Below are 57,235 nucleotides of genomic sequence, written 5' to 3'. Positions count from 1 at the left end.
CGGGTCCTCTTCCTCGCGCACCTCGAGCGCCTGCGCCGTGGTCACGCTCGTGGCCTGGCCCGTGTCGAAGTCGATGCCCGAGAGCACCCGAGGGAGCTCGACGTCGCTCACGTTCGCGCTCGATTGAAAGCTGTAGAGCGGGTGCGCGGCCCCGGCGCGCCCGTAATGGAGGGTGACGAGGGGCTCGGTCATCATCACTGTGTATTGAGAGACGAAATGGAGGGTGTCGCCCGCGTCGCCGGGCCGGACGTACATCACGCACCCGTAGGTCCGCGCGAGGTCGAGGAGGAAGTCGAGATCTGTCTTGTCCTGCTGCCGGATGCCGTTGCCCGTGAAGCGCGGGTCGCCGACCACGTCCACGTTGACGCTGGAGAAGCCGTGGAGACCGGCGACGCTCCTCACGATGTCGGAGAGCGCCATGTCGGTGAAGGGGCGATTGCGACGCCTGAGCCCCATCTTCATGCTCCGGTCGTACGCCTGGACCCGGAGCGTGGGGACGCCTCTCGCGGGGAAGCTGCCGTCGACCCGGTAGATGCGCCCCGCGAACACGAGCGCGTGATCGTCGCTCGTGCCGAGCTCGACCTCGACGTCCATGCCCTCCTGCACCGCGTGGCTCAGCACCTTGTAGGGATCGCTGAGCGTCACGACCATGGAGTCGGGCTGGGCGTCGCGCTGCTCGACGGTGAGCGACACGATGTCACCGGACAGGTCGTAGCCGGCGCCGCTCGCGTCCACGCTCACGCGGTAGAAGAGGTCCGCGCCCAAAGGTCACCTCGCCGCGGTCCTGGTGGCGACCTGGATGGGAGGGATGACGAGCTTGTCGCCCGGCCCCCACGCGTGCGCGAAGCGGCGCGGGTTGGCGTCGGCGATTCGCCACCAGAGGTCCTCCCTGCCGTAATAGAGCTTCGCGAGCTGGTCGAGCGTCTCTCCGCCCACGATCTCGTGGATGAGGCTGTCCGGGTAATCCCGCTCCGGAGCCGGCGGGCGCTGCGCGAGGCTGACCGATCCGCCGACATCGACGGTGAGGAGGCCATGGTAACGAGAGTGGATGGAGAGCGGCATCGTGGTCCCTCAAAACAAGCGAATGTTCTGCAGGCCGAGCGCGGCGAGCACGTTGCGGTGCTGCTTGTCGAACTCGTAGAGCGCGCTTTCGGTCTCTTCGATGACGACGAGCGTGACGCCCACGTCGGCCCGGACCGGCGCGAGCAGGCTGTTGAACTGCGTCTCGCTGACGCGGAGATCGGTGAGGACGCACTCGAGGATGCGCGTCCCGAACCCGAAATAACACGTGGGCGGCGCCGAGATGCGCGTCCCCTCGCCGCCCCCTCCGAAGAGCCCGCTCAGGGTCGCCCACGCGTCCGCCTTGGGGTAGAGGAACGAGCGGAGCTTGGCGAGCTCGGTGGAGACGCCGTTGTCGAGCGGCGTCGGGTTGAGCTTGTTCGTGCCCTCCTCGAGGCCATGGAGCTTGAGATCGAAGCTGATGGTACGGTGTCCGCCGCCCGTGTAGACCTTCCCAGGCGCGTTGCTGCCGATCGTCTCGGCGCGGTCGGCGTAGCTCACCGCCTTGTTGTCGCTGATCGACGCAGGGTTGAACTGGAACGTGACGATCAGAGGCGGGAGCACGTCGACGTTCGCGAGGAACCCACGCAGGACTTGTCGCTCGCTCATCACATCGCTCCTTCCGTCATCAACGCAGTCGCCCGCTGCGGAACTGCTCGTCGCGGGCGATCGAGGCCATCCGGTTCATCAGCCCGCGGACGAAATCGTCGCTCTCCACGTCCACCCTGTTGGCGGGCGGGGGCGGGGGCGGGGGCGGCGGCTTGTGCTCGGCGGCGCGCGCCACCTCCTCCGAGACCTCGCGCCTCACGAGGTCGATCAAAGGACCCGCGAGCCCGTCGAGGCCGCGCGCCGGGAGCGACCGCGCCGGAGCGCGCCGGTGGACCAGCGCCGGGCCCTCGATCGGAGCCTCGGTCGGGGGCGCCGCGTCGCGAGCGGGCGATGGAACATCGATGTCGGGGAGATCGACGTCGACGGTGGAAGATCCTCGCGCTCCGTCCATCGGCGAGTCCCCCCCTTCAGGGACGGAGTCGAGGGGATCGAGCGCGCCTCGAGGGGGGCCCGCTGCGCCGTGATCGGCGAGAGGGGTATAGGGTGCGGCGCGGCGTCGATCCGGGCTCGTGGAGAGGTTCGGTCCGGAGACGTTCGGGACCACCCACCGCGAGAGGCTGGAGGCCGCGGGGAGGAGCGGAGAGACGATCGGGCCCCACACGCCGGCGGCCGATCGCATCGACGCCATCGCCATTCGCCTCGAGTGGAGGAACGGCATGACGGCGCTCCCCTCCAGGGCGCCGCCGCGCTGTGGGAGGGGAGATCGCGCGGGAACGGCGTCGGGGCCCGCGAGCTCGAAGACCGCCGGGATCCGCGGAGACCTGAGAGGTTCCACCATCGTGACCGCCGGGAGCCCATCGAGCTCTCCCGCCGCGACCGCGGGAGACCTCTCGAGCCCTCCCGTCGCGACCGTGGGCAGCCTATCGAGCTCTCCCGTCGCGACAGCGGGAGACCTCTCGAGCCCTCCCGTCGCGACCGTGGGAGACCTCTCGAGCTCTCCCGTCGTGACCGCAGGGGAACTCGCGGGCGCCGCCGCCGCAAGGATGCCTTGAGGCTCGAGGCCATGGCCGCCGAAGACGAGCGCGGGCGCTGCCGCCGCGGAAATGCCTTGGGGCTCGGGGCCCCGGGCGATGGGCGCAGGCCCCGCCGCGGAGATGCCTTGAGGCGCCGGGCGCTCCCCCTGGAGAGTTGGGAGCTTGAAGACAGCGGCGATTCCCTCGAATCCACCCATCGCCACGGCGGCGCCGCGGCGCGGGCGGACATCCAGCATCCACACGCCGAGCCGCGGCGCCGTCGCGACAGCGCGCGCGCGGGTCCGGCCAATGGCGAGCGCCGCGTCGATCGGAGCGACGCTCGGTGCAGGCGCCACAGCGTGGATGAGGGGACCCTTGGGCATGGTTCACCTTCGTTGGAGACGCCGGTTCAGCTCGTCGATCATCTCGTTCTCGGACTCGATGCGGTCGGCGAGCATCCTCACGAAGGCTCGCCGCTCGCTCACGTCGAGGTCCATGATCTCCGTCCTCGACCAGTGCAGATGATAGGCTAGATAGAAGACCTCGCGAGCAATGCGAGCTCCTCCACCTAGCCCAACACGAAAAAACCGGACGCCTCCAGCACGGCGCTGAATTGGCCGTTGCAATGCGCGCAGCGGATGGACCGCCGGAAGTTCACCCCCGGCGTCTGCGCCTCGATCGCCTGGTACAAGAGCCGCCGATCGCCCATCGTGAGATCGCGCAGGATCTTGATCCCGTACGACTCGAGCGCCTGGCGCCGGAGGGCGCCGAAGGACTCGATGCAGCGGAGGATCAAGGCGTCCCGAGCGCGGAGCGGATCCTTCTCGGCCGTGCGCGAGACGAACTCCTCGTCCGCCCCGCGGGGGAGGCGGACCTGCACCTCGCGGTGCACCGCGCCGTCGCGATCTTCGTATCCGTCTTCGAGCGTGACCGCGATGGCCTGGGGGCTCGATCCGTTGGTGAGGCGGCGGACCTCCAGGCTCCCGAGGTCCTCGACCACCGTCGTCTCGCCCCCGCAGCTCGGGCACGTGTACGACGCCTGGAGCTGATCCCCGAGCGTGATCCGGCGCAGCTCGACGATGAGGTAGTTGCGGTCCGCCGAGTAGAGCTGCGACACGAGATCGCTCGTGATCGCATCGATGTCGCCCAGGCGGATCAGGCAGCCCTTGACGAGCTCCGTGACGAGGCGCCCGGGGGTGAGGAGCGGATCATAGAACAGCGCCTCCTCGTGCCCGCGCATCTTCCGGATCGAAGCGCGGCGGTGCACGCGACCCGAAGCGTCGGTGTGTCCGACGGGCAGGGTGACCTCGTACTCCACTTGGCGTGCGCTCATCGTGGGCCCGCGATCCGTCAGATGCGCGTCATCCGCTCGATGGCGAGCACGATGGTCTGCTTCATGAGCCCCGAAGCGGAGGCGTCGAGATCGGTGAACTTGGACGACTTGATCCACGCGCCCTCGAACGCGAAGCGCATCACCTCCGCGCCGAACTGCTTCTTCACGACCGATCCGTTGCGCCGCAGCTTGGACCCGAGGCCCGTGCCGTCGATCTTGAACATCTCCTGGAACCAGTCCTTGAACGCCTTGTCCGCGGCGGTCCCGTCCATGTTCCGCTCGATGGTGATATCCCCGTGCTTGATGATGCCCGAGCTGATCTTGTGGACGATGTTGGAGCCTCCGTCGGGCTGGTCGATCGCGTCGACCTCGCCGTCGCTCAGGCCCGTCACCTTCGTGACGCCTGGGCTCTCGATGCCCTCGATCTCGACCACGAACTCGTGCGTCCTGTACGCTTCGGTGAACCCAAGATCCGCCATGATGAGCCCTCCTCCCGATCAGCGATCGCTTGCCGACGCGCCGCCTTCTTGTTGCCCCACGGTGATGATGACCGTCTCGGCGGGACGCGACGGATAGAAATAGACCTCGACGTTGAAGATCCCCTGTTGAATGTTCGCGGGAGGATTGTTCTCGCCGTCGACCTTGACGCTGAACACCTTGTCGGGCGCGCCGGGGCCGAACGCGCCTCGCCTCCAGAGCCCCATGAGGAACGGCGTGACGCTGTTGTATTTGACCTTGCTCCAGAGGGTCGGATCGTTCGGCTCCTGCACGACCCAGCGCAGGCCGTACTTGAGCGAGCTCTTCACGAAATTGAAGAGCAAGCGCACGTTGACGTAGAGCCAGAGCGGGTTGGTGCTGAGCGTCCTCGAGCTGTCGACCACGATGCCCTGGCCGGCGATGAACCGCACCGCGTTCACCGATCCGTTCTTGACCAGATCGGTGTGCTTGACGTCGTTGATGGCGAACTTCACGTCGAGCGCGTTGTTGACGCTGGCCGCGTTGCCGGCCGGCGCCTTCCAGATGCCGCGCTCCCGCTCGGTCCGGGCATAGACGCCGAGGACGTGGCCCGTGGGCGGGATCCACCGGAAGCCGCCCAGCGGATCGCTCACGCGGATGAAGGGGAAATAGATCGCCCCGTAGCGCTTGTCTCCGCGGAGGGGCTGGCCATAGGCCTTGGCCGCGTCGGCGTCCGCGTTCTCCGCCGTGTGACCGACGAACATGCAGTCGCCGCGATCCGCGCAGTAGGTGAGCGCCGCGTTCACCAGCGCGGCGTCGTGGGTCTCGGGGCAGCAGAGGAGCTGGACGTCGACGCCGTCGAAGACCCGGTTGTCGACGGCCTTTTGCAGCTCGGCGACGCGATCGGACTCCCGCCCGGAGGCGTCGAGGTTGTCGTCCGCGCCGCCGGAGTTGAGCGGCGCGAACGCCGGGCTCGCCGTCGGCGCCGGGTTCGCCGTGGCGGCCGACGGGATGGCCACCACGATGTACTTGGAGCCCGCGACCTCGTCGTTGATCTTGAGCGGGTTCTCGGCTCCCAGGCCCCCGAACTTGATCTTCTCCCAGAGCTCGACCTGGACCCCGTTGTACTGGACGGCGAGGTTGTAGGTGCCATCGCTGTTCGAGGTGATGCCGACGGAGATGCTCTTTCCCCACGCCCCCGGATCGGGGCTGCCGCGGTACCCCGCCGTCACGGTGATCGCCGTGGTCGCGCCCGCGCCCGCGGACGGGAAATCGCGCGTGGCCGGCGTGGCGGCGGTCACCGAGCCCGACGCCGCCGTGGCGACGGCGCGCGTCACGTACGCGAGCGAGCCACCGTTATCGAAGAAGCCGCGCACCGCGTAGGCGCCGAACGCGGCTTTGTCGTAATCGCCGAAATAGTCGCGAAAGTCCGCGAAGCTCGTCACCTGCCGGACCTTGCCCGGCACGCCCCGCTTGGAGCGGACGATGAAACCCGCCACCGAGGTGGGTGCCGCTTGGATGCTCGGCGTCGCCTTGCCATCGACCTCTAACAGATTGATGCCAACATTCATGCTCATCCTCGCGATCTAGAAGGATCGTGCCGGCTGTCCGGTCGCTCAGCCTTCGGGTGTCTTGTGATCGGTCTCCACGATCACGCTCTCGACGACATGGCCGAGCGCCGCGTCGGACGGGATGTCTTCGAGCAACATCGCGAGCGTGACCACGTAGTTGAGTGAGGGTTTCAGCTTCTGATCGAGCGCGTGCCAGAACTCGGGTTGGTTCTTCACCCCCTCTTTGGAGGCGATCACCGTCGGATAAGGAGGGATCTGCGTGGCGAGGCTGCCCTTCAGCATCGCCGCGGGGATCGTGGGGTGGCGGAGCAACAAGAGGAGCGCTTGGCTGAGCAGGCGGTGCTCCTCGAGCACCGCGTCGCTCGTGGAGGGGCTCCACGCCGTGATGCAGTACGCGCAGTCGATGCGAACCGGCGGCGCCAGGCGCGTGGCCCTCTTTTTATCGGCGCTGCGCGCGGTGATCGGCTCGTTGGTTCGTATCTCGCGGTTCTCTTGGATGTCGTACAGGTAGCAATTGAGCGTGAGGGTAGAGAGCCCCGCCCGCCACTGTGCGTCAGGCAGATCGAAGCTGATCTCCGCGTTCGCGAGCTGAGACCCGCTCGGTGCGCGCGCCGTGATCAGCTCACGGATCGTATCATCAAGATCGCGAATCATCGATGCTCATCACCCCCGCACATGTCGTGTGAGGCAAAGGTCGCTCGAAGAGGGCCGTACGGGCCCTCACACACGCGATGAACCTATGCGCGGCTCGCCGAAGACTTGATTAAGCGACGCGCGAATTTTCAGCACCCCGGGGACGCGCAGCGCCCGGTGTCCCGACCCCTCATTTTTGTCCCCCCTGGAAGGGGGCATTGCAGTCCTACACGCGGCCCGCACCGGTTGCAAGAGAAAAAGAAAAAATGGAAATGCGAGCCAACGGGCTCCTTCCGCTTACTGGCGAGGCATCGTTTGTGGCCCCGGTGACCGCGGCGCTCGGCTCCTCGTAATTGAAGCGATTCTTCCGCATTGCGCTCAGAGTGTAGATGGCCTGGCGGATCCGCAGGATTCGGACCACCAAGATCCGCGCGAATGTGACCTCTCCCCTCAGAAAAATGACCGCGACGCCCGCGAAAACCTGACCCCGGGCGCCGCGAAGATCTGCCGCGGCGTCGCCTCGGCTCGGAGCGCGTTCCTGCTCGACGCGGTCCGGACGCGCGTCTATCCATGCCGCCGTGGAACGCTCGCCGCGCGTGCTCCGGTGCCAACTCGCCCTGACCGCCTCGCTCGCCCTCGCCTGCGCGTCGGGCTGTGGAAGGGATGTCGAGCGCAGCTCGCCGGAGCGCACGCCCGGCGCTGCTCAGGAAGGAAAAGCCATGTCGCTCTACGACTTCACCATGAAGACCATCGACGGACAGGACCGCTCCCTCGGCGACTACCGAGGCAAGGTGCTGCTCGTGGTGAACACCGCCTCCGAATGCGGCTATACGCCGCAGTACGCGGGGCTCGAGGAGCTCCATGATCGGCTCAAGGATCGCGGCTTCGCCGTCCTCGGCTTCCCCTCGAACGATTTCGGCGCGCAGGAGCCGGGGACCGACGCCGAGATCGCCGCCTTCTGCTCCACGAAGTTCGGCGTCAGCTTTCCCATGTTCTCGAAGATCCCGGTCAAGGGGGGCGGCAAGCACCCCCTCTACGCCTTCCTCACGCAAGCCGCACCTGCGGGTGAGGTGAAGTGGAACTTCACCAAGTTCCTGATCGGCAAGGACGGGTCGGTGATCGCGCGGTTCGAGTCGTCCGTGGCGCCGGGCGATCCGAAGCTCACGCAGGCGATCGACAGGGCGCTCGGCGGGTGAGCAAGGCGGCGCCCGAGCCGCCGGACTGACGAGGCGGCGGTCAATTGCAGTCGAGGCACCTCCACTCGACCTGTCCAGACGCCGGGACCCCGAACCGCTGAGCGGTGTACTTCTCGATATCGATCAGGTACCCCGACGGCTGCGCGTTCCGCGTGCAACACCCGCTGCAATCGGAGTCGGAGCACATGTCATAGACCTTGACGTCGATCTCTTTGCCATTCTTTCGAAGGCGCAGGGTCTTGAGCTTGTACCTCTCGAAATCCTTCGAGTGCACCGCGGCGATGTTGTTCTCTCTGACCCAGCTCTCCGGCTGCTTTCCGTCGAGGGCCGCGAACTGGCCGGCCCACGTGCACCCGTTGTACTCGATGCACTCCTCGCTGCCGGGGTCGGGGTAAGACTCGAACTCCGTCAGGCTGGCCGTCTGCCACACAACGCCCGAGCCGCCGCCACCACCGCCGCCGCCCGTCGTGTTGCCGCCCGTGCCCGTCGTGCTGCCACCGCCCGTGCCCGTGCTGCTGCCGCCGCCCGTCGTGCTGCTACCGCCGCCCGTGCCTGTGGTGCTGCCGCCGCTCGTCGTGCTGCTGCCGCCCCCCGTCGTGCTGCCGCCGCTGGAGCAGCTGGTGTCGCGGAGCTCGATGCGGGACGGGCTGAACGAGGACGCCGAGTCGGTGGAAAAATTGAGCGTGAATGACGCGCCGCGGGCGATGGACACGCTCGATGTCCTCGAATAGGTGCATCGAGAGCCGGCTTGCGTGTGGGTCCAGCCCGGCTCGTGATGATCGCACGTGACGCCGCTCGGCACGTCGAAGGCGACGATCGGCTTCTTCAGCGCGCTCGCGCCCGTGTTCTTGACCTTGATTGTTCCCCAGTACTCCGGGGCTCCTTCGTACGAGCTCGTCGTGACCGCATACGAACAGGCTGCAAGATTCTGGTCCAGCTCGCCCATGTCCTCGGCCCTGGAGCCCGTGTCGGCCGAGCACGCTGCGAAGCAGAAGGCTGCTCCCGCAGACGCGGACGCGAACGCCAGCTGAGCTGCCCGCAGACCTCGGATTCGATCGATGCGCATACGGCGATCCTTTCCTGCGTCCATCGGCGACAGGCCATGATGTAATGACATGTCCTCCCCCCAGCGCCGGACACGTGTGATGGGTAGCACTGCCGCGCTGCGCTGTCGAGGAAACCATCGCGGCGTTCGCGGATGATCTGGGCCATCAGCACCTCCGCGACCAGCGCCGGCTGAGCGAGGATGAAATCGTTCTTCTCTCCGTCCTCGTCTCCTCTCCTCTGAACGAGGGACCGGGCCCTACCCTGACGTGATGACCTGCAACCGCAGAGTCTTCACGGCTGTTTCTTGTGCTTGCCGACGACCTGCACCCTGACTAGCTTCTCGACGTCGTCAGCGCGCTCGTTACCGCGCTCGTTGCGCTCGGCCATGCCGGGCGATGAATGAAACCAGGGAGCCCGCCCATGATCGAATCACCACGCCTGCAGATGATCGACGGTCGCTACATTCCGCAGCTCGGGCTCGGCGTGTATCAATCGGCGCCCGGCGCAGAGACCGAGGGCGCCGTCCTCGAAGCGCTGCGCCTCGGCTATCGCCATATCGACACCGCCCAGTACTATGGCAACGAGGCGGACGTCGGCAGCGCGTTGCGCAAGAGCGGCCTCGGGCGCGACGCGGTGTTCGTCACGACCAAGATCGCGAATTTCAACCAGGGGCGTGACACGACGCTGCGCTCGCTCGAGCGCTCGCTGAAGGAAGCCGCATTCGACGCCTACGATCTCGTGTTGATCCACTTTCCCGTCACCGGCAAGCGCAGCGACACCTGGCGCGCGCTCGCCGACGCGCAGAAGCGAGGCCTCGCAAGATCGATCGGCGTCAGCAACTACACAGTACGGCACCTCGAGGAGCTCCTCGGCGAGAGCGCGGTCGTTCCGGCGATCAACCAGGTCGAGCTCAGCCCGTTCCTCGGGCAGGCCGAGCTGCGCGCGTTCTGCGCAAAGCACCGGATCCTCGTGCAGGCGTACAGCCCGCTCACGCAGGGCGTGAAGCTCGGGCACAAGGACATCGTCTCCGCGGCGGCAAAGGCCGGGCGCACACCGGCGCAAGTGATGTTGCGGTGGGCCGTGCAGCACGGCCTGATCGTTCTGCCGAAGTCGGTCACGCCCGCGCGCATCGCGGAGAACGGCGCGATCTTCGACTTCGCGCTCGACGCCGACACGATGCGCACGCTCGACGGGCTCGATGTCGGCTTCCGCGCGAGCTGGGACCCGACAGACGTCCCCTGATCCACGCCGTCAACGGAGGACGCGCAGCGAAAGGCGATGCAATTCCGATTCCCACCGCCTACCCTCCTGGAAACGCGACGTTAGCCGCTCACGGACACGCCTTCGGGCGGACCACGGCGTAGACGAAATCGCCGAATCCAGTCGCCACGAACCCGCCGCCGGGGAGCAATGTGACTCCATTGATCCGGGCCGGCGTGCCAACATCACCTTCGTACTCCCAGCGCAGCTCCCCGTCGGTATCGACGGAGATCAGCCAGGTCCGCAGCGTTCCTCCGTCCGCTCCCCGCGTCGCCCCGCCGAGGTGCAAGAGCCCTGTGCTCGGATCGTGCGCGATGGCGTTCAGCTCGGTGTCGAGCTCAGGGTGATAGGTCCTGGCCCAGATCACCGTTCCGTCGGCGTCCAGCAGGATGACATGACTCTGACCGACGCTTATCGCAGCGATCGCGATACGGCCATCGGGCAGGGCCGCGATGTCCTGGGGCCACGCCCCGCCGACCTCCTCCAGCACACGGTCGAACACCGGCGCCGTCTGCTCGGTGCTGCGGACGACGCGCAGGTAACCGGCGTGCGCGGTCAGCTGAACCACGTCACCTCCGGGCAGAAGCGCGGCCCCGCCCCGGCTCCAGGACTCCGGCATCGCGGAGCCGGGAGCGAGCGGCATGAACCGTTCGTGGACGATCTCGCCCGCGTCGTCCAGCCGCACCAGGCGCAGCCGAGGCGCCGCGCCCTCGGCCTCGCTGTCGTGGGTGGAGAGCACGTATCCCCCGGTCGGGTGCGGGAGCAGCTCGATGTCGACGTGCGCGCTGAAGGCCGATGGTCCGAGATGCCGGCTCTCCAGCAGCTGACCGGCTCCGTCGAGCCGACCGAGCCACAACCCCTCGCTGGAGGGAGACGTCGAATCGTTCACCTGGCCCGCGACCATGAGGCCCCCGTCCTGGGTCTTCGCGCCGGTCTTCAGAAATCCGCCGGGCAGGGGGGTCGAACTCCACACCACGTTGCCGGCCTCGTCGAGCTCCGCGACCCCTCCGTTCGCTGGTGCTCCAACCGCGATGAACCGTTCCCCATCGACCGGAAGAAGCCAGTCGGCGTCCATTCCCGAGGGCGCATAGAACGACACCTGCGTGCTTTCAACGCAGCTCTGCGGCTCGCCATCCACAGGGCCCGGCGGCTCGCTATTCACTGAGCCCGAGGAGTCGACATCTTCAGGGCCCGGTGGCTCGGCATCCTCGGAGCCCGGTGGCTCGGCATCCTCGGAGCCCGGTGGCTCGACAGCCTCGGAGCCCGGTGGCTCGACATCCACAGAGCCCGGTAGTTCGACCGTGACTTTGCCACAGCCCGCAATCATCGCGAGCACGACGAGGGAACCCGCAGCGAAACCAGTGTGTCCCGAGTTGGTCTTCATGAAGCGCCTCCTGCAACCAGCGTGCCCTACATTCAAGGATGGCATGAACCTCGATGACATTGAGCTGTTCTCAGCCAAAGCGCCCGGCGGGCGATCATGCCGGGCGCGCGAGCGGAGCAAGCCCCTGGTGAAGACTTTCTATGCGGCGTCGCGAGGGGGCGGCGCACGGCGGGCCCGCCTGCGGCGCGCGCCGAGGAGCATCGCGAGCCCAGCGGCGACAGGCTGCCAGTCGGAGCTCGAGCCCGCGGCGCTGCAGCCGCTGCTGGAAGGCGGGGTCGTGCTGGAATCGACGTCGCTCGCGCCGGCGCTTCCCGCGCTGGTAGCTCCGCCGTTGCCGGTTCCGGCGCCCCCCTCGCCAGCGTCAGCGCCTCCTGCGCCAGCGTTGGCGCCACCATTGCCGGCGCCAGCGCCTCCTGCGCCGGGGCCGCCATTGCCGGTGTCTCCAGCGCCGGCGCCTCCCTCGCCAGCGCCCGCGCCGCCGATGCCAGCGCCTCCCTCGCCAGCGCCCGCGCCGCCGTTGCCAGCGCCTCCCTCGCCAGCGCCCGCGCTGCCGTTGCCAGCGCCGGCGCCTTCCTCGCCAGCACCGGCGCCGCCGTTGCCAGCGCCTCCTGCTCCAGCACCACCGCCTCCAGCGCCAGCGCCCCCTGCACCAGCGTTAGCGCCGCCATTGCCTCCTGCTCCAGCGACGGCGCCCCCCTCGCCAGCGCCAGCGCCCCCTGCACCAGCGTTAGCGCCGCCATTGCCTCCTGCTCCAGCGACGGCGCCCCCCTCGCCAGCGCCAGCGCCCCCTGCACCAGCGTCAGCGCCGCCATTGCCGGCGCCAGCGCCGCCAGCGCCGGCGCCGCCCTCGCCACCGCCAGCACCCCCCTCTCCAGCGCCGCACTCCGCGCTGCTCGATGGATCTCCGGCGCACACCCCGGCGTTGCAGGAATCGTCGAGCGTGCACGCGTCGCCGTCGTCACACGGGACGCCGTGGGCACGCGTGCACACCCCGTCCGCCGTGCCCCCCGCCGCGATGGAGCAGGCGATGCACTCAGCACCGCTGCACGGCGACGCGCAGCACACGCCGTCCACGCAGATCCCGCTCGCGCATTGTGTGGCGGTCGAGCAGGGCGCGCCGTTCATCAAGGGGTCGCTGGCATACACGACGGCGCTGTCCGTACTGAGCCCCTCGCGCGTCGACCAGAGCCACGTGTACCCGCCCGCCACGAGCACGTCGCCGTCATTGAGCGACGTGGCGGAATGATAGCCTCGCGGAGTTGGGATACCGTCGCTTGGTGACCACACGTTGGTGACCGGATCGTAGAGCTGGACTCGATCGTAGGTGTCGTGGGCGTGCTCAAGATAGAGCGAACTGCAGCTGGTCCCTCCCCAGGGGTAGGCATAGTAGATCGCCTCGATGCCTCCGCTGATCATGACCTGGCCGCCGGGGAGCCGCGCCGCCGCCTCGCCGAGCACGCCGAGCCCGGTCACGTAGGTCCAGTCATCCCACGAGCCCGTCGCGGGCGTGTCGCCCCACTTGCCTGGCGCCGCGGTCCACGCGTCCACAGCAGGATCGTAGACCTCGGCGGCGCCTGCGAGGCCCGTGACCAGCACGCGTCCGTCGAGGAGCAGCGTCGCCGTCAGCCAGCGAGTGCCGTCGCCGAGCGGCGCCGCAGCCGACCAGGTCGCTGTCGCCGGGTCGAAGATCTCGACGACGCCCGCGACCGCGCCATAGGTGCCGCCCGTGACCAGCACGCGTCCATCGAGCAGCCGCGTGGCCTGGTGAGCGGCGCGGGCGTTCTGCATCGGGGGTCCTGGGGCCCACGTGTCGGTCGCCGGGTCGTAGATCTCGGTGCTCTCCGTCGCCGCAGACCCGGCCCTTCCTCCGGTGAGGAGGACCCGCCCGTCGTCGAGCAGCGTGGCCGTAGGTCTCGACCGCGACACCGACGGTGCCGATGCCGCTTGCCATGCATCGAGCGCGTCATCGTAGATCTCGGCGCTCGTGCCACCGGCCTCTTCGCCGATGACCAGCACCCTCCCGTCCGCGAGGCGTGTCGCGGTGTGAACGCCGTGCACAGCACCCATCGGCGCCGCCGCCAGGAACGCGCCCGTCGCAGGATCGTAGATCTCCGTGCTGCCGAGCGGCGTCGTCGAGAACCTCGGATTGCAAGTGAACCCCTCGTCCACGCCCAGGAACCCCCCCGCGATGAGGACCCTGCCGTCGTCCAGCAAGGTCGCCGTATGCTCGGCGCGCGACGTGATCATCCTCCCGGTGGCCACCCACAGCGGGTCCACCAGCACGGCCTCCTCCGGCGGGGCGTCGACCCAGAGCGAGAGCGTCGAGCCCTCGGCGTCGAGGCGCGTCGAGACCCTCCGGCCCCCGCGCGCGAAGGCCGACGGCGCCGTCACGGCGAGGCGCGCGACGCCGGCCTCGTCGGCGAGCTCGATCGCCGCGCCGCGCCGCCGCAGCGTCGCGCCCTGAACGGACCACGCGGCGACCGGCGCGTCCGGCCGGAAGGTGCCCGGCCGGAGGAGGAGCCACTCTTCGTATCCCCCGCGCGCCGCCGTCCAGAAGGAATACCCACCTTCGTGCGCATACGCGACGGCATCTCCGCCGGTGATCTCCCGAGTCCCCACGAGCCGTCCGGCGCCGAGCCCCCTGCGCTCGCGGACGCGCACGCGAAAGCCGTCCGGCAGCTCGATCCGGATCTCCTCGCTCCCGTGCTCGGGCAGGTGGACGACGAGCCCCCGCGCCGACGAACCGCTGCCCGGCGCGGCCTCGCCGGGCGCCGTCGCCGCGGAATAGCCGAGCTCGCCGCGCGCCAGGGCGCCGTCGGCGGCGAGCACCAGCCCGGCCTGCTCCGGGAAGCGGGCGCGCAGCTCGGCCTCGGCGGGGTCGAGCTCGTCCTGCATGCCGCTCGCGCAACCGGCGGAGAACACGGCGGCGGACGCCATGAGGCAGAGCCGGAGCGCGGTCGAGAGCCCCACGCTTTGGCGGCGAGCCGGCGCGGCGCAGGGCCGCCGCAGCGCGCGCGCCGCGGGCTCGCGGGAGCGGGGCGGGCGCCCCGCACCGCCAGGTGACGGGCCGCCGGATGGCGGGCCCCCGGTGGGAGATGGAGACGGTCGCACGGGGGCCGTGGGGTCATCGAAGCAATGCATACGGACGCTTCGATGCGTCCGCTCGGCCGGCATTCACGCCAGGCACCGGCTCGACGTCACAGCGCGCTCCACGCGCGCGCCGGTCACGCGCTCGATCGCGGCGTCGCCGCACGCGCGCTCAGCCGCTGCATGCAGTGTGTGAGTCCGGCCCGCAGGTTGATGGCGCTGAGGTCGAGTCCTGGCGCCAAGCTCCGCCTGGTTGCCGACGCAAGGTATGTGGAATTCACGGCCACCTATGTCCCGCATGCCCCCTCCTTGTCAACACCCGCTCGATTACAATCGATTACAGCGCGCCCCTCTCCTCTCCTCGCCGGCCGCATCTCCCTCCGTGTCGCGCGAACGGTCTGGCGCAGCAGCATTCAGGCGCCTCAGAGCACTGAACGTCCTTGACAGCCACTCTCGATAAGCAACCATCCTCCGGCTACTCTCAACCAGGAGGGAACTCATGCCCCCGACACGCGCCGTCAAGAACACGCCTGAATCCACGTCTCCCAACGCCAGGTCGTCCAGCAGGACACCGATCACGAAGTCGAAGCGTCCGGCTGCACAGCCCCACGATCCGACCAGCGATGAAGCGCTCCTCGCGCTGGACTCGGCCTACGCATCTGCCCCCGACATGCCAACGGGCGTCGAGGAGCGCGAGCTCACCGCCCTGGCGCGCCTCGCGCACGCGCAACAAGCGCGTCTGTCGAGGATCGGTGTCACCTCCGACAAGGTGGATCTCCTCGCGCGCTTCGCGCGGCGCCTCGGCGCGCTCGAGAAGGCGTGGCAGAGAGCGCGCGGCGCCGTGTCGCTGACGTCCGCGCAGCGCAGGCTCCGGGACGAGGCCGAGGCGCTCGACGCGAAGCTCGTGGCCGGCGGCCGGTGGGGCTGCCGCAACGACGAGGCCGCGCAGGCGGAGCTCTCGCGCATCGCCGACGGCTCAGGCCTGTTGGACACCATCCAGGACCTGCGCGATCTCGTCGATTTCTGGTCCGAGCACGAGGGCACGCTCGGCGTGACCGATATCACGACGAAGGATCTCGCGCGGGCCAAGGCGCTCGCCGATGCGCTCGAAGACGCCGCCGCCAACGAGGCCTCGGACGCGAGCGCCGCGCACGCGCTGGATCTGCGCAACCGTTGCTTCTGGGCCGCCGACGAGCTCGCCAAGGAGATCCGCGAAGGCGGCCGCTACGCCTTTCGCGACCAGCCCAAGATCGCGGCCAGGTTCGTGTCGCGCCACCGGACGACCCTGAGCCGGCGCTCCCGTCTGAAGGCCAAGAAGGCGAAGGTGGAAACCGCCCTGGAGCAAACAGCGCCGATCTGAGGCGCCTCCGCGCCCATCCCGATCGCTCCCGCGCCCGTCCCGATCGCTCCCGCGCCCGTCCCGATCGCTCCCGCGCCCGTCCCGATCGCTCCCGCGCCCATCCCGATCGCTCCCGCGCCCATCCCGATCGCTCCCGCGCCCGATCCTCTCGCCAGGCGGCCCGCAGCCGCCATGGCATCGGGCGCCCCACACCGTTGTGTCCTCATCCGCCCCGTTCCGACCTGCCCGCGACCGGCCTCCGCCGCGTGATAGAAGGGCCGCGTGCACTTCACCATCTCGCACGAGCTCGACGCGCCCCTCGACGCCGTGGAGCTCGCCGTGCTCTCGCCGGACCTCGGGCCTCGGCTCGCCACGCGGGTCGCCTCCCTCGAGAGCGTCGTGACCGTCGAGCACGCGCTCCGCGACGGCGAGCTCCTCCGCGTCCTGCGCTTCCAGGCGAGCGCGCCGCTGCCGATCTTCCGGAGCTACCCCGTCGCGAAGGACGCCATGTCCTGGGAGGAGCGCTCGACCTACCGCCTCTCGGACCACGCCTCCACGTGGCAGGTCAGCCCGAAGGAGCAGTGGCGCAGCTACTTCCGCTCGGCGGGGACATACCGGCTCGAGCGCCTGCCCCAGGGCCGCACCCGCCGCCGCGTCGATGGCGACATCCAGATCCGGCTGCACCTGCTCGGCCCGCTCGTCGAGCGCCTCGCGCTCGCCGAGGTCCAGCGGACGTACGACGCGGAAGCGGATACGCTCCGGGAGCTCATCCGCGCATGAACAACCTACCCCGCCCCCAAAGCCTCGCCCGCTCCTCGCGCCCCGCCCGGCTGGGGCGGCTCGCCAGCATCACTCGCCCCGCCAGCGCCGCTCGCGCCGCCAGCGCCGCGCGCCCCGCCAGCGTCACCGCCGCGCTGCTCGGGCTGTGCGCGGGCCTCTGCGCGCTCGCCGGCGCCACGGCCGCGCACGCCGCGCCGGCCGACGGCCCCTCGCAGCCGCTCCCCGATCCTGGCAAGCCCGTCGCCAGCAGCGACGACACCTCGGCCATCGCGGTGAACCCCGCGAACCTCTCCTTCCTCCCGGGCACCGAGCTCCGGTGGACCTGGGTCCACACGGGCTCCGCCTCGCCGCTGCCCGCGCGCGGCCACTCGATCGCGCTCGGCGTGCCGCTCTGGTACGTGTCGACCGGCCTGCGGCTCGACTTCCTCGACCCGCCGGACGGCGCGCCGTCGCCGTTCGACAGCCCGTCGCGCTGGGTCCGCTGGGGGCTCGCCCTCGACACCGGCCCCACCTTCGCCTTCGGCACGACGCTCGGCTGGGGCAGCTCCGACGCGCCGGCGCTCGACGGGTACTTCTCGCTCACGAGCGGCGTCACGCTCCGGCCCTCCACCTGGCTCTCGCTCTCGGCCGTCGCGCGCGACTGGAACCGCCCCGAGAACCGCCTCCGCGAGGCCATCGAGCGCAGCTACGACTTCGGCGTCGCCGTGCGGCCCGCGGGCGGCAGGCGCGCGCTCGAGATCGGGCTCGAGACCTCCTACGTCGAGAACAGCGACCCCGACGAGAGCGGCACCTGGACGCCCCGGGCGACCCTCGGCCTGCGCGTTCCCTACGTGGGCACGCTCCGGGGCGACGTGACGCTGCGCGACCTCACGGCCGACGGCGGCCCGAAGATCGCCGCCATGGCGGGCCTCGACGTCAACGTCGACGAGCTGCAGGTCTCCGCCGGCGGCGTCTTCGGCAACGCCATCACGAAGAGCGGCACCGGCTTCTACGCCGGCGTCGCGCTCCGCAGCTTCTCCGAGCGGGGCGTCCAGCTGCCGGCCCGCGTCGTCCGCGTCCGCCTCGACTCGACCCCGGGCGTGCGCAGGCACACGCGGCTCCTCCAGCAGCTCTGGCGCCTCGCCGAGGACCCGGAGGTCTCCGGCGTCGCCCTCGTGCTCCGCGCGGAGCCGGCCAGCTCGCTCGCCCACGCCGAGGAGGTCTCCGACGCGATCCGCAACCTGAGGAGCCACGGCAAGAAGGTCCTCTGCCACCTCGAGGACGCCGGCGGGCGCTCGCTCCACGTGTGCTCGAGCGCCGACGTCATCGCGATGAACCCCGCGGGCGGGCTGCGCTTCGCGGGCATGTCGTCGAGCTACTTCTACTTCGGCGGCCTCCTGAAGAAGCTCGGCGTGCAGGCCGACATCGTCCGCATCGGCGCGCACAAGCTCGCCGCCGAGCAGTTCGCGCGCGAGACGAGCACCCGGGTCGGCAAGGACGACCACCAGGCGCTGCTCGATCAGCTCAACGACGCCTTCCTCGCCGAGGTGAGCGCCGGGCGCAGCATCCCCGCCCCGGAGCTCGAGCGGCGGATCGCGCGCGGGCCGTTCCTCGCCCAGGAGGCGCGCCAGAGCGGCCTCGTCGACATGCTCGCCTACGACGACGAGCTCGGCCGCGTCATCGACGAGGTGATGGGGCGCGCCTCCCGCGTCGTCGACGACGACCCGAGCGACGAGGCGCCCGAGCGCTGGGGCCGCTCGCCCAAGGTCGCGCTCGTCTACCTCGACGGCGACATGATCGACGGCGAGAGCCGGTCGATCCCGTTCGTCGGCGTCAAGCTCGCCGGCTCGTACACCGTCGCGGGCGCGCTGCGCCGCGCGCGCGAGGACCGCAGCGTCCGCGCCGTCGTGCTCCGCGTCGAGACCGGCGGGGGCTCGACGCTCGCGGCGGACGTCATCCTGCGCGAGGCGATCCTCACGGCGCGCGTGAAGCCGCTCATCGTCTCGATGGGCTCGTCGGCCGCGAGCGGCGGCTACTACGCGTCCGTCGCCGGCGCCCCGATCTTCGCGAGCCGCTCCTCGATCACCGGATCCATCGGCGTCTTCTACGGGAAGGTCGACGTCACGGGGCTCCTGGAGAAGCTCGGCGTCAGCATCGAGACGTTCCGCTCGTCGCCCCGCGCCGACGCCGAGTCGCTCTACAGGCCGTACACCGACGACGAGCGCGAGCAGCTCGGCGTCAAGGTGAAGCAGTTCTACGACAGGTTCGTCGCCCGCATCGTCGAGAACCGGCACATGAAGGCCGAGGAGGTCGACGCGCTCGGGCGCGGGCAGGTGTGGACCGGCGCCCAGGCCCTCGAGCGCCGGCTCATCGATCGCCTCGGCGGGCTCCGGCAGGCGATCGACGAGGCGCGCCGGCTGGGCCAGCTGCCCGACGACGCGCCCGTCCTGTCGCTCCCCGAGGAGGACACGTCGCTCCTCGGCTACGCCCTCAGCCTGGTCGGCTTCTCCGCGCAGGCCCAGGGCGAGCTGGCGAGGGCGAGCATCCCGCCCGTGATGCTCGACGCCGCGCGCGCGCTCACGCCGTTCTTCGTGTTCGGCGCGGACAGGCCGCTCGCGCGCAGCGAGTTCGCCGGAGAGATCTCGTTCGGCGCGCCCGGCACGGCCCGCGAGGACGAGCCCCGAGGATCCGCGCCGCCCGCGTCGCCTGCGTCGAAGGAACGCTGAGCCGATGGAGCAGATCGAGCCCGCGTCGCAGAGGACCGCCGAGCCCGCGGAGCAGGCCGGGCCCGCCGCGCCGCCGCTGCTCCACGCCCGCGCGGCGCGCATCGCGGTGGACGACGTCGTCGCCATCGACGCGCTCACCGCGGCGACGCGCGGCGATCGCGTGCTCTGCGCCGGCGACGCCGGCGCGCTCTTCGCGGCGATCACGGGCGTCCCGTTCTCGGCCCTCCGGAGGCCGGCGCAGGCCGGCGCGGTGGACGACGCGGGCGACGCGGCGCCCGGCGAGGCGCGCGTCGTCGCCGGGCGCCTCGAGGTCGCGGGGCGCGACGTGGCGCGCACCGCGCACCGCGCGGCGAGCGGGGCGGCGCCGCTCGATCCGCCGCTGCCGCTCGCGTGGACCGCGGACGCCTACGTCGGCTGGGGCGCGCGCCTCGCGGGCGCCTCGCCGCGCGAGGCGGCCGACATGGTGGCCCCCGCCCTGGCCCGCGTCGGCCTCTGGGCCTCGCGGAAGCGCGCGCTGAGCGCGCTCGCGCTGCCCGAGCGCCGCGCGCTCGTCCTCGCCCAGGCGATCGTGACCGCGCCCGCCGTGGTGATCGCCGAGGATCCGCTCGTCGGCCTCGACGGCGCCGCGGCCGCCTTCGTCCTGGCCGCGCTCGCGGGCGCCACCGAGGGCCGGGGCGCGCTGCTCACGGCGGCGCGGCTCGACGTCGAGGGCCCGCGGGGCGCCCTGGTCCGCGGCGCCACCGACGTGCTCGTGCTCGCGGGCGGCGAGCTCGCCTTCTCGGGCACGTTCGCGGAGATCGCCGCCGGGAGCCACCTCTACGCCCTCACCGTCCGCACCAACGCGGAGCTCCTCCGCGAGGAGCTCGCCGCCCGGGGGATCGCGCTGCGGGGCGGGCCGGTGCGCTTCGCCGCCGCGCTGCCCGAGGGCGCGACCACCCGCGACGTCGTCCTCGCCGCGACGCGCTGCCGCGCCGCGATCGTCGAGCTCACCCCCCTCTTCTGACCTGCCGGCCGCCGTAGTACCGTGCGCCCGATGTCATCCGAACCCGCCGCGAACAAGCCGACCGCCGCTCAGGTCACCCCGGGCGGCCCGCCTCCCGGAGGTCGACTCGCCGTGCTCACCGCCTTCGCGGTGGGCGCCTCGTGGATCCCGGTCCCGGTGCTCCCCGCGCGCATGCTGCTGCGCATCCGCGGGGCCATCGTGCAGGACACCGTCGCCCGCCACGGCCTCAGCCTCACCACCGACGCGCGCGCGCTCCTCGTCGAGCCCGGCTCGGAGCAGACCCCGCTCCGCAAGGCCGCGCAGCTCGTCACGAAGGAGGTCCTCCGGCGGCTCAACCCGGCCCTGGCCCTCGCGGCGGCCGCGCGCGGCCTGGAGGTCTACGCGCTCGGCCACCTCCTGGACCGCTACATCACGCGCTTCCGCCGGAGCACCGCCGTGCGCGTCCACGCCGAGGAGGCGCGCTGGGTCCGCGACGCCGTCGATCGCGCCGTGCGCCGCGCGCTGTCCCCCTCCCTCCAGGCGAGCTTCACCGTCCTGCCGAGCGGCACCGAGGACCTGCGCGACGAGTTCACGCGCTGGATCGACGCCTTCCTGCTCGCGGGCGCCTCCGTCCCGGAGTACATCGAGCGCCGCCTCGACGCGGCGTTCGACGAGATCGCCGCCGCCGGCCTCCCCAATGACTGACACCGAGGACCGCACCGCCACGAAGGGCGGCGCCGCGGGCCGCCCCGCGGCCGACGCCGCGCCGGAGCTGGATCCGCAGGCCGCGCGCGCCGCGCTCCGGCGCTGCCGCCGCATCATCGTCAAGATCGGCTCGAAGAGCCTCTCCGGCGACGCCTGGGACCGGCTCGCCGCCGAGGTGGCCGCGCTCCGCGGCCGCTCCGGCCGGAGCCTCGTCATCGTGTCGAGCGGCGCCATCGCCCTCGGCGTGGCGAAGCTCGGGCTGAAGTCGCGCCCGAAGGACATGGCCTGGCTCCAGGCCGCCGCCGCCGCGGGCCAGAGCGTGCTGATGCAGCGCTACGAGGAGGCCTTCGGCAAGGTCGGCCTGCTCGTCGCGCAGGTGCTCCTCACGCACGCCGACCTCGCGGACCGCACGCGCACGAACAACGCGAGGAACGCCCTGGCCGCGCTGCTCGAGGCGGGCGCCATCCCGATCATCAACGAGAACGACGCGGTCGCGGTCGAGGAGATCAAGTTCGGCGACAACGACCAGCTCGCGGCGATGGTGACCCCGCTCTGCGAGGCCGATCTGCTCATCCTGCTCTCGGACGTCGAGGGCCTGCTCGACGGCGACGGGCGACGGGTGCCGTTCGTGCGCAGCGTCGCCCGCGAGGCGCGGCACCTCGCGGGCGCGTCGACCTCCGGCGTCGGCACCGGCGGCATGGCCAGCAAGGTGGAGGCCGCCCGGCGCGCCACGCTCGCGGGCTCGCACGTGGTCATCGGCGCCGCCCGCGAGGCGGGCATCATCACGCGCATCGTCTCGGGCGAGGACGTCGGCACCCTCTTCGCCGCCGTCCCGCAACGGCTCAGCGCGCGCAAGCACTGGATCGCGTACACGCTGCGCCCGCGCGGCGCCATCCTCGTCGACCGGGGCGCCGCCGAGGCGATCGGCTCGAAGAACCGGAGCATCCTCGCCGTCGGCGTCCTCGGCGTGCGCGGCACCTTCCTCCCCGGCGACGCCGTGGCCGTCGTCGACCCGGACGGCACCGAGATCGCGCGCGGGCTCGCGCGGATGTCCGCGAGCGACGCCGCGCGCACCGCGAGGAAGAAGCGCGAGGAGGCCGGTGATGACGACGTCGTCGTCCACCGCGACGACCTGGTCGTGCTCCCGAGCGAGTAGCCCCGCGGCCCCCGGCCGGGTGGGGGGGGTACGTAGGTGCGCCAGCCACCCGGCCGACCACGATGGCGCGCCGCTCGCGCTTCGCGGGAACCTTCGCGCCGCCCCGCTGTCGCTTGGGTTTACCGCATGTTACCGCACGCGACTGCCCGTCACCGCCGGCCGCCGCCGACGGCCGGGGGTCCCTGCCGGTTCCTGGAGGTCGGGTGATGCGCATCGGGTTGTTCGTCGCGAACGGCTTGGTTCTCGCGGGGGTCGCCTGGACGATCGGGCTCGGGCCGAGCGTCCGGGCGTCGGAGCTCCTTCCGTCGCGCGCCGCGGCGGGGGCCGACGAGCTCGCGGCGCTCGAGGCCCGCTACGCCGAGGGCAGGACGCCGGCCAGCGTCACCGCGCTCGCCGCGGCCTACCTGGAGCGCGATCAGCCCGGGCTCGCCTCCTCGGCCCTCGACGCGGCGCCCGGCGAGGTGCGCGCGCTCCCGGAGGCGGCGCACCTCTCGGCGCGGGCGCTCGTCCACCGAGGCCGCGTCCGGGACGCCCTCGCCGCGGCCGAGCAGGCGTCGGCGGCCTGCGCGGGCGGCGCCTGCCCGGCGTGGCTCGCGGCGAAGTCCGAGCACCAGCGCGCCTTCCTCGAGCAGCTCGTCGCCGCGGGCGTCGAGGATCCGCAACTCGACGCGGCCGCCGCCCGCGCCGCGCTCGACGCCTACTCGCGCAGCGCGAGCCAGGTGCGCCTCGTCGCGGTGCGCTAGCGCGGCGCGGGGAACATCGACGCACGCGCGAACGTAAGCGCAGGCGTAAATGTACAAGGCAACTACAACAAGGCGGCTACAAGGCGGCTCGACGACGGGACGCCCGATGCGATCGGCGATCGTCGAGGCCGTATCCAAGCTTGGAAACCCTGTCGTTGTCGAATGACGGTCACCGCCTTATGTCGTAGTCTTTGGCATTGCTCGGCGCGTTCGTACCGGGGGCGCTGTCCGAGAGAACAACCGGTTGCGCTTGGGAGGGTCTCCCTCAGGTGGAACAGCCGCAAGCTCGCACGCTGGGCGCCCTTGCGACCGCAAGGTCAGGGTTGTACCGACGCGGCGCCGCCGTGGCGATCGCGCTCGCCCTCACCGTCGCCGCGGGCTGTGCGCGGCCGATCACCAACGCGGGGCTGCCGATCCCCGCGGCGAAGCCGGGCATGGAGCAGCGCCCGCTCGAGCTCCGACCTCCGTTCGAGCTGGCGACGAACGAGGACGCGATCGTCCGGATCGTCACCGACGTGACGTGCACGGGGACGCTCATCACGGAGGACCTGGTGCTCACCGCGCACCACTGCGTCGCGGCGCGGGACGACAACGGCAGGACGCTGCGCCGCGATCAGGATCCCGAGGCGATCTCGATCGAGCTCGGGGGCGACCACCTGCCGTGGGGCGACGTGACGGTCCGCGCGGTGGTGTCGCCGGACTGCGGGTACACGTCGGGCGAGGGCGACATCGCCATCCTCGTGCTGTCGCGGCGCCTCGTCGGGATCCCGACCCTGCCGCCGCGCATCGAGGGGGAGCCGGTGTCCAGGGAGCAGGTGACGCCCTACGGCTTCGGCCGCTGCGCGCTCTCGCGCGACCCGATCCACCTCGCGCCGCGGCTGGGCGGCACGATCGACGCCGTGAACCCGGGGCAGTTCGTCGCGATCGCCTCGATCTGCCCCGGCGACTCGGGGGGGCCGGCGCGCAGCGATCGAGGCGGCGACGTCGTCGGCGTCATCTCGTCGAGCGTGATGGACGGTGACGAGCACACCACCGGGACCTCGTATTTCAGCCGCCTCGACGTGTGGCCCGAGCTGTTCTCCGCCGCCCGCGAGATCGCGGCGGGCGCGAGCCCGAGCGAGCTTCCGCCGTACCGGGGGTGCCTGCGTTGACGGCGCCGCGGCGCCTTCAAGCTGCGCTTGCCCGACGCCCGCGGCCGGAGCTGCGCTAGGCTGCGCCGCTGCATGCGGAAGCTGTTCAACGGGCTGCTCTGGATCCTGGGAACCCTGCTGCTCCTCGGCGTCGTGCTCCGCGCGCTCGTCCTCGACGTATGGAAGGTGCCGAACGACCCGATGCTCGGCGCCTCGCTCGCGCCGAGCCTCGCCCCGGGCGACGTGGTCGTCGTGCTGACGCGGGGCACGCCCGGCTTCGGCGAGCTGGTGCGGTGCCCGGATCCCGAGGCCCCTGGCAGCCACATCGTCGGCAGGATCGCGGGCTTGCCGGGCGACAAGGTCGACGTCGACCACACCGTCCTCCTCGTGAACGGGCAGAGCTACGACCCCGAGACGGCGTGCGCCGAGCCCAAGGTGAGCATCACCGACCCGGCCACGGGCAACGCGGTGCAGCTCTCGTGCGACATGGTGATGATGGGCCCCGGCCTCCACGCCCGGGCGACCGGGCGCAGGCCCCCGCTCGAGCGCCGCCACCGCGTCGAGGTGCGGCCCGACACGGTCTTCCTGCTGAGCGACAACCGGAGCTACCACGACGACTCGCGCGACTACGGCCTGCAGCCGCGCGCCGCGTGCAACCAGCGGATCGTCTTCCGGCTCTGGGGCGGCGCCGGCTGGAGCGACGACCGGCGCCGCTTCACCTTCGTGCGCTGAGCAGGGCCGGCCGTCGACCTGGCCGGCGCACCTCGAGCTTGACCCCTCCGCTGATCGACGTCTAGAACCGTGTCTCTCTCCACCCGGGTCGGGGATCGAGCGCCAGCAGCGGCCCGGGTTCCCGTCCTGGCTCGCTTCATCGGTCGGAGGTCCGCCACGGCGGCCTTCCACTGGCGCGGGTCGGAGAACCGCGATCCGCGGTCCTCCAATGCACCGAGGAGACGTTTGCACACCGAGCAGAACGAGATTGGCATCGTCTGTGGCCAGTGCGACCTGTGGAGCCCGATGGGCACCGCGCGTTGCCCTGAGTGCGCGAACGACTTGGCCCTGTTCACGCTGCGCCGGGCGAGCTCGACGACCACGCCGGCCCGGCGCTCCCCGACGCCCGCGGCCGGCAGCGCGGGCGCCCGGCTCGACCCGACGAGCGCGCGCGGTCAGGGCCGGGGCCCCAAGACCACCTCGTCCAAGAGCGATTTCGCCGAACTCTCCCAGGAGGAGCTGATGGAGCAAGCCCGTAACTACGTCTGCCGTTCCTGCTCGAGCGGTGTCCCCTCGGGCCACAAGTTCTGTGGGAGGTGCGGAACGGCGGTCCCGCCCGAGATCCTCAACGCGCAGACGCTGTTCTTCGGGGACATGCAGAACCCGGCGAAGGCGAAGCTGATCCTCATCCGCGGCGAGGGCATGGACGGCCTCTCGTTCCACCTCAAGGCGGAGCAGCACATCGTCGGCCGCAACGGGCAGCTCGTCTTCCCGGACGACCCGTTCGTCTCGCCGAAGCACGCGAACTTCTTCTACCGCGACGGCAAGCTGGTGGTGCGCGACGAGGGCTCGCTGAACGGCGTGTACATCCGCGTGCGCGGCACGATCGACATCACGCCGGGCGACACGTTCCTCGCGGGCGAGCAGCTCTTCCGGCTCGATCCGACGCCGCGCGCCTCCGACGGCCAGGATCCGGACGGGACCTTCTTCTACTCCTCGCCGAAGCACCCGAGCCCGTTCCGCCTCACGCAGGTGCTCCAGGGCGGCGCGGTCGGCATGACCGTCTGCGCGCGCGGCACCTCGCTGCAGATCGGGCGCGAGGGCGGCGACCTGAACTTCCCCGTCGACCTGTACATGTCGGGCTCGCACTGCCGCCTCGAGGAGCACAACGGCAAGTTCACGCTGACCGATCTCAACAGCCGCAACGGCACCTACGTGCGCATCAAGAGCGAGCGCGAGCTCGCCCACGGCGACTACCTCTTCATCGGCCGCAAGCTCCTGCGCGTCGAGCTCAACACGAACTGACGCTGGCCCGCGGGCGCGGGTGCCTTCGCCCATGACCACAGCTCGCTGGCCCCTCGAGGTCTTCCGCGCCGGACCAGTCGCCGCGGGCGCGACGCTGTGGCGCAGCCGCGGCCAGCTCCATGTGACCCTCGTCGCCAAGGCCACGTTCGCGATGGTCCCCGGCGGCGAGGCGCGGCGGATCGAGCCGCTGGAGCTGGTCCGGAGCGAGGTCTACGCGCGGGGCAACCCGATGAAGCCGCTGCTCGCGGCGAGCGAGCTCGCGCCGTGGCTGGGGCGCGCCGAGGTGGTGCTCACCGGGCATGCGTGGGCGCCGGGCGGGGCGCCGGTCCGGGCGATGGCGGTGCGGCTCGCGATCCTGCGCGCGGGGGCGGCGCTCGTGGACAAGGGCCTCGAGGTCGTGGGCGATCGGTCCGGCGGCGCGGCGGCGGGCGCGCAGCCCGAGCCGTTCGTGAAGATGCCGATCGAGTACCAGCGTGCGTATGGCGGCCCGGGGGAGCCGGAGAACCCGCTCGGCGTCGGCGCCGGCGAGGGCGGCGGCGCGCTGCCCAACCTGCTGCCGCCGGGCGGGGGGCGCGCGCCGGTCGGCCTCGGGCCGATCCCGCCGATCGTGCCGAGCCGGACGCGGCTGCTGCGCGGGCTCGCGCGCGCCGAGCTGGAGGGGATCGCGTCGATCCCGGACGACTTCGACTGGTCGTACTTCCAGGCCGCGCCTGCGGATCAGCGGTTCGATCGGGTGCTCGGCGGCGAGGAGATCGTGCTGGAGGGCGTGAGCCAGCATCACCCGACGCTGGCGACGCGCCTGCCGGCGCTGCGGGCGCTCGCGACGATCCTCCTGCCGAACGGCGCGGCGCGGTGGCTGCCGCTCGTGGGCGACACGCTGATCGTGCAGCCCGACGCCGAGCGCTGCGCGGTGGTCTTCCGCGGGAGCTTCCAGGTGGCCTCGGAGGAGGTGCTCCCGGCGCTGCGCGCCGCGGTGGGCGTGGAGGTGGGGGACGAGCCCGTGCCGTGGCCGGACCTCAGCGAGGCGCCTGCGGGCGCGCCGAGCGCGGCGGGCGCGGCCGCGGGGGAGAGCGCGAAGCGGACGGACTGGAGCTCCACGGTGCGGCTCGGCGAGGACGACGTCGTGGATGCGCCGGTGAGCGTCGCGGGCGTCGCGGCCGGGCGAGAGCCGGCGCGCGAGGGCGCACACCCGCTCGAGGGGACGTTCCCGCTCGATGACACGTTGCCTCCGGCGGGGGGCGTGGCGAGGCCGCGCGAGGCGCGCACCGTGCCCCTGCCGCCCGTGAGGGTCCGAGGCCCGGGCCAGGACGACGCGGTGAGCGCGCCGTTTCCGATCGCGCCCGCCGGGGCGCGTGGCGAGCGGGAGGGCGGCGAGCGCCCGAGCGCGCCGTGGGCGGCGGGCGGCGCGGCGGCGGTCCCGGCGATCGCGTCGCCGCTGGAGGGCACGATCGAGCTGAGCGAGCCGGAGGCCGCGCCTGCGCCTGCGCAGACGGCACCATCGCCCGCGCAAGAGGTCACGCCTGCGCCGACGCCCGTGGAGATCGCAACGCCTGCGCCTGCGCCAACGCAGGCCGCCGCGTCTGCATCTGCGCCAACGCAGGCCGCTGCGCCTGCGCCCACGCAGGCCGCTGCGCCTGCACCTGCGCCCACGCAGGCCGCCGCACCTGCGCCGGTCGCCACGCCCGCGCCGGCGCGCGCCTCCGAGCCGTTGCCCGCGCCGGCGCGCGATCCGCAGGTCGAGCGTTCGCCCGAGCCGCGCGCGCCGGCCCCGGCGCCGTCCGCGCCGAAGCGAGAGCAGCCCACTCTCCTTGGCAGCCTGTACAAGCGCTTCCGCAAGGACTGAGCCGGAGCGAGGATGGAGGGACCAACCATGTCGGAGGGAGCCGTGGTTCGGGAGCGCGCCACGTCCGCGCGCGCCGAGGAGTACCTGGGACCGGCGCACGTGCTGGAAGCCCGCGGGCAGGCGGTGATGGTCGAGCTGCCGGACGGTGAGAGCGCAGAGGCGACGATGGCGCTGGCGCTCCCGTATGCGCCGGCGGTGGGCGACGTGCTCCTCGTGATCGGCCGGGGCGCGCGCTTCTATGTCATCGGCGTCCTGCACGGGACCGGCAAGGTGACGCTGGAGCTCCAGGGCGACGTCGACGTCCGGGCTGCGGGCGGGGCGCTGCGGCTCTCCGGGGATCGGGGGGTGGAGCTCCGGGGGCCTGAGGTGGACCTGCACGGCGACAAGGTGCGGGTGTTCGCCGGGACGCTGGTGCAGAAGGCGGCGACGCTCGTCCAGCGCGTGACCGACCTGTTCAGCCTGCACGCGCGGGAGAGCCACACGGTGGTGGACGGGTCGGCGACGACGAAGGCGAAGAGCGCGACGGTGCTGACCGAGGAGACGATGACGATCAACGGGAAGGAAATCCACCTCGGCTGATGCGCGGGCTCGACCACGGTCCGTTACGACATGAGCCTTCGTATCTTACCATCTGGATCGAACAGTTCGACGATATCCTTGTGCCCGAGCTCGAGCGCGCGCTCTACGATGTCGCAACGCATCCCCGGCTCGATCTCGGATGCGGGGTCGGATTGTGCGAACAGCGCGAGCAGCTCCGTCCTCGCCGCCTCCACGTCGGCATCTCTCTTCGCAGTATAGCGCTTGATCATATAGTCCTTGAGCTCGCGATCCGGCAGGACGATCATCGGGGGGTTGCCGCCGCCTACGGTGATATGGCTGTTTCGGTCCACGTCGTAGAAACGCGTACTGATCTGACAGAGCACCTGGCTCAGGACCTCCGGCTCGTCAGCGAACGCTTGTCGGAGCGCCGTCTCGACGATGGCCAGCGAGCTCTCCTGCTCATCCGTGCAGAACAGCACGATCTCGGATCCGCTGTCGGCGAACGAAGGATTGTCGAGCTGGAATCGGATCATGTTGGCATAATCCCAGATGTCCTGCGCGAAGAGCGCCGGTTTGCTCGTCGCGTCTGCATGGAGGAGCAAGGCTTCCCCGGTCGTCGGAGAGTACATCGCGAGCGCCGTGCATGTAGAGAGGTTCATGGTGTACATGAGATCTCTGCCGAGATGAGCCGGCTTATTCTGGTCCACATATCGGCCCAGCCGGCGCACCGTGCCGATGTTCATGGATCTCGCAACCCGGTCCGACCTATCGAAGTTTCGCGCAGGTATCGGCGGCAGCTCATCCCGATAATATCGCCGCGTCGCAGCATCGTCGAGCCCCGCCCGCGCCCTGAGCGTCCCGGCGGGGCGCTGGAACCGCTCCACCACCGGGGGAGTCTGCATCACAGGAGGGCCCCGGCGCTCGCCGGTGGAGCTCGTCACGGAATGCGACGACGAGGAGATGCTGCTGTTCGTGGTAGTCGCCGCTCTACCGCCCCTCCCCACCGGCCTGTGGAGGGGTCGTGACGTATCGCTGGGGCTCTCCTGGGCATTGCCTCTGTTTTTTTTCTTGGGCTTCGGCTGGAGTTGATTCTTCTTCACCGTGGGCTCCGCGCGTGACGCTGCGTCCTGCTATCCGAGATCTCATTCTACGGATGGCTGGACCCCCACCCTCTGCACCTCCGCCCCGCCCGGCAGCGTGACCCGCACCGCCGCCGCCATCCGCACGCCCTCCTCACTCGCGCATAGCGAAAGCCCGACCGCCTTGCCGTACGTCCTCTCCCCCGCGATCCCCGCCCGCCCGTGCGCCTTCAGGCACCCCGCGAACAGCTCCGCCGCCGAGGCCGTCCCGCGGTTCACCAGGATCGTCACCGGGACCGTATACGGCTCCTCCTGCCGCGAGCGATAGACCACCTCGTCCCCGTCGCCGTCCGTCACCGTCGCCACGACGCTCCCCGCCGGCAGGAAATCGCCCGCGAGCTCCACGAACGCCCGCAGCTCTCCTCCGGGGTTGTCCCGTAAATCGATGACCAGCTCCCGCATCCCCTCCGCCTCGAGCGAGCGTATCGCCCGGTACACCAAGGCCGGCACGTCCAGCGAGAACACCCGGATCCGGATCACCCCGATCCCATCGCTCAACAGCGCATGCGCCACGTTCCCCGCGCCCGGGAGCACCTCTTCCGGCGCCGCCGCGCACGTGTAGAACACGTTCACCGCGCTCGGCACCAGCACCGCGCCCACCGCGTTGTTCCCGGCGTTCCCGGTGGTGGGACAGGTGAGGTTGATCGCAGGCAACCCCTCGATGATCACCTTGGGATTGCCCGCCACGTAGGCGCCGACATCCATGTAGAGCGGGTGCGCCACCCCGGGCTCCATCCCGAAGGTCATCGGGATGGTCGTGCCGAGGTTCAGCGCGTTCATCATCGATACCTTCACCTTCACCGAGAAATTCACCGCCATCGCGTTGAGCGCGAAGTTCGGGTACGGGATCGGCACCACCACCGGCCCCACCGGCGTCAGGCACACGTCCGGAAACCCGATGTTCATCCCGGCGCCGTTGTTGCTCGCAGGCAGCACGCGTCCGCTCCTTCCGCTGTTATCGCGGCGGCCGCGGGGGCGTGTACGCCTCCGCCTCCAGCCGATCGACGTCCGTGCGGCGCGCGCCGAGCAGCCTCGCGCCGGAGAAGCGCGCGCCCTTGTCGTGGAGGGCGTGCAGGTTGGCGCCGCCGAGATCGGCCTCGCTGAAGTCGGCCTCCTCGACCCGCGCGTGCGACAGGTTCGCGCGCTCGAGGCGCGCCGAGAGGAAGAGCGCGCCGCGGGCCTCGGCATGATCGAGCATCGACTCGCGCAGATCCGCGGCGGCGAGGTTCGCGCCGTCGAGGTCCGCCCGGGTGAACGTGGCGTACCGGAGCATCGCCCGCGAGAGCTTCGCCCCGCGCAGCGAGGCGCCGCCGAAATAGGCGGCCTTCGCCACGACGTTCGGCAGGCTCGCGCCGTCCAGCGCGGCCTCGCGGAGCCTGGCTTGCGTCAGGATGGATCCCTCGAAATCGGCGCCGCGCAGGTTCGCCTTCGAGAAGTCGCTGCCCATGAAATCGCAGTCGCGGAGGCTCATCCGCTCGAGGTTCGCCTCCATGAAGGCGCAGCGGTGCACCGTGAGGCCGGCGAAGGAGACGGCGCGCAGATCCACGCCGGTGAAATCGACGCGATCGAAGATCGTCTTGCCGAGCACGGCGCCCTCCAGCGCGGCCCCGCGGAGGAGCGCCTGCTGGAGCACCGCGCGCGTCAGGTTCGCGCGCGAGAGCCGCGCGCGGTCGAGGATGCAGCGGATGAGGCGCGCGGCCGTGAGATCGGCCCCCTCGAGATCGGCGTCGATGAGGATCACCGACTCGAGATCGCGGCCCGAGAGGTCCACGCCGCGGAGGATCGAGCGCGAGAGGTCGCAGCCGAGGAGGCTCGCGCCCCGGAGGTCCGCGCCCGTGAGATCGCAGTCCGAGAGGATGGAGCGCTCGAGGCGGGCGCCGCGGAGGCTCGCGCCGCGCAGGTCGGCGCCGCGCAGCGAGCAGAGGGAGAGATCCGCGCCGGAGAGGTCGAGGCCGGAGAGATCCGCGCCCGTGAGGTCGGTCCCGGCGAGGTCCTTGCCCGCGAGCTCGGGTCGGCCGAGCTTTGCCTCGTCGAGGACCACGCCGTGCATGCGCTTCGGGAAGCGGGCGCCGCGCAGGTCCGCCTTGACGAAGACCGCGCGATCGAGCTCCGCGCCGTCGAGGTCCGCGCCGGTGAGATCGGCCCCCACGAAGGCGCCGGCCTCGACGCGAGCGCGAGAGAGGCACGCGCGGCGGAGGTTCGCGCGGGTGAACGAGGCGCGCGCGACGCGGGCCTCCGTGAGATCCGCGCCCTCGAGGTTCGCGAGGTCGAGGCGCGAGCCCTCGATTGTCGCGCCGGCGAGCCGGGCGCCGGACCAGTCCGAGCCCACCGCCTCGACCTCGACGATCGTCGCGCCGGAGAGATCGGCGCGGGCGAGGCGCTGGTACGAGAGCTTCGCGCGGACGAGCGTCGCGCCGGCGAGGCGCGCGCCCTCGAGGTTCGAGCCGAGCACGAGCGCGCCGTCCAGCGCGCAGCCCGCGAGGTCCGCGTCCCGGAGGTCGCACTCGACGAAGTGGGCGCCCGAGAGGGTGCTGCCCGCGAGCCGCGCGCCGCGCAGGCTGGCGCGGAGGAACCGGGCGCGAGCGAGATCGAGGTTCGTGAGATCCAGGCCTCGGAGGTCGAGGCCGTCGAGGCGGGCGCCCTGGAGCGGCGCGCCGGCGCGGATGCGGTCGAGGAGCTCCTCGACGCTCTTCACGCGCCCTCCAGGCTGGAGCGCCGCAGGTTCGCCCCCTTGAAATCGCAGCCGGCGGCGCTCGCGCCCTCGAGGCGGGCGCCGTACAGGCTGGCCCCGGCGAAGGAGGCGCCGTCGAGGCGCGCCTTGCAGAGGTCGGCGCCGAAGAGATCGGCCTGCGCGAGGTCGGCGCGCTCCAGGGAGGCGCGGTAGAAGCGGCTCCCGCGCAGGACCGCGCACGCGAAGCGCGCGCCCCGGGCCGAGGCCCAGGAGAGGTGCGCCCGCGGGAAGGACGCATACCGGAGGTCGGCGCCGTCGAGCTTCGCCCGGAGCAGCGCCGCGCCCTCACCGCGCGCTTCCACGAGCGTCGCGCGCTCGAGATCGGCGTCGGCGAAGCTCGTGCGCGGCAGGGACGCGCCCGTGAGATCCGCGTCCGTCGCGGAGGACCCGGCGCACATGCACCCGACGAGCGACGCGCCTCGCAAGGAGGCCCGATCGAGCTTCGCCCCCTGGAGGACGGCGCCGTCGAGGTGGAGCTCCTCCCCGTCGATCTCGCGGAGATCGGCCTCGTCGAGCAGCGCGCCGCGCCCCCGCGCCCTCGCCAGGCGGGCGCGGGTGAGATCGGCGCGGGTGAAGATGGCCTGGTCGAGCGTCGCGCCGCGCAGATCGGCGCCCGCGGCGCGCGCGCCGGTGAGGTTCGCCTGGGAGAGGTCGGCGCCCGAGAGCGCGGCGCCCTCGAGGGTCGCCTCGAACAGCACGGCCCGCGAGAGATCCGCGTTCGAGAGGTTCGTCCCCGAGAGGTTCGCCCCCGAGAGGAGCGCGCCGGAGAGCTTCGCCCCGGAGAGGTCGCGGCCCGAGAGGTCCTGCCCGGAGAGATCGCGCCCCGAGAGGTCGGCGCCGGGGCCGGGCTCGGGCGGCGGCGCCGCGGCCTCGCCCGGGAGCCGGTAGCCGGGGACGATCTCGCGGAGGCGGGCGTCGCGGAGCAGCGCGTCGAGGCGCTCGACGCCCTCGAGCTCCGTCCCGCGCGCGGCCGCGTCCCGGCGGAGCTTCTCGACGCGCGCGACGAGCGCGTCGAGCGCGCCGCCCATGGGGACGCGCGGCGTGCCCGCGGGCGTGGCCGGGAGGTACGCGGCCTGCCGCTGCGCCGGGAGCCGCGCGAGCGCCTGCGCGATGGTGCGCTCGATGTCGACGCCCTCGGGGGTGCGCAGGGCCCGGAGCTTCGCGACGAGCTGCCGCACGCGGTCCTGCTCCGGCGCGTGGAGGCCGCCGAGCCGCTCGGCGAGGAGCTTCGATACAGGATCCGCCTCGTCCGCGGCGCGCGGCGGCCGCGGCGCGCCGTCGCGGACGAGGTCGTAGGCGTCGCGCACCTCCGGCGGGAGATCCTCGAGGCCGCGCGGATCGCGGGCGAGCTGGGCGAGCTGCTCCCGGTACTTGTCGAGCGGCAGCGGCGCATCCGAGAGCGGCTCGGCGGCGATGACGACGGCGCGCACGTCGGCGAGATCGTCCTCGGCCACCTCGGCGTGGCCGCGCCAGGTCAGGGTCACGAGGCCCGCGTCCGGCTCGACGAAGAGCGTGTCGAGGCTCATGCGGGCGTCCTGCACGCGGCCCTCGGCGTCCTCGACGACCGCGCGGATCCGGAGGCCTGGCAGGCGGAAGGAGGCGGTCTGCGCGGCGGGGTGGAGGTTCAAGAGCGTGACCTCCTCGTCGCCGCGCAGGTGGCCGGCGAGGCGCTGATCCGCCGGGGCGGCCTGGAAATAGGCCCAGTCGAAGTCCTCGGCGTACCACGGGGCGCGGGTCTTCCGGTACGAGGGGCCGTACTCCTTGCCGAGCATCCGGCGGTGCTCGGGCGAGTCCGGGTGGATCGGCCCGAAGGGCGCGGGCACCTGGCGGTCCTCGCGCGGCGCCGGGACGAGCAGCGATTTCGACCAGCTCCCGACCGCGAAGCCCACGGGGTGCTCGCGCTGCGGCTCGCCGGGAGGCGGGTGGCAGGCGCCGCGGAGAAGGAGATCCGCGGCCGGCTTCCAGTCGGCAAAATCGCCGGGATAGGTACGCTCGCCGTCGCGCTCGCCGTCGCCTCCCTCGAAGGTCTCGGCGGTCAGCGCCCCCTGCGCGAGCTGCCCTTCCAGCGGCGCGAGGGGCTCGCCGAGGCGGAGCGAGAACCGGCCGCGGACGACGAGGACCACCTCGGGCTGCGGCGGCCTCCGCGAGCAGACCTTGGCGCCGAAGGGGAAGGGCGTGAGGTTTTTGGTCTGCATCAGAACAGGTTGATGACGCCGGACATCAGGTTGTACGCCCCGGTGCTCACCGACTCGGCCGACGAGACGCTCGCGCAGATGTTCTTCACGTTGGTGCGGAACTGGGAGAGCTCCTGCCGGTTGGTCAGGTTGAGCTCGGCCTTGGGGCCCATGTTGATCGAGACCCCCGCCGTGAGCGAGACCTCGAGCATCGCCGCGATCGTCAGCTCGACAAGGCCGCCGATCGTGACCTCCTCGGTGGCGCCGACGGTGATCGACGCCGCATTGCCGATGGTGACGTCGCTCGTATTGCCGATGGTCACCGACTGGACCTCGCCGATGGTCGTGTCCGAGACGAGCGAGGCGGTCGTCGTGCTGGACACGGTGCTCGCGGCGGTCTCGTCGCTGATCGACGTGGCGCTCGTGGTGCTGGAGATGGTCTGCGCGGTTGTCTCGTCGCTGATCGCGGTCGCCGTCGTCTTGCTGGCGATCTGGTCGGCCCAGGTCTCGTCGAGGATCTGCGGCACGGGGCACGCCGCCGAGCCGGTGTACGACTCGATCCGCTGCGCCCAGGTGGAGCTCAGGCAGGTGGGGTTCGGTCGCTCGGCCGTGGGAGCCTCGGAGCCGGTGATGCTGGTTTGCTTGTTGCCATAAAAGCGATCGAACGTGTCGCCGTGGTAGGTGGTGTCGACGTCGCCCTTCTCGGTCTTCTCGGTGACCTTCCAGGTGCCGTTGTAGTTCTGGACCCATTCGATGGTGGTGGCGGCGGTCCAGAGATCGGTGGCGTCCTGGATATGACCGCCGGAGACGTCCCAGCCGGCGGTGTCCTCCTGCCGGCCGAGGACGAGCATGCGGTAATTGCCCTTGATGACCTCGACCTTGTCGCCGCGCGTGGTGGTGATGCGGTTGCCGTCGGAGTGGTCGCGCCAGCCGCCCTTGGTGTGGAGCTTTGCTGTCTCGGCCTGCCGCTCGGCCTCGGGGATGAAATCGGGGCAGCCGTCGCGCTTGCGGGTGTCGTCGATGAACGAGGTGACCCGGGCGGCGAGGTCCTCGCCGGTCGCCCTCGGCGCGCCCGGGCTTCCGGCGAGGCTCGGGTCCTTGACCGCGCCGAGGCGGAGATACGAGCCCATCGCCTCGGCGTCGGACGCCGCGTCGTTGAAATTCGGGACCTCGATGAGGAGGTATTTCCCGTTGATACCCTCACCCTCGCGCGTACCCATGCGTGCCTCCGCGTCGGGTACAGTACCAGGCGAGCCGCGGAGGAGGCGCGACGATGAACCGAGAGCCGACGGAACCCCTGAGGTGCAGCGAGCCGTCCCCACCCGCCGCCGCACCGCCGTGCGGTGAGCCCACCGCCGCGACGGCGCACCGCGCGCCCAGCGCCGTGACGATGGCCGCGGGGTCCCCCGCGGCGCGCATCCGCGAGGCCCCCGACGCAGGGCCCCCGTGCAGCGAGCCCATCGCACGCGCGGCGTGCGCCGAGAGCCCGGAGGAGGCGGCCGGGCCGGTGGAGGATGCCCCGCCAGCGCCGTCTCCGGACGATCGAGAGCTCCTCGAGGCGCCGGCGCGGGCGAGCGCCGGAGGGCCTCGCGAGGGGCCGCCATCGCCGCTGCGGGCGACCGCCGGAGGGCCGCGGGAAGCGCCGCCGTTGCGCCCGGGGACGAGCGCCGGAGGGCCGCCGTTGCGCCCGGGGACGAGCGCCGGAGGGGTGCGGGAGCTCCCGCCGTCCCAGAGGGGCCCAGGGGCGCCCGATCACCTGCCGTTCCGCGAGCTCGGCGCGGCGGGATCGGCGCTGCGCCCGCCGCGCACGGCGCCGATGGAAGCGCTTCAAGAGCCGAAGGCCGCGCTCCGGGACCGGGCACGGCAGGCGCCGATCCTGCGGCTCGACTCCGACGATTTCTCCTGCGACCTCGTCCGGGTGCGCGGGGTGCACGGCAAAGAGGCCATCGGCCAGCTCTTCTCGTACGACATCGACGTCGTGTGCAGCGACGGCGCCGAGCTCTCGATCGACCAGGTGCTGGGGGCGACGGCGGCGCTCGTGTTCGAGGTCCAGGGCGCGGACGAGCGGACCGTGCACGGCATGATCGCCGAGGTCGAGGACCGGCACGAGACGGAGACCGCTCTCCGCTCCTACCGGCTCCGGCTCGCGCCGCGGGCGTTCCGCGCGACGCTCGTGGAGCTCCAGCAGCTCTTCCTCGACATCAGCGTGCCAAAGCTCATCCAGCACAAGCTCGCGATGGTGGGGCTCGGGCCCGAGGACGTGGTGATGCGCCTCTACCGCGATCACCCCGAGCGGGAGATGATCGTCCAGTACAAGGAGACGGATCTGGCCTTCATCTCGCGGCTCGCCGAGCACCTCGGGATCTCGTTCTTCTTCGAGCACGAGTCGGGCCGCGACGTGATGGTGTTCACCGACGAGCCGACGGGCTTCCAGCCGCTGCCGGGGGGCGACGCGGTGGTGTTCCGGCCGCGGGGCGAGCGGCGCGACATGTTCGAGCTCAGGGAGCAGGCCAGGGCCTTCCCCGCGACGTACGTCATGCAGGAGTACAATTACCGGACGCCAAGGCTCGACATGACGGCAACGCACGAGTCGCCGGCGGGCCTCGGGGGCGGCGTCGTCGAGTACGGCGCCCACCACAAGACGCCGGAGGAGGGCCAGCAGCTGGCGCAGATCCGCGCGGAGGAGCGGGCCTCGTCGAGCCGCTATTTCGAGTGCCAGAGCGACGAGCTCCGGCTGATCCCCGGGGCCGTCTTCGCGCTCGAGGGCCACCCGCGGCTCGACGGCGAGCGGTTCCTGGCCGTCGAGGTCGAGCACCGCGCTGTGCAGCCGGTGGCCATCGAGGGCGGGGCCGGCGGCGAGCAGGAGTACGTCAACCGCGCGCGCCTGGTGCGCGCCGGGCAGGCCTACCGCCCGCCGCGGACGGCGCCGCGGCCGAAGATCCACGGGGTGGTGACGGCGCTGGTGGAGCCGCTCCCGGACGGCGAGATCGGGGAGGTCTCGCCGATCGACGAGCAGGGGCGCTACCGGGTGCGCTTCCACTTCGACGCGGGGGATCCCGCCTCGCGCGCGTTCCCCTCGCGGCTCGTGCGGATGATCCAGCCGCACGCCGGGCCCAACTACGGCATCCATTTCCCGCTCAAGCCCGGCATCGAGGTGCTGATGGTCTTCGTCGACGGCGACCCCGACCGGCCGATGATCGTGGGCGCCGCGCCCAACCCGATCACGCCGTCGCCGGTCACCCGGGAGGTGAACCTGATGCACCGGATCGAGACGTCGACCGGCATCCTCATCGAGATGCGGGACTGCCCGCCGCGCGGGTGACGCGGGCCGCCGCTACCGCTTGCGACCGGCTCGGCCGCTCAGGCGGCTGATCGCGTCGCCCGCCGCCCAGGCGACGCGGGCCGCCGCGTTCAGGGAGCGGACCATCGCCTCGGGCACCTGCGCGATCAGCCGCTCGAGATCGACAGGGCCGTCGATCGACGGCAGGAGCTGCTCCATCAGGTCGGCGAACAGGTCGTACTTGCGCGACAGGTCGTCGAGGCGCGAGCGCATCGCGTCGGCCTCCGCGCCCTGCGCGTCGCCGAGCAGCGAGAGCGCGCGCCGCGCGAGGGCGCGCTTGTCCTGCACCACGCGGCGCAGGCGGCCCAGGTAGGCGCCGACGATCACGTCCGGGTACTTGCCGCGCAGCGCGAACGAGTCGTGCCGCGCGCCCGACTCCCGCCGGCGCTCGATGATCCCGGCCGCCTCGAGGCCGCGCAGGTTCGCGAAGATGTTGCTCTTGGAGCGGCCGAGCTCCTGGCTGAGCTCATCCATCGAGCGCGGCTCGTCCGCCAGGTAGAGCGCCGCCACGACCTGCCCACCCAGCCGGGTGATTCCGGGGAACGACGCGGCGATCTCGGCGCCGACCCCCTCGAGCAGCGCCTGCCGCGCCGCCGCGACCCGCTCGTCCGAGGCGCTCCCGTCGCCCCCCTCACCCGTTGCGGGCGGCTGCGGCGGGTGCGCTGTCGGCGACGTCGGCCTCCGGGCGGTCATGATGGGTGACTCACATAACGATCTTTCGCGGGTGCGCCAAGCGGCCAGCGCGCGATCATCTCGCCCACCTCGAGCGCCAGGCTGCTCGACCCGTCCCGCGCGCCGCCGAAGCGGGCCCGGAGGATCCCGGCCGGATCGAGGATCCACGTCTCATGGGAGAGCTGCGTGCCGTACGTGTCCAGCACGATCTCGGCGTCGGGGTCGAACAGGACCAGGAACGGCGGATCGCCGTTCGGGGTGGGCGACGATCGGGTACTGCCGCCAGGGGTGGGGGCGGCTCTCGGGGCAGAGCCACCCGGGCGCGGCCGCTGCCCTGCGGAGCACCGCGCCGGCGAGGCGGGGTGAGAATCCCGCGTCGAATCGCCCCAAGAAGCGACGAAAGAAAAACAACGAACCTTGTCAGACAGCCGAGGACAGCGACGAACGAACCATCGAGGACAGCGCGCGAGGTGATCGTCGCGCGAGGCGCCTCGACCCATTCCAGGAGGGCATCATGCGACGTTTCATTGCTGGACTCTGCGTCATCTTGCCGGCGTATTTCATGGGGTGTATGGCGTATCCGGCCGACGTGGTGACGGACGAGAGCCTATCGAGCGAGGCCGTCACCGAGGAGGTGGAGGAGGCGTCCGAGGCGCTGACGGCCTGCGGCCCCGGGCTCTGCTGCTCCCTCTCGGACTGGTCCGGCTCCAGCGAGTGTCAAAGCGGGAACCAGGCCGTGCACTGCTGTCCCTCGGGCTACGGCTCCGTGGGCGGCTCCTGCATACCCTATTGCCCGGGCGGCCGCTCCTGCGGATGGGACCGCGTAGCGGGCGCAGGCGCCTGCACACAGGGCTGCAAAGGCTCCATGATCTACTGCTGTCCGGCCGGGAAGACCTATACGACAGCGGGCTGCCGGTAACCTCCCACCTGCCGGCCCGCGCCTCCCGCGGCCGCTTCGAGGGCGCGAGCGCGCGCCGGAGTTGCGAGCGCGTTCGGAGCTTCGAGCCTCATTGCATGGGCGGATCCCAGGCGCTCTCGCCCTCGGGGCAATGAGGCCTTCAGGAGTCGTCGGTGCAGACGTCGACGGACCCGGCGCGCGGCTTGCTCTTGTAGATATCGGCCGGGCAGCTGCCCCAGCGCGAGACCACCTCGCCCACCTCGATGGCCAGGCTGCTCGACCAGTCCCGCGCGCCGTCGAAGCGGGCCCGGATGATCCCGTTCGGGTCGATGATCCACGTCTCCGGGTAGAGCTGCGTGCCGTACTGGTCCATCACGACCTTGGACTCCGGGTCGAACAGGACCGGGAACGGCGGGTCTCCGTTCAGGGCCACCTTGAGCGCGTCGCGCACATCGTCCGGTCCCTCGTCGGTCGAGACCGTGAGGACGACGATGTCCTTCCGCGACTGGGCGATCCGGCCGAGCTCCGCGAGCGCCGGCATCTCCTGCAGGCACGGGGCGCAGGTCTTGGTCCAGAAGTTCAGGAAGACCGTCTTGCCACGGAACGACGACAGCCGGACGGGCTTGCCGTTCATGTCCGGCAGCTCGAAGTCCGGCGCGAGCCGGTTCCGGCCGGCGTACGCAGGGCGCAGGGCGCAGATGGCCTCGCAGCCGGTCGTGCGCTGGTCATTCTGCGCCGCGTGCACGAAGCCGTAGACCGTGACGGCAGCGACGAGGATGAAGGCGAGCTGCGCGATGGTCGTCCACTTCACGGGGGTTCGCATAGCGTAGCGCGGCGCAGGGCGAAAGCGGGCCGAAACGCCCCGCCGCCGCGCGTCGACGCGGGGGCTTCACTCCGGGCCGGAGAGCAGCCGCTCGAGCCGCCGCTCGTCGACGCGGTACTTCATGATCTTCCGCCCATCGAGCTCGACAACGGGGACCTCCCAGTCGTACAGCGCTCGCTTCTCCGGGCCGGCCTCCCGGTCGAGGTCGACGACGGCGAGCTCGAACGGGAGCCGGGCGCGCACGCGCTCGAGCGCGGCGTGGGCCTCCTCGCAGAGGTGGCAGCGCTCGCGCGTGAAGAGGGTCAGCGTCTTCATCGTCACGTGGCACCCTCCGGGCCGGGCTGCCGCCCCGCTCACCCCGCCGCGAGCAGCGGCAGGCTCTGCCGGCGCGGCGGCTCCGGCCGCTTGATCTTCTCGAACGCGCGCTCGTAGTCCCGGAACGAGCCGCCCGCGTGCACGGCCTGCAGCACGGCGCGCCCCTCGGCCTCGCCGCCGGCGGCGAGCACCGCCTCGACCCACGCCCAGCGCGCGCTCGTGGCCCGCACGTCCGCGCGGCCCCGCAGCCCGCGGCGGAGCCGCTCGAGCCGCTTGTTCACGACGTCGATCCCGGCGAAGCGCGCGCCGTGGAGCGGCGTGTTGCGCTTCGGGCAGAACGGCGCGATCCCGAGCGCGACCGGCACGATCCGGGACAGCTCCGTGACGAACGCGACGCACTCGTCGATGTCGGCGTCGGTCTCGCCGGGGACGCCGACCATCAGGTACAGCTTGAGCCGATTCATCCCGTGCTGCCGCGCGAGCTCCGCGGCCCGCTGGAGGTGCCTGGGCCGGGCGCGCCGCTCGAGCGTCTCGCGGACCCGCTCGCTCGTGCCGTCCATCGCCGTCGTCAGCGTCTTGTAGCCCGCGAGCCGCAGCGCGCCGACGAACTCGTCGGTCAGCCGGTCCGGCCGGAGGCTGCTCAGCCCGACCTCGCAGCCCCGCTCGGCGAGCGTCCGGACCACCTCGACGATCTTCGGGTGATCGCTGACCGCGGCGCCGACGAGGCCGACGCGCCTCGCGTCCTCGGGGATGAGCTCGAGGAGGCGCTCCTTCGGGACGATGCGCATGCCGCCGTTGGTCGAGCGGCGCATCACGCAGTAGGTGCACCCGCGCGAGCAGCCCCGCTCCGCCTCGATGAGGAACATGTTCGAGAGCTCGGTCTCCTCGGCGCGGATCGGCGACCAGGCGGGCAGGAGCGCGTTGTCGCACTGCGCGACCGGGGGCATCTCCGCGCCGTGGCGCGCGGGGACGAAGACGTGGGGGAGGGCCGCCAGCGCGTCGAGCGCCGCCTCGCGCGACGAGGCGTCCCGCAGCAGGCGGAGCACGTCCACGGCCAGGGTGTCGGCCTCGCCCATGATGATCGCGTCGGCGAACACCGCGAGCGGCAGCGGGTTCGAGAACGTGAGCGGACCGCCCGCGAGGACGAACGGATCGCGAAAGGAGCGCTCCTCCCGGAGCGCCGGTATCCCCGCCAGCTCGAGCAGGCGGACGACCCCGGCGAGCTCGAGCTCGTAGGCCACCGAGAGCGCGATGACCGGGAAATCGGAGATGGGGCGGAGCCCCTCGTACGTGATCGGGGGGCCGTCCGTGCCCTGCCCCTCGTCGTCCGGGAGGAAGGCCCGCTCGCATGCCATCCCGGGCTCGGCCTGGATGGTCTTGTAGATCTGGAGGAAGCCGAGCGAGCTCATTCCGGCCCGGTACGGCGAGGGGTAAGACAGCGCGACGCGGAAGGGCGCCTGCTTGTCGATACGACCGATCTCGCCCGCCAGGCGGCGGCGGATCGTGGTCGTCATCGCGCTACGAGACATCGGCCCAGCGTCCCTCAGGGGACGTCCAGGCGCAAGGATGGGGAGGCCGGCTGACAGCCGTCCGGAGCGGCGATTTTTTCCAGTTCACGGCCCACCGTTCTCCGGAGCGTGTCCGGCGGCCGCACCCCCGCCGCGGGGAGCGGGGGCCGGGCGCGGCGGCTCGCCCGGGCGGGACCAGAGGACGCGCTCGCCGTCGGTCTCCCAGGTCAGGGCGCCGCCGCGGTCCGTGCGCGCGATCGCGACGCCGTGGGCCGAGAGGCGGGAGAGCACCTCCGGGCTCGGGTGCCCGAAGCGGTTGCGGACGCCGCAGGACACGGCGGCGATCGAGGGGTCGACGGCCGCGAGGAGCGCCGCGCCTGTCGACGTCCGGCTGCCGTGGTGCCCCACCTTGAGCAGATCGGCGCGGAGCGCGGCGCCGTAGCGCGCCACGAGCGCGTCCTCGGCCTCGTGCTCCGCGTCGCCGACGAGCAGCGCGGATCGAGCCCCGTAGGTGATGCGCACGACGAACGAGTTGTCGTTGGCGCCCCGGTCGGGGTGGAGCTCCGGGCACGGCGCGAGCACCTCGATCGTCGCTCCCGAGAGGACCCGCGGCCTGCCGCACAGCGAGGCGGGCCGCACGATGGGCACGCCGCGCCCGCGCAGGTCCGACAGGAGCTTCCGGTAGACCGGGCCCGCGCCCTCGGCCTCGCCCTGGCCGGTGTCCCAGAGCTCGCCGACCTCGACGCCCTCCACCGTGGCCGGCAGGCCGCCGAAGTGATCGGGGTGGGGGTGCGAGAGGACGACGGCGTCGAGGCGGGCGCGGCGGCGCGATCGCAGGAGCGGCCGGAGCACGCGCGCGCCCGTGTCGACGGGGCTGCCGACGAAGCCGCCCGCGTCGACGAGCATCGCGCCGCCCTCGGGGAGATCGATCAGGATGGCGTCGCCCTGCCCCACGTCGAGCACGTTGACGCGCAGCACGCCGCGCGGCGCGCCCGCGCGCGTGGCGACGCCCTCGAGCAGCAGCCACGCGGCGGCGCCGGCGGCGAGCGCGGCGAGCCGGCGGCCGCGGCGCTCCGCGGCCCACGCGATCGCGATCGCGGCGGCGAGCGCGGCCAGCTGGGCGGGCGACGGCTCCGGCAGGCGCAGCACCACGCCGGTGTCCGCCGAGGCGCGGGCCACGGCGCGGACCGCGAGCAGCGCGCCCGACCCGACGAGCGCGCACCCGCGCTCGACCGGCGGCGCCCACGAGAGCACGGCGTGCGCGAGGCAGAACGGGAGCGCCGCCAGCTCGCCGATCGGCGCGGCGACGACGTTCGCCGCCACGCCGAGCAGCGGGAACGTCTCCCCGTTCATGAGCAGCAGCGGCGTGCACCCGAACATGGCGGCGAGCGTCGTCGCGAGGGGCGTGAGGACCTTGCGCGCGAGCTCCCGCGGCGACGACCCGCCCTCGGCGCCGCCGTCGCCGCGGTCCTTCTCGCCGGGGACGAGCAGCGCGGCGAGCGGCCGCTGCAGCCAGAGCAGCCCGGCGGTCGCGGCCGCGGACAGGCCGAACGAGAGATCCCACGCGACGAGCGGATCCACGGCCGCGGCGCCCGCGAGCGACAGGGCGAAGCAGCGGACGCCCACCGGACGGAGGCCGAGGAGGCGGGCGCCCATCGCGCAGCTGAGCATCGCCGCGGCGCGCATCGCCGAGCCGCCGCCGCCGGCGAAGTCGGCGTAGAGCCACGCGGCCGGCACGCACAGCGCCGCGGTGATGCGACCCGCGTCCCACCGGGCGGCGATCGGCCCGACGCGGACGAGGATCGCGCGGAGCGCCGCGGCGAAGCCCGCCACCGCGAGGACGAGGTGGGTCCCCGAGACCGCGAGCAGGTGCGCGAGGCCGCTCTCGCGGAAGGCCTCCTGGTCCTCGGGCGCGAGGTCGGTCTCGCCGAGCACGAGCGCGCGCCCGAGCGCCACCGCGTCGGGGTGGAACGTCGCCTCGATGCGCCCGCGCACGAAGGCCCGCGCGCGATCGACGGCCGCGCGCACGTCGATCGCGCGCCCCTCCGACGTCCGCCGCGCCTCCACGATCGTCCCGCTCGCGACGATCCCGCTCCGCGCGATCGCGGCGCTCCCGTCCCGGAGCCCCTCGTTCCGGAACAGGTGGATCGGCGCGAGGTCCACGGTGACCTCGAGCCGGTCGCCCCGCGCGAGGTCCACCGGCGCGCCGTAGAGGCGCGCGCGGAGCGGCCCCGGCAGCGCTCGCCCGCCGCACGTCCCGCCGGAGAGCTCCACGTCGATGCGCGAGGCCGGCGGCTCGTCGTCCACCCCGGGCGCCGCTGCGGAGCGCTGCTGCGCCGCCCCGACCACGACCGGCGAGCCGACGACGGCGCACGCCACCTCGCAGCGCGCCGGCGGGTGCAGCAGCGCGAGGGCGCCATCGTAGGCGGCGCCCGCGCCGTCGAGCAGCGCGCGGGCGCGGAGGCCGCTCACGACGAGCGCCACCCCGGCGGCGGCGAGCGCGGCGCGGCCGGCCCGGCGGCGGAGCGCCGCGGCGGCGAGCGCGGCGCCGAGCGCCGTGGCCAGCGGAGAGAGGGCGAGCGGCGCGCCCGCGGCGAGCGCGAGGCCGAAGAGCAGCACGGGATCGATCACGGCCACGCGGCCCCGCAACACCCGGGCCGCGCGCTTTCCCGCGGTATTTCACGGGGGAGCGGCCGCCGTGCCCCTGGCGCCGCCATGGCGGCGTCGAACGCGTCGACGCGACGGACGATCCTGCAAGAGCGCTCTTTTATGTGGGGGAAGCAACGAGCCGAGTCGGTCATCGCCCCCGGCGCGCGTGCACGACCGCAACTTCGCCTCTAGAATCTTCTGCTCCTTGCGGCACCCCGCGGCGCGCGCAGACATTGCAGTATTTGGAGGCATTCGATGTCGTTTTGCTTGCCCAGAGTCGCCTTGATCCTCGCCCTGGGACTCGCTGCGACAGCGTGCAGCTCCGCCCTGGAGGAGCCTCCTGACGAGATCGGTGAGGCGCCGGATGCCATTCAGGACGGATATCTCGACGACGGCGACAGGGCTGTCGTGGGCATCTACAACGACGAGATCGGCGCGATCTGCACCGGCAGCTTGATCGCCCCGAACGTGGTGCTGACGGCCCGTCATTGCGTGTCGGACATGGCCAATGAGCTCGACGGCCAGATCACCTGTCGATCCACGAGGTTCACGGACACGCACCTCGCGCGGCGGATCTTCGTGACGACCGACGCGGAGATCGGCAGGTACGCGCGTTTTTACGACGGCAGCGAGGTGGTGCTGCTCCCCGGCGAGGGGACGGACGCGTTCTGCGGCAACGATCAGGCGATCCTGATCCTGGAGGAGCCGATCCCGGAGAGCGAGGCCGTGCCGCTCGTGCCGCGCGTCGACGTGCCCCTCGCGGAGGGCGAGGAGTACTACGCGGTCGGCTTCGGGGCGACGAACGACGCGAGCACGGGCGCGGGCCTGCGGCGGCGCCGCGACAGGCTGTTCATCGACTGCGTGGCTGACGGCTGCCCGTCATCCCTGGTGAAGGCGACGGAGTGGGTCGGGGACACCGGCATCTGCGAGGGAGACTCGGGCGGACCCAGCCTCGATATGATGCACCGCGTGATCGGCGTGACCTCGCGCGGAGCCACGGGCTGCGAGTATCCGATCTACGGCTATGTGTACGGCTGGGCGGAATGGATTAAAGAGACGACCGTGCGCGCCGCCCGTACCGGAGGATACAAGGCCCCCCCCTGGGCGACCGGCTACCCCACCGATCCCGCCTATTCGGCGGAGGTCGGCGCCGCGTGCGGACAGCCGGAGCAGTGTCCTGCGAATGCGTGCCTCGACGGCTACTGCACGCGGCCCTGCAACGGGGCAGCGGCATGCCCCGACGGCTACAGCTGCAACGGCGAGCCCGGCTTCTGCGCCAAGGTCTCGGAGCCGTCCGCAGACGACGAGGGGAGCGGGTCCTGCAGCGCCAAGCCGCGGCCTGATCCGACGCAGCCGGTCCCCTGGGTGCTCGCGGCGGCGAGCCTGGGCGCCCTCGCGAGCCTCCGGCGGCTGCGCGGCCGGGAGCGGCTTGGCTGACGAGCGGCGCTCCTCCACGCGGAGCTCCCCCGGCCCCGCGCTCCTGCCGGGCGCTGCGAGGCCTGCGCTCCCGCCAGGCGCTGCGGGGCCTGCGCTCCCGCCGGGCGCCGCGCGGGCCTCGCTCCTGCCGGGCGCGCCGGGCCGCGCGCTCTCGCGGCGGGCCGCGCTCGCCGGGCTCGCGGCGCTCGGGCTCGCGGCGTGCGGGCGCACCGCCCCGTCGCGCGCGGCGGGAGCGCGCGTCGTCTCGCTGTCGCCCAGCACCACGGAGGCGGTCTGCGCCATCGGCGCCGGCGCGGCGCTCGTCGGCCGCTCCCGCTACTGCGACCACCCGCCCGAGGTGCTCCGCCTGCCGAGCGTCGGCGGCTACGCCGATCCGAGCATCGAGGCCATCATCGCGCTCTCGCCGACCCTCGTCGTCGGCGCCCGCGGCCCGGCGGGGCCCGCGCTCGACGAGTCGCTGCGCGCGCACGGGATCGCGACGTGTTTCCCCGACACCGAGTCGCTCGCGCAGATCGAGGACATGCTCACGGAGCTCGGGCGGCGGCTCGACGCGGCGCCCGGCGCGGAGCAGGCGATCGGCCGGATCCGCGCCCGGCGCCGCGCTGTCGAGCAGGCCGTCGCCGCGAAAGGCGCCCCGCGCGTCCGGGCCGCCCTGCTTTACGACACCTCGCCCCTCTTCGTCGCGGGCCCCGGCAGCTTCCCCGATGAGCTCATCCGTCTGGCCGGCGGCGAGAACGTGATCACCCGCGGCGGCCCCTACCCGTCGATCAGCGTCGAGCAGCTGCTCGTACTGGATCCCGATGTCCTGCTCGACGGCACGTCCAGCGACGGCGATATGCGGGGCCCCTCCAGGCTGGCGGCGCTCAGAGACGCGCCCGGCTGGAGATCCCTGCGCGCCGTGCGCGAGGGGCGACTGCGCCCGCTGAACACCGAGGTCGTGCTGCGCCCGGGCCCCCGCATCGGCGACGGCCTCGCCGCCGTGGCGCGGGCGCTCCACGGCGACGCGCTGGCGCTCTCCGACGACGCGGCCGTCCCCCCCTCCCCGGTCGGCGCTGCGGGCCTCGCGGCGCCCCTTCCCGGGACGGAGGCGCCATGACCCGCGTGCGCGCCGACGCCCTGCTCGTCGCCCGGAAGCTCGTCGGCTCACGGACCGAGGCGCAGGCGCTGATCATGGCCGGCAAGGTCACCTCGGGGCCGCGCCGCATCGACAAGCCGGGTACGCTGCTCCCGGAGGGCGCCGAGGTCCACGTCGCCTCCGGCCCCCGGTTCGTCTCGCGCGGCGGCGACAAGCTCGAGCACGCGCTCGCGGCCTTCGCCGCGCACGGCCTCGACGTCGCCGGGAAGACGTGCGTCGACGTGGGCGCCTCGACCGGCGGCTTCACCGACTGCCTGCTCCAGCGCGGCGCGGCGCGGGTCTTCGCCGTCGACGTCGGCTACGGCCAGCTCGCCGCCAAGCTCCGCGCCGACGCGCGCGTCGAGGTGCGCGATCGGGTCAACGCCCGCGAGCTCCAGCGAGAGGACTTCGACGTCCCCATCGATCTCGTCGTCGTCGACGCGTCGTTCATCAGCATCTCCCGCCTCATCGACGCGATCGCCCGCCTGCTCCGCCCCTCGGGGGATCTCGTGGCGCTGATCAAGCCGCAGTTCGAGGCGGGCCGCGAGGCCGCCGCCCGCGGCCGCGGCGTCATCCGCGACGAGGCGACCCGCCTCGCGGCGATCGCCGAAGGGCGCCAGGCCATCGAGGCCGCGGGCTTCTCGGTCGTCGACCAGGTCGACAGCGCCGTGCGCGGGCCGAAGGGGAACGTCGAGCACTTCGTCCATGCGCGCCGCGTCGACCAGCCGCCGCGTTGATCAGCCGCCGCGTTGATCGGCCGCCGCGTCAGCCAGCCGCCATGTGCACCCCGTTGACCAGCCGCGGCGTCAGTTAGCCGCCATGCGCACCGCGTTGGCTGGCCACGGCCTGCGACGCCGCGCGCCACGACGCCGGGCTCGGTCGCCGGAATCCGTGGAAAGTCGAACACTTAAGATGCTCCACGCCGACCGCGCCGCGGCCCGACGGTGCTGACGTGCCGCGTAGACAATGGTAGACGCGGTGAGTACACGCGCTCTGAGCCGCTGCGTGGGCGGCCATGGCCAGCGCGGGCGACCCACGCGAGGCAGCCCGGCGACAGGGAGGACGACGACATGCTCGGACGACGGGGTTTGGTGAAGATGATCGCCGGGGCGCTCGCGCTCAGCGCGATGACGCTCGGTTGCGACAAGAAGGGTGAGACGCCGGCCGACAACGCGGCCCAGCACGCCAAGGACGACGCCGAGTGGAAGGTCGGCGCTTACTTCAGCCTCTCGGGCGAGGAGACGGCGTTCGGCGTCGACTCGAAGGAGGCTATCGATCTCGCGATCGACGAGATCAACAAGGCCGGTGGGGTCAAGGGCAAGCCGATCCACGTCCTCTACGAGGACAACAAGTCGAAGCCCGAGGAGGCGACCAACAAGGTCCTGCAGCTGATCGATCGGGATCACGTGCTGGCCCTCCTCGGCGAGGTCGCCTCGTCGCGGTCGCGCGCCGGCGGCATCGTCGCCAACAAGAAGAAGGTGCCGATGATCACGCCGTCCTCCACGAACCCGGACGTGACGAAGGTCGGCCCGTTCGTGTTCCGCGCCTGCTTCACGGACGACGTGCAGGGCCAGATGGGCGCGCAGTTCATCGTGAACACGCTCGGCAAGAAGAAGGTGGGGCTCTTCTTCGCCTCCGACGACCTCTACTCGTCGGGCCTCGCCAAGGAGTTCCGCGAGGAGGTGAAGCGCCTGGGCGGCGAGATCGTCATGGAGAAGAGCTTCCTCAAGAAGGAGACCAACTTCACGACGTACATCAACGAGCTCAAGTCGGCGAACCCCGAGATGATCTACGCGCCGATCTATTACACGAGCATGGCCCCGGTCGCGCGGCAGGCCAAGGCCGCGGGCGTACCAGGGAGCATGTTCGTCGGCAGCGACGGGTGGGACGCGAACGAGCTCCTGCGCGACGCCGCCGAGGAGCTCGACGGCGCGTACTTCACGAACCACTACGCGCCGGACGTCCCCTGGCCCAACTCGCAGGCCTTCGTGAAGAAGTACAAGGAGCGGTACAACCGCACGCCGTCGAGCATCGCGGCCCAGGCCTACGACGCGGCCAGGCTGCTCGCCGACGCGATGGGGCGCGCGAAGGAGATGACGCCGGACGACATCCGGGCGGCCATCCAGGACACCAAGGGGTTCCAGGGCGCGACGGGCGTCATCAGCATCGATGCGGAGCGCAACGCGAACAAGCCGGTCGTCATCGTCCGGATCAAGGACAAGCAGTTTACCTACTACGCAACGGTCAACGAGAAGGCTGCGAAGCCGTAGCGGTCGTTCCCGCCTGCTGTCGCGCGCGCTGGCTCGAACGTGACGAGCGCGCGGAACGTGCGGAACGTGCGTCAAAGAGGTCTCCATGGAGAAGATCGTGAATGCCCTGATCACAGGGCTCGCCCAGGGGTCGATGATCGCGCTGGTCGCCCTCGGCTACACGATGGTTTACGGCATCCTCAAGCTCATCAACTTCGCTCATAGCGAGATCTTCATGATGGGCGCCTTCGCCGGGCTCTTCGGGATCGCGGCGTTCGGCGGCAACAGCGCGCCGCTGTTCGCGGGCGTGGCCGGCACCCTCTGCGCGATGGCCTTCGCGGGCGTCCTCGGGGTCATCGTCGAGAAGGTGGCTTACGCGCCGCTCCGCTCACGGGGGCGGGGCCTCGCGAACACCCGGATCACGCCGCTGGTCACGGCGCTCGGGATGAGCGTGCTCCTCCAGAACCTGGCGCAGCTCCTCTTCACCGCCCGCTACCGCGGCTATCCGCAGCTCCTGCCGATCGAGCACACGCGGCAGGTGATCTTCGTCACCTCGATCCTCGTGATGGTCGGCCTGGAGCTGCTCGTGCGGCGCACCTGGACGGGCAAGGCGATGCGCGCGCTCAGCGTGAACGTCGAGGCCGCCCGGCTGATGGGCGTCCGCACGAGCCGCATCATCGCGCTCACCTTCCTCACGGGCTCGATGCTCGCGGCGGTGGGCGCGGTGCTGTACTGCCTCGATCAGTCGCAGGTGTACCCCACGATGGGCGTCGTGATCGGCAACCGCGCGTTCGTGGCGGCGGTCATCGGCGGCATCGGCAACATCACGGGCGCCATGCTCGGCGGCATGCTGATCGGGATCATCGGAGAGATGACGAAGCTCACGCCTTACTCCGGCTTGCAGGACGTCCTTGTGTTCGCGGTGCTGATCGGGGTGCTCCTCGTGAAGCCGACGGGGCTGCTCGGCACGACCGGGACCGAGAAGGTGTAAGGCCGCCCTGGCCAGCCGGCCCACGCGCCGCGCTTCCATCCTCCAGAACGAGCAGGGCCGCCCTGGCCCGACGGCCCACGCGCCGCGCCTCCTTGCGGTATGCTCGGCGGATGCGACGCCTCGCTCTCGTCGTACCGCTCTCGCTGCTCGCGGCGTGCGCCCCGGTGCCCCCCGCCAACTGGGTGCGCGGCGGCGCGCTGCTCGACATCCCCCGCGCGCGCTGGGCGCTCGCCGATCTCACGGTCGACATCATGCCGGACGGCAAGATCCTCGTGAACGGCGAGCACCAGCTCAGCGTCGATCGCGGCGGGCGCGTGTTCGGCCTGGAGGCCGAGCCGGTGGCGTTGCTCGAGCCGGACGGCCGGGTCATGGGCCCGAACGACGATCCGCTGGGCCAGGTCGGCGTGCTGCACGCCTCGCTGCCGCGCCAGGCGAACGCCTGGATCACGGTCGCCGAGGGCGGCGCGGTGATCCGCTACGCGGACGACGGCGAGCGGGAGCCGCTCGGCGCCTGGATGGGGTGCGAGGCGACGGCGCGGGCGCACCAGGCCTGCACGCTGATCACGCACGTCCTCGGGATGCGCATGGACAAGCTGGCGCGGCCGCGCACGCCGGACGCGCTGCAGATGGGGCTCGGGAACGGGCTCGGGCTCGCGACGGGGTCGCTGTTTCCGTAGGTCGAACGCGCCTACTTCAGCAGCCAGCCGAACAGCATGCGCTTCGTCGTGTCGCGGGAGACGGCAGCGAGCGAGTCGACGAGCGGGATCTCCTTCGGGCACACCTCGACGCAGTTCTGCGACTTGCCGCAATCGGTGATCCCACCCTCGCTCATCACCGACTCGAGGCGCTCGCCCTCGTGCATCGCCCCCGAAGGGTGCATGTTGTAGAGCCGCACCAGGTTGATGGCGAAGGCGCCGACGAACTTCGTCCCGTCGCTGTACTGCGGGCACGCCTCGACGCAGCAGCCGCACGTCATGCAGCGGGAGAGCGGATACCGCTCCTGCTGCCGCTCCGGCGACTCGCGCGGGCCCGGGCCGAGCTCGTGCGTGCCGTCGATGTCAATCCACGCCCGCACGCGCTTCATGTCCTCGAACATCCGGCTCCGGTCGACGAGCAGGTCACGCACGAGCGGGAACTTGGACATCGGCTCCAGCGTGATCACCTCGCCCTTCGGCGCGATCTGGTCGATGAGCGCCGAGCAGGCCTGTCGGACTCGACCGTTGATCACCATCGTGCACGAGCCGCACACCTCCTCCAGACACACCGCCTCCCAGACGACAGGAGCCACCTCCTTGCCGTCCACGGTCCGCGGATCCTTCTGGATCTGCTGCAGCGCGCTGATCACGTTCATCTGCGGCAGGTAGGGGACCTTGAACTCCTCCCAGCGCCGCGACTCCGTCCGGTCCGCGGTGTCCTGCCGCCGCACGCGCAGGTGCACAAGCCGGCCCTCGCCCTTCGGCTGCGCCGGCGCCGCCGCCCCGTTCGCCTCGTCTCCGCTCGCCTTGGCCATCCTACACGCTCTTCTGCGACAGCTTCCCTGTCGTCGTCTGGATGTTCGCGGAGTTCGCGGCGCTCGCTGCGCTCGCCGCGCCCGCCTGCTCGTACTTGCGCTCCCGCGGCGTCACGAGCGACGTGTCCACCGCGTCCGTCACGTGGATCGACTGGCCGGCGCACGCGTAGTCGAACTCGCGGACGAACCTCACCGCGCCCTTCTCCTCGTGGCGCGCCAGCGTCGTGCGCATCCACGCGGCGTCGTTCCGGGCCGGGAACTCCGGCTTGTAGTGCGCCCCGCGCGACTCGTCGCGGTTCCTCGCGCCCTGCGCGATGACCCGCGCGAGCACCAGCATGTTCTCGAGGTGGCGCACGAACTGCGCCCCCTGGTTCACCCGCGGGGCCGTGTCCGTGCACTTGATCCGCCCCGCCCGCTCCTCGAGCTCGCCGAGCTTCTCGAGCACGCGGTCGAGCGTCGCGTTGTCGCGCTCGATCGTGCAGTCGCGCAGCATCGTCTCGCCGAGCTCCTGGTGCAGCCGGTACGCGTTCTCCGGCTGCTTCGCGTCCTGGTTCTGCGTCAGGATGCGCTGGTAGCTCGCCTCGGCGCGCTTCTCGGCCTTGTCGAAGATCGAGCGCGGCAGGTCGAGCGCGCTCCGCCTGATGCTCCGCTGATAGGTCGCCACCGCCGGCCCGCACACCATGCCGCCGTAGATGCACGAGAGCAGCGAGTTGGCGCCGAGCCGGTTGGCCCCGTGGTACTGGTAGTCCACCTCGCCCACCGCGTAGAGGCCCGGGATGCTCGTCGCGTGGTTGCGCGGCGACCCGGCCTTGAGCGAGCCCCGCGCGTCCGCCTCGTAGTCGACCCACAGGCCGCCCATCGAATAATGGACGGCCGGGAAGACCTTCATCGGGTTCTTGTACGGGTCGGTGCCCGCGAACTTCTCGTAGATCTCGAGGATGCCCGCGAGCTTCGACCGGAGGAACTTCTCGTCCTTGTGGGTCAGGTCGAGGTAGACCTCGTTCTCGTTGAGGCCCGTCGCGGGGTTCCAGATGCCGCGCCCCTCGTGGAAGCACGTCTTGAAGATCGCGCGCGCGGCGATGTCGCGGGGGACGAGGTTGCCGTAGCCGGGGTACATCCGCTCGAGGAGGTAGTCGCGCTCCTTCTCGGGGATGTCCCGCGGGCTCCGCGCGTCGCTCTTGTCCTTCGGCACCCAGACGCGGCCGCCCTCGCCGCGCGCGCTCTCCGAGATGAGCCGCAGCTTGTCGGCGCCGGGGATCGCCGTCGGGTGCACCTGGATGAACTCGCCGTTCGCGTACACAGCGCCCTGCTGGTAGACCGCCGACGCCGCCGTCCCCGTGCAGATCACGCTCAGCGTGGAGCGGCCGAAGACGATGCCGCAGCCGCCCGTCGCGAGCACGACCGCGTCGCCCGTGAAGGCGCGGATCTGCATCGATTTCAGGTCCTGCGCGACGCAGCCCACGCACGTGCCCGAGTCGTCGAGGATCGCCTCGAGGAAGTCCCAGAACTCGAACTTCCGGACCATCTTCTCGCCCGGGATCGCCACGCCGTGCTCGTCGGTCACGTCGGCGAGCTCGAACCGCCGCACCTGCTCGTCGAGCGCGTAGAGCAGCTGCTGCCCCGTCGTCGCGCCGGCGAACGCCGTGCGGTGGTACAGCGTGCCGCCGAAGCGGCGGAAGTCGAGCAGGCCCTCGGGCGTCCGGTTGAACGGCACGCCCATGCGATCGAGCATGTTCACGATGCCCGGCGCGGCCTCGGCCATCCCCTTGACGGGCGGCTGGTTCGCGAGGAAATCGCCCCCGTACGCCGTCTCCTCGAGGTGCACCTGGGGGCTGTCGCCCTCGCCCTTCGTGTTCACCGAGGCGTTGATGCCGCCCTGCGCGCACACCGAGTGCGAGCGCTTCACCGGCACGAGGGAGATCAGGTCGACAGGGACCTTCGCCTCGCACAGCTTGATCACCGTCATCAGGCCGGCGAGCCCGCCCCCGACGACGATGACGCGCCGAACCTTCCCCCCCTCGCTCCTCGTCGTGCTCTTCGCGGCCATGTTCGATCCCGATGCTCCCGCGCCGCTCCCCGGAAGGGCGCGGCCGATACGATGGTCAGTGCGAGGCCGGCGCGCCCACGCCGGCGCCGGCGCCGACAGACGCGCGCGCGGGCACGCCGGTGGAACCGGTCGACGACGTGATGTCCGCGCAGGTGCGGCCCCCCTCCGCGGACGGGCCCGGCGTCCCGGGGAACGGCGCGCCGGTGGCGAAATAGATCACCGTGTTGGCGCCGAACAGGAAGACCACGAGGCCGACGGCGCCGAAGACCACCGCGGCCATCCGCTGCGCCCGGCGCGACACGGTGATCCCCCACGAGAAGCAGAAGCCCCAGAGGCCGTTGGCGAAGTGGAACACGCTCGCCGCGATGCCGAAGAGGTAGACCAGCGCGATCACCGGGACGCCGCCCACCGTCGACGCCATGTCGGCGCACAGCCGCGGGTAGAACTCCTCGGGCGCCATCCGGCCCAGCCACTTCTGCGCCCAGTACGACCAGAGGTGGAAGCCGATGAACGCGAAGGCGAGCACCCCCGTGACCCGCTGCAGCGTGTACATCCAGTTGCGCGAGAACGTGTAGCTGCCGACGTTCGGCTTGCCCTCGAGCACCAGCTTGACCCCGTAGAGGGCGTGGAACGCGAGCGGCAGCACGACGAGCCCGATCTCGAGCACGGGCAGGTACGGCATGTGCGAGATATCGGCGACGGCCGCGTCGAACCGCTCCTGCCCCTGGAGCGCCTTCGCGTTCGTCCAGAAATGGAAGAGCAGGAAACCGCCCACGGGGAGGGCGCCGGTGAGAGAATGCAGCTTGCGCAGGAGAAAGGACCGGCGGCTCTCGTGAAAGAGCGATCTCGCGGGGGTTGCCTCGGACACGCTGACCTCGATGGAAGGCGGGCGCGGCGGGTGTATGGGATGCCCCGGGTGACGTCAAGGTGAACGCAGTCGACAGTTCCGGCCGGTTTTCCGCTGCCTTTGGCGCGTCGAGCGGCGGCGCAGCGGCTAACCCGCGCCGCCGCGCCGCCCGGCGACGTCGGCCACTTCACTCCCGCGTGGCCGCGCTCGCGGCCGCGGCCCTGCTCGCGCTCGCCGCCGCGACCGCCGGCGCGGGCTGCGGCGCGCAGGACGGCGGAGCGCCGGTGAGCCCGGCGCTGGCCGGGTCGCCCGCGGCCCAGGCCGAGCTGCGCCCCCTCCTCTCGCGCTTCGCGAACGGCGCGCGCGCGGAGCGCATCGCGCTCGAGCCGGAGCTCCTCGCCTTCCGGGGGCGCCACGCCTCCGACGACCTCGCGCGCGTCGCGACCGTCCACCTCGCGTGGATCGCCCTGGAGCGCGGGGACCTCCGCCGCGCCGAGGCGCTCGCGGCCGAGGTCGAGGCGGCGGGGCGGAGCGCGATCGGCGATCTCGCGCGCGTGATCCGCGGCGCGGCGCTCCGGCGGGCCGGCAAGCCGAGGCCCGCCTTCGGGGTGCTGCGCCCGCTGGTGAGCAAGATGATCGACCCGTACGTGCGCGAGCTCCTCAACGAGGAGGTCACCACGGCCGCGATGGAGGCGAACGCGTGGACGCAGGCGATCGAGCTGATGAGCGTCTGGCTGCGCGAGGCCGACGACGACCGGCGCGCCGCCGTCCGGGCGCAGATCGGGGCGCAGCTGCGCGAGGTGCCGATCGATCACCTCGTCCGGGCGCTCCGCGCCGGGCAGGCGACCGGAGAGGTCGTGAGCCCGGAGGTCGACCTGCGCTCGCTGGTCGCCGAGCGCCTCGCGATCGTCGCCCGCGAGCGCCGCGACGTGGCGCTCGCGAAGGAGCTGATCGATCGGGCCGACGCGGCGCTCGGCACCCAGCGCGACGCGATCTTCGAGCTCGCGGCCGGCGCGGATGCCGCGCGCGTCGAGCCGCCCACGGTCGGCCTGCTGCTGTCGACGCGCACGCCCGCGTCGCGCCGCCGCGGAGTCGAGATCGCCGCCGGCGTGGCGCACGGGCTCGGGCTGCTCCGGCCGGGCTCGGACGCGCGGCTCGTGAGCCGCGACGACGGCGGCGAGGGCAGCGTGGACGAGGCGCTGAACAGCCTCACCGCCGAGGGCGCCGCGGTGCTCATCGCCGGCTCCGATCGGGAGCAGGCGACCGAGGCGGCGAAGTTCGCGCGGACGCACGCGATCCCGGTGCTGCTCGTCCACCCGCCGGAGCCGGCGGCGCTGGACGGCGCGTTCGTCTTCGTCGTGGGCGAGGAGCCCGCGAGGAGCATCGAGGTGCTCGCCGCCGCGCTCGCGGAGCGGGGCGCGAAGCCGGTGGCGCTCGTGGGCGGCGATGCCGATGTCCGGAAGGACGCGGCCCCCGCGCCGGCGGGCGCCGCCGGGGCCGCGCCGGCGGCCGAGCACGGCATCACGCTCGCGCTCCCCTGCGACGGGCCCTTCGACGCGCGCGCCCTCCGGCCGCCGGCCATCCGCGGGATGGTCCTCGCCGGCGACGCGCGCTGCGCGGAGCAAGCGCTCCGCGCGGCTCCCCGCTCGGTGACGATCGCGCTCGCCTTCGAGACGGCCATCGCGCCGCCGCCGGGATCGCTCGTCGCGACGGCGGGGCTCTTCCCGCTCCTCGCGGCGCCCTCGGGCGCGCAGCCTCCGCCGGGCGCGGGCGATCCCAGGGCGACGCCTTCCTCGGGCGCGGCGGCCGCGCTCGCGGCGTGGCTCGCCACCCATCCGTCGCCGCCGAGCTTCTGGGCGGCGCTCGGGCGCGACGCCGGCGTGCTCGCCTGGGCCGGCGTGCAGCGGCTGCCGAAGACGGGCACCGAGGACCCGGCGGAGGTGAAGGCGCGGCGCCTCGCTGCCGTGAGCGCCATGAGCACCGCGACGGCGGAGCTCTGGACGACGTCGGCGGACGGCTTCGGCGGACGGCGCGTGCTGCCGCGGGTGATCGGCCACCGCGAGAGCGGGAAAGCGCGATGAGCGGGGCGAAAGCGCGGTGAACGAGGCGACTCACCCGGCCCGCGCCCGGTCATCGCAGGGGACGACGCGCGAGGCGCAGCGTGGAGACCGTGCCGGCGCGTCGCCCCGGGGCTGCTCCGGCCTGCCGGCGGGCGTAGCATGGCGCCGCATGATCCGCCGAGCCCTCTCCTGTGCCACCGCCGC

At 72.1% G+C, this 57,235-nt stretch carries 49 protein-coding genes (2 of these 49 cut by a window edge); 24 read left to right on the top strand and 25 right to left on the bottom strand.

The annotated features are described in order from the left end of the window. From WMF14_RS44990 to WMF14_RS44955, 8 genes are all read right to left on the bottom strand, one after another. Nucleotides 1-765 carry the 5' portion of a phage late control D family protein gene (locus WMF14_RS44990; RefSeq protein ID WP_437796670.1) on the bottom strand. 372 nt of this gene lie to the left of the window's left edge, so only the first 765 of its 1,137 coding nucleotides appear in the window; its start codon is at nt 763-765; the stop codon falls past the left edge of the window. 3 nt (nt 766-768) lie between these two features. Then, entirely contained in the window at nt 769-1,062 is a 294-nt protein-coding gene (locus WMF14_RS44985; protein ID WP_437796668.1) for a hypothetical protein, read from the bottom strand. 9 nt (nt 1,063-1,071) lie between these two features. Continuing rightward, on the bottom strand, nt 1,072-1,668 hold the full coding sequence (locus tag WMF14_RS44980; protein ID WP_437796666.1) for a CIS tube protein: 597 nt from the start codon (nt 1,666-1,668) through the stop codon (nt 1,072-1,074). Between the two features lie 19 nt (nt 1,669-1,687). Beyond that, nucleotides 1,688-3,004, bottom strand: coding sequence for a hypothetical protein (locus tag WMF14_RS44975; RefSeq protein WP_437796664.1), 1,317 nt, complete (start codon nt 3,002-3,004; stop codon nt 1,688-1,690). Nucleotides 3,005-3,189: 185 nt separating this feature from the next. Beyond that, nucleotides 3,190-3,954 (bottom strand): hypothetical protein, encoded by a 765-nt coding sequence (locus tag WMF14_RS44970; RefSeq protein WP_272095975.1) that lies wholly within the window; start codon nt 3,952-3,954, stop codon nt 3,190-3,192. A 17-nt stretch (nt 3,955-3,971) separates the two neighbouring features. Beyond that, nucleotides 3,972-4,433 carry a phage tail protein gene (locus WMF14_RS44965; RefSeq protein WP_272095973.1) on the bottom strand — a complete coding sequence of 154 codons (462 nt, stop codon included), beginning with the start codon at nt 4,431-4,433 and terminating at the stop codon, nt 3,972-3,974. A gap of 18 nt (nt 4,434-4,451) precedes the next feature. Further along, the gene (locus WMF14_RS44960) at nt 4,452-5,981 is read right to left on the bottom strand and encodes a phage tail sheath family protein (protein ID WP_437796662.1); all 1,530 of its coding nucleotides are present in this window, start codon (nt 5,979-5,981) and stop codon (nt 4,452-4,454) included. A gap of 45 nt (nt 5,982-6,026) precedes the next feature. After that, nucleotides 6,027-6,635 (bottom strand): DUF4255 domain-containing protein, encoded by a 609-nt coding sequence (locus WMF14_RS44955; protein ID WP_437796660.1) that lies wholly within the window; start codon nt 6,633-6,635, stop codon nt 6,027-6,029. Nucleotides 6,636-7,333: 698 nt separating this feature from the next. Here WMF14_RS44955 and WMF14_RS44950 point away from each other — a divergent pair. Continuing rightward, a complete protein-coding gene (locus WMF14_RS44950; protein ID WP_437796658.1) occupies nt 7,334-7,810 on the top strand; it encodes a glutathione peroxidase in 477 nt (158 codons plus the stop codon). A gap of 40 nt (nt 7,811-7,850) precedes the next feature. Here WMF14_RS44950 and WMF14_RS44945 read toward each other — a convergent pair whose 3' ends face one another. After that, nucleotides 7,851-8,876 carry a hypothetical protein gene (locus tag WMF14_RS44945; protein ID WP_437796656.1) on the bottom strand — a complete coding sequence of 342 codons (1,026 nt, stop codon included), beginning with the start codon at nt 8,874-8,876 and terminating at the stop codon, nt 7,851-7,853. A gap of 401 nt (nt 8,877-9,277) precedes the next feature. On the opposite strand from WMF14_RS44945, the gene WMF14_RS44940 reads away from it, so the two are divergent. Beyond that, entirely contained in the window at nt 9,278-10,099 is an 822-nt protein-coding gene (locus tag WMF14_RS44940) for an aldo/keto reductase (protein WP_437796654.1), read from the top strand. Between the two features lie 88 nt (nt 10,100-10,187). On the opposite strand, the gene WMF14_RS44935 is transcribed toward WMF14_RS44940, so the two are convergent. Together WMF14_RS44935 and WMF14_RS44930 are read right to left on the bottom strand one after the other, a co-directional pair. Then, complete coding sequence (locus WMF14_RS44935; protein ID WP_437796652.1) at nt 10,188-11,216, bottom strand: hypothetical protein; 1,029 nt, start codon at nt 11,214-11,216, stop codon at nt 10,188-10,190. A 423-nt stretch (nt 11,217-11,639) separates the two neighbouring features. Beyond that, a complete protein-coding gene (locus tag WMF14_RS44930) occupies nt 11,640-14,471 on the bottom strand; it encodes a kelch repeat-containing protein (protein ID WP_437796651.1) in 2,832 nt (943 codons plus the stop codon). A 616-nt stretch (nt 14,472-15,087) separates the two neighbouring features. Here WMF14_RS44930 and WMF14_RS44925 point away from each other — a divergent pair. The 12 genes from WMF14_RS44925 (at nt 15,088) to WMF14_RS44870 (ending at nt 28,566) form a co-directional block, all read left to right on the top strand. After that, nucleotides 15,088-15,948 carry a hypothetical protein gene (locus tag WMF14_RS44925; RefSeq protein WP_437796649.1) on the top strand — a complete coding sequence of 287 codons (861 nt, stop codon included), beginning with the start codon at nt 15,088-15,090 and terminating at the stop codon, nt 15,946-15,948. Between the two features lie 261 nt (nt 15,949-16,209). Then, entirely contained in the window at nt 16,210-16,707 is a 498-nt protein-coding gene (locus WMF14_RS44920) for a DUF2505 domain-containing protein (protein ID WP_012240946.1), read from the top strand. Next, nucleotides 16,704-19,412, top strand: a complete 2,709-nt coding sequence (gene sppA, locus WMF14_RS44915) for a signal peptide peptidase SppA (RefSeq protein WP_437796647.1) — start codon at nt 16,704-16,706, stop codon at nt 19,410-19,412. Before WMF14_RS44920 ends, sppA begins: the two co-directional genes overlap by 4 nt. Nucleotides 19,413-19,416: 4 nt before the next feature. After that, nucleotides 19,417-20,415, top strand: a complete 999-nt coding sequence (locus tag WMF14_RS44910; protein ID WP_437796645.1) for an ABC transporter ATP-binding protein — start codon at nt 19,417-19,419, stop codon at nt 20,413-20,415. A gap of 30 nt (nt 20,416-20,445) precedes the next feature. Beyond that, entirely contained in the window at nt 20,446-21,099 is a 654-nt protein-coding gene (locus WMF14_RS44905) for a hypothetical protein (RefSeq protein ID WP_437326019.1), read from the top strand. Next, nucleotides 21,092-22,255, top strand: a complete 1,164-nt coding sequence (gene proB, locus WMF14_RS44900; RefSeq protein WP_437326018.1) for a glutamate 5-kinase — start codon at nt 21,092-21,094, stop codon at nt 22,253-22,255. The genes WMF14_RS44905 and proB overlap by 8 nt, the downstream gene beginning before the upstream one ends. Nucleotides 22,256-22,461: 206 nt before the next feature. Continuing rightward, nucleotides 22,462-22,998: a hypothetical protein gene (locus WMF14_RS44895; RefSeq protein WP_437796644.1), complete on the top strand. Its 537-nt coding sequence runs from the start codon at nt 22,462-22,464 to the stop codon at nt 22,996-22,998. A gap of 344 nt (nt 22,999-23,342) precedes the next feature. After that, nucleotides 23,343-24,149 (top strand): trypsin-like serine peptidase, encoded by an 807-nt coding sequence (locus WMF14_RS44890; protein ID WP_437796642.1) that lies wholly within the window; start codon nt 23,343-23,345, stop codon nt 24,147-24,149. A 72-nt stretch (nt 24,150-24,221) separates the two neighbouring features. Beyond that, a complete protein-coding gene (gene lepB, locus WMF14_RS44885; protein ID WP_437796640.1) occupies nt 24,222-24,860 on the top strand; it encodes a signal peptidase I in 639 nt (212 codons plus the stop codon). Between the two features lie 225 nt (nt 24,861-25,085). Further along, complete coding sequence (locus WMF14_RS44880) at nt 25,086-26,144, top strand: FHA domain-containing protein (RefSeq protein WP_437796638.1); 1,059 nt, start codon at nt 25,086-25,088, stop codon at nt 26,142-26,144. Nucleotides 26,145-26,175: 31 nt separating this feature from the next. After that, the gene (locus tag WMF14_RS44875) at nt 26,176-27,987 is read left to right on the top strand and encodes a DUF2169 family type VI secretion system accessory protein (RefSeq protein WP_437796636.1); all 1,812 of its coding nucleotides are present in this window, start codon (nt 26,176-26,178) and stop codon (nt 27,985-27,987) included. Between the two features lie 27 nt (nt 27,988-28,014). Then, nucleotides 28,015-28,566, top strand: a complete 552-nt coding sequence (locus tag WMF14_RS44870) for a DUF3540 domain-containing protein (protein WP_437796634.1) — start codon at nt 28,015-28,017, stop codon at nt 28,564-28,566. A 23-nt stretch (nt 28,567-28,589) separates the two neighbouring features. Here the strand turns inward: WMF14_RS44870 and WMF14_RS44865 are convergent, their stop codons facing one another. Genes WMF14_RS44865 through WMF14_RS44845 form a run of 5 tightly spaced genes read right to left on the bottom strand, consistent with a single transcriptional unit; the run spans nt 28,590 to nt 35,791 of the window. Beyond that, nucleotides 28,590-29,627 carry a hypothetical protein gene (locus WMF14_RS44865; protein ID WP_437796633.1) on the bottom strand — a complete coding sequence of 346 codons (1,038 nt, stop codon included), beginning with the start codon at nt 29,625-29,627 and terminating at the stop codon, nt 28,590-28,592. Between the two features lie 42 nt (nt 29,628-29,669). Further along, nucleotides 29,670-30,602 (bottom strand): S41 family peptidase, encoded by a 933-nt coding sequence (locus WMF14_RS44860; RefSeq protein ID WP_437796631.1) that lies wholly within the window; start codon nt 30,600-30,602, stop codon nt 29,670-29,672. Between the two features lie 19 nt (nt 30,603-30,621). Beyond that, nucleotides 30,622-32,361, bottom strand: a complete 1,740-nt coding sequence (locus WMF14_RS44855; RefSeq protein ID WP_437796629.1) for a pentapeptide repeat-containing protein — start codon at nt 32,359-32,361, stop codon at nt 30,622-30,624. After that, nucleotides 32,358-34,592, bottom strand: a complete 2,235-nt coding sequence (locus WMF14_RS44850) for a DUF2169 family type VI secretion system accessory protein (RefSeq protein ID WP_437796627.1) — start codon at nt 34,590-34,592, stop codon at nt 32,358-32,360. Before WMF14_RS44850 ends, WMF14_RS44855 begins: the two co-directional genes overlap by 4 nt. Continuing rightward, the gene (locus tag WMF14_RS44845) at nt 34,592-35,791 is read right to left on the bottom strand and encodes a hypothetical protein (RefSeq protein ID WP_437796625.1); all 1,200 of its coding nucleotides are present in this window, start codon (nt 35,789-35,791) and stop codon (nt 34,592-34,594) included. The genes WMF14_RS44850 and WMF14_RS44845 overlap by 1 nt, the downstream gene beginning before the upstream one ends. Before the next feature lie 53 nt (nt 35,792-35,844). On the opposite strand from WMF14_RS44845, the gene tssI reads away from it, so the two are divergent. Next, entirely contained in the window at nt 35,845-37,893 is a 2,049-nt protein-coding gene (tssI, locus tag WMF14_RS44840) for a type VI secretion system tip protein TssI/VgrG (protein ID WP_437796623.1), read from the top strand. A 12-nt stretch (nt 37,894-37,905) separates the two neighbouring features. On the opposite strand, the gene WMF14_RS44835 is transcribed toward tssI, so the two are convergent. Together WMF14_RS44835 and WMF14_RS44830 are read right to left on the bottom strand one after the other, a co-directional pair. Beyond that, complete coding sequence (locus WMF14_RS44835) at nt 37,906-38,604, bottom strand: GbsR/MarR family transcriptional regulator (RefSeq protein WP_272101815.1); 699 nt, start codon at nt 38,602-38,604, stop codon at nt 37,906-37,908. Next, complete coding sequence (locus WMF14_RS44830) at nt 38,601-38,789, bottom strand: hypothetical protein (protein WP_437796621.1); 189 nt, start codon at nt 38,787-38,789, stop codon at nt 38,601-38,603. Before WMF14_RS44830 ends, WMF14_RS44835 begins: the two co-directional genes overlap by 4 nt. A 308-nt stretch (nt 38,790-39,097) precedes the next feature. Between WMF14_RS44830 and WMF14_RS44825 the strand changes: the two genes are divergently transcribed. After that, complete coding sequence (locus WMF14_RS44825; RefSeq protein ID WP_437796619.1) at nt 39,098-39,502, top strand: hypothetical protein; 405 nt, start codon at nt 39,098-39,100, stop codon at nt 39,500-39,502. A 139-nt stretch (nt 39,503-39,641) separates the two neighbouring features. On the opposite strand, the gene WMF14_RS44820 is transcribed toward WMF14_RS44825, so the two are convergent. From WMF14_RS44820 to WMF14_RS44805, 4 genes are all read right to left on the bottom strand, one after another. Then, a complete protein-coding gene (locus WMF14_RS44820) occupies nt 39,642-40,292 on the bottom strand; it encodes a TlpA family protein disulfide reductase (RefSeq protein WP_272101816.1) in 651 nt (216 codons plus the stop codon). 78 nt (nt 40,293-40,370) lie between these two features. Beyond that, entirely contained in the window at nt 40,371-40,619 is a 249-nt protein-coding gene (locus WMF14_RS44815) for a glutaredoxin family protein (RefSeq protein WP_272101817.1), read from the bottom strand. Between the two features lie 38 nt (nt 40,620-40,657). Then, nucleotides 40,658-42,148 carry a B12-binding domain-containing radical SAM protein gene (locus WMF14_RS44810; RefSeq protein ID WP_437796617.1) on the bottom strand — a complete coding sequence of 497 codons (1,491 nt, stop codon included), beginning with the start codon at nt 42,146-42,148 and terminating at the stop codon, nt 40,658-40,660. Between the two features lie 84 nt (nt 42,149-42,232). Then, a complete protein-coding gene (locus tag WMF14_RS44805; RefSeq protein WP_437796615.1) occupies nt 42,233-44,764 on the bottom strand; it encodes a DNA internalization-related competence protein ComEC/Rec2 in 2,532 nt (843 codons plus the stop codon). Nucleotides 44,765-45,031: 267 nt separating this feature from the next. On the opposite strand from WMF14_RS44805, the gene WMF14_RS44800 reads away from it, so the two are divergent. From WMF14_RS44800 to WMF14_RS44775, 6 genes are all read left to right on the top strand, one after another. Further along, nucleotides 45,032-46,213 carry a trypsin-like serine peptidase gene (locus WMF14_RS44800; RefSeq protein WP_437796613.1) on the top strand — a complete coding sequence of 394 codons (1,182 nt, stop codon included), beginning with the start codon at nt 45,032-45,034 and terminating at the stop codon, nt 46,211-46,213. Further along, nucleotides 46,206-47,309, top strand: a complete 1,104-nt coding sequence (locus WMF14_RS44795; protein ID WP_437796611.1) for an ABC transporter substrate-binding protein — start codon at nt 46,206-46,208, stop codon at nt 47,307-47,309. Before WMF14_RS44800 ends, WMF14_RS44795 begins: the two co-directional genes overlap by 8 nt. Continuing rightward, nucleotides 47,306-48,064: a TlyA family RNA methyltransferase gene (locus tag WMF14_RS44790; RefSeq protein WP_437796609.1), complete on the top strand. Its 759-nt coding sequence runs from the start codon at nt 47,306-47,308 to the stop codon at nt 48,062-48,064. Before WMF14_RS44795 ends, WMF14_RS44790 begins: the two co-directional genes overlap by 4 nt. A 333-nt stretch (nt 48,065-48,397) precedes the next feature. Continuing rightward, nucleotides 48,398-49,597 carry an ABC transporter substrate-binding protein gene (locus tag WMF14_RS44785; RefSeq protein ID WP_437796607.1) on the top strand — a complete coding sequence of 400 codons (1,200 nt, stop codon included), beginning with the start codon at nt 48,398-48,400 and terminating at the stop codon, nt 49,595-49,597. An 85-nt stretch (nt 49,598-49,682) separates the two neighbouring features. Further along, nucleotides 49,683-50,567 carry a branched-chain amino acid ABC transporter permease gene (locus WMF14_RS44780; RefSeq protein ID WP_437796605.1) on the top strand — a complete coding sequence of 295 codons (885 nt, stop codon included), beginning with the start codon at nt 49,683-49,685 and terminating at the stop codon, nt 50,565-50,567. Between the two features lie 110 nt (nt 50,568-50,677). Beyond that, entirely contained in the window at nt 50,678-51,244 is a 567-nt protein-coding gene (locus tag WMF14_RS44775) for a hypothetical protein (protein ID WP_272101825.1), read from the top strand. Between the two features lie 11 nt (nt 51,245-51,255). Here the strand turns inward: WMF14_RS44775 and sdhB are convergent, their stop codons facing one another. From sdhB to WMF14_RS44760, 3 genes are read right to left on the bottom strand one after another with little or no spacing between them, the layout of a single operon-like run. Continuing rightward, entirely contained in the window at nt 51,256-52,077 is an 822-nt protein-coding gene (gene sdhB, locus WMF14_RS44770) for a succinate dehydrogenase iron-sulfur subunit (RefSeq protein WP_437325993.1), read from the bottom strand. A gap of 1 nt (nt 52,078) precedes the next feature. Continuing rightward, nucleotides 52,079-54,124 carry a succinate dehydrogenase flavoprotein subunit gene (gene sdhA / locus WMF14_RS44765; protein WP_437796603.1) on the bottom strand — a complete coding sequence of 682 codons (2,046 nt, stop codon included), beginning with the start codon at nt 54,122-54,124 and terminating at the stop codon, nt 52,079-52,081. Nucleotides 54,125-54,179: 55 nt separating this feature from the next. Continuing rightward, complete coding sequence (locus tag WMF14_RS44760) at nt 54,180-54,992, bottom strand: succinate dehydrogenase (RefSeq protein ID WP_437796601.1); 813 nt, start codon at nt 54,990-54,992, stop codon at nt 54,180-54,182. 176 nt (nt 54,993-55,168) lie between these two features. Here WMF14_RS44760 and WMF14_RS44755 point away from each other — a divergent pair, with 176 nt between their 5' ends. Next, on the top strand, nt 55,169-57,052 hold the full coding sequence (locus tag WMF14_RS44755; RefSeq protein ID WP_437796599.1) for a hypothetical protein: 1,884 nt from the start codon (nt 55,169-55,171) through the stop codon (nt 57,050-57,052). 148 nt (nt 57,053-57,200) lie between these two features. Further along, nucleotides 57,201-57,235 carry the 5' end (the start) of a hypothetical protein gene (locus WMF14_RS44750; protein ID WP_437796597.1) on the top strand. Its footprint extends 1,105 nt past the window's final position, so the window shows 35 of its 1,140 coding nt (coding positions 1-35); the start codon lies at nt 57,201-57,203; the stop codon falls past the right edge of the window.

The organism is Sorangium sp. So ce693 (assembly GCF_051521375.1).
Lineage (GTDB): Bacteria > Myxococcota_A > Polyangia > Polyangiales > Polyangiaceae > Sorangium > Sorangium atrum.
This window is presented reverse-complemented; position numbering and strand designations above follow the sequence as displayed.

Bases quoted from the DNA above. Each gene is read 5' to 3' on its own strand.
- WMF14_RS44985 (WP_437796668.1), bottom strand. From the start codon at position 1,062: ATGCCGCTCTCCATCCACTCTCGTTACCATGGCCTCCTCACCGTCGAT.
- WMF14_RS44980 (WP_437796666.1), bottom strand. From the start codon at position 1,668: ATGAGCGAGCGACAAGTCCTGCGTGGGTTCCTCGCGAACGTCGACGTG.
- WMF14_RS44975 (WP_437796664.1), bottom strand. From the start codon at position 3,004: ATGCCCAAGGGTCCCCTCATCCACGCTGTGGCGCCTGCACCGAGCGTC.
- WMF14_RS44970 (WP_272095975.1), bottom strand. From the start codon at position 3,954: ATGAGCGCACGCCAAGTGGAGTACGAGGTCACCCTGCCCGTCGGACAC.
- WMF14_RS44965 (WP_272095973.1), bottom strand. From the start codon at position 4,433: ATGGCGGATCTTGGGTTCACCGAAGCGTACAGGACGCACGAGTTCGTG.
- WMF14_RS44960 (WP_437796662.1), bottom strand. From the start codon at position 5,981: ATGAATGTTGGCATCAATCTGTTAGAGGTCGATGGCAAGGCGACGCCG.
- WMF14_RS44955 (WP_437796660.1), bottom strand. From the start codon at position 6,635: ATGATTCGCGATCTTGATGATACGATCCGTGAGCTGATCACGGCGCGC.
- WMF14_RS44950 (WP_437796658.1), top strand. From the start codon at position 7,334: ATGTCGCTCTACGACTTCACCATGAAGACCATCGACGGACAGGACCGC.
- WMF14_RS44945 (WP_437796656.1), bottom strand. From the start codon at position 8,876: ATGCGCATCGATCGAATCCGAGGTCTGCGGGCAGCTCAGCTGGCGTTC.
- WMF14_RS44940 (WP_437796654.1), top strand. From the start codon at position 9,278: ATGATCGAATCACCACGCCTGCAGATGATCGACGGTCGCTACATTCCG.
- WMF14_RS44925 (WP_437796649.1), top strand. From the start codon at position 15,088: ATGCCCCCGACACGCGCCGTCAAGAACACGCCTGAATCCACGTCTCCC.
- sppA (WP_437796647.1), top strand. From the start codon at position 16,704: ATGAACAACCTACCCCGCCCCCAAAGCCTCGCCCGCTCCTCGCGCCCC.
- WMF14_RS44910 (WP_437796645.1), top strand. From the start codon at position 19,417: ATGGAGCAGATCGAGCCCGCGTCGCAGAGGACCGCCGAGCCCGCGGAG.
- WMF14_RS44905 (WP_437326019.1), top strand. From the start codon at position 20,446: ATGTCATCCGAACCCGCCGCGAACAAGCCGACCGCCGCTCAGGTCACC.
- proB (WP_437326018.1), top strand. From the start codon at position 21,092: ATGACTGACACCGAGGACCGCACCGCCACGAAGGGCGGCGCCGCGGGC.
- WMF14_RS44895 (WP_437796644.1), top strand. From the start codon at position 22,462: ATGCGCATCGGGTTGTTCGTCGCGAACGGCTTGGTTCTCGCGGGGGTC.
- lepB (WP_437796640.1), top strand. From the start codon at position 24,222: ATGCGGAAGCTGTTCAACGGGCTGCTCTGGATCCTGGGAACCCTGCTG.
- WMF14_RS44875 (WP_437796636.1), top strand. From the start codon at position 26,176: ATGACCACAGCTCGCTGGCCCCTCGAGGTCTTCCGCGCCGGACCAGTC.
- WMF14_RS44870 (WP_437796634.1), top strand. From the start codon at position 28,015: ATGTCGGAGGGAGCCGTGGTTCGGGAGCGCGCCACGTCCGCGCGCGCC.
- WMF14_RS44850 (WP_437796627.1), bottom strand. From the start codon at position 34,592: ATGCAGACCAAAAACCTCACGCCCTTCCCCTTCGGCGCCAAGGTCTGC.
- WMF14_RS44845 (WP_437796625.1), bottom strand. From the start codon at position 35,791: ATGGGTACGCGCGAGGGTGAGGGTATCAACGGGAAATACCTCCTCATC.
- tssI (WP_437796623.1), top strand. From the start codon at position 35,845: ATGAACCGAGAGCCGACGGAACCCCTGAGGTGCAGCGAGCCGTCCCCA.
- WMF14_RS44835 (WP_272101815.1), bottom strand. From the start codon at position 38,604: ATGACCGCCCGGAGGCCGACGTCGCCGACAGCGCACCCGCCGCAGCCG.
- WMF14_RS44825 (WP_437796619.1), top strand. From the start codon at position 39,098: ATGCGACGTTTCATTGCTGGACTCTGCGTCATCTTGCCGGCGTATTTC.
- WMF14_RS44815 (WP_272101817.1), bottom strand. From the start codon at position 40,619: ATGAAGACGCTGACCCTCTTCACGCGCGAGCGCTGCCACCTCTGCGAG.
- WMF14_RS44810 (WP_437796617.1), bottom strand. From the start codon at position 42,148: ATGTCTCGTAGCGCGATGACGACCACGATCCGCCGCCGCCTGGCGGGC.
- WMF14_RS44800 (WP_437796613.1), top strand. From the start codon at position 45,032: ATGTCGTTTTGCTTGCCCAGAGTCGCCTTGATCCTCGCCCTGGGACTC.
- WMF14_RS44790 (WP_437796609.1), top strand. From the start codon at position 47,306: ATGACCCGCGTGCGCGCCGACGCCCTGCTCGTCGCCCGGAAGCTCGTC.
- WMF14_RS44785 (WP_437796607.1), top strand. From the start codon at position 48,398: ATGCTCGGACGACGGGGTTTGGTGAAGATGATCGCCGGGGCGCTCGCG.
- WMF14_RS44780 (WP_437796605.1), top strand. From the start codon at position 49,683: ATGGAGAAGATCGTGAATGCCCTGATCACAGGGCTCGCCCAGGGGTCG.
- WMF14_RS44775 (WP_272101825.1), top strand. From the start codon at position 50,678: ATGCGACGCCTCGCTCTCGTCGTACCGCTCTCGCTGCTCGCGGCGTGC.
- sdhB (WP_437325993.1), bottom strand. From the start codon at position 52,077: ATGGCCAAGGCGAGCGGAGACGAGGCGAACGGGGCGGCGGCGCCGGCG.
- sdhA (WP_437796603.1), bottom strand. From the start codon at position 54,124: ATGGCCGCGAAGAGCACGACGAGGAGCGAGGGGGGGAAGGTTCGGCGC.